Annotated in this window: 51 protein-coding genes and 1 tRNA gene (2 of these 52 cut by a window edge); 37 read left to right on the top strand and 15 right to left on the bottom strand. The window is 37.5% G+C overall.

Annotated features, from left to right (window positions below):
- From LVD51_RS06055 to LVD51_RS06065, 3 genes are all read left to right on the top strand, one after another.
- On the top strand, positions 1 to 9 hold the 3' portion of the coding sequence (locus LVD51_RS06055; RefSeq protein ID WP_236970308.1) for a zinc-binding alcohol dehydrogenase family protein. Its footprint begins 1002 nt before the window's first position; 9 of the gene's 1011 nt are visible here — the last part of the coding sequence; its start codon lies off the left edge, out of view; its stop codon occupies positions 7 to 9.
- Between the two features lie 166 nt (positions 10 to 175).
- The gene (locus LVD51_RS06060) at positions 176 to 1630 is read left to right on the top strand and encodes a tagaturonate reductase (RefSeq protein ID WP_236970309.1); all 1455 of its coding nucleotides are present in this window, start codon (positions 176 to 178) and stop codon (positions 1628 to 1630) included.
- A 179-nt stretch (positions 1631 to 1809) separates the two neighbouring features.
- The gene (locus LVD51_RS06065; RefSeq protein ID WP_236970310.1) at positions 1810 to 1989 is read left to right on the top strand and encodes a hypothetical protein; all 180 of its coding nucleotides are present in this window, start codon (positions 1810 to 1812) and stop codon (positions 1987 to 1989) included.
- Between the two features lie 97 nt (positions 1990 to 2086).
- Here LVD51_RS06065 and LVD51_RS06070 read toward each other — a convergent pair whose 3' ends face one another.
- On the bottom strand, positions 2087 to 3562 hold the full coding sequence (locus LVD51_RS06070; protein WP_236970311.1) for an arylsulfatase: 1476 nt from the start codon (positions 3560 to 3562) through the stop codon (positions 2087 to 2089).
- Positions 3563 to 3778: 216 nt separating this feature from the next.
- Positions 3779 to 4126, bottom strand: a complete 348-nt coding sequence (locus LVD51_RS06075) for a hypothetical protein (RefSeq protein WP_236970312.1) — start codon at positions 4124 to 4126, stop codon at positions 3779 to 3781.
- A gap of 168 nt (positions 4127 to 4294) precedes the next feature.
- On the opposite strand from LVD51_RS06075, the gene LVD51_RS06080 reads away from it, so the two are divergent.
- The 6 genes from LVD51_RS06080 (at position 4295) to LVD51_RS06105 (ending at position 10938) form a co-directional block, all read left to right on the top strand.
- Positions 4295 to 5911: a mechanosensitive ion channel family protein gene (locus tag LVD51_RS06080; RefSeq protein ID WP_236970313.1), complete on the top strand. Its 1617-nt coding sequence runs from the start codon at positions 4295 to 4297 to the stop codon at positions 5909 to 5911.
- A 317-nt stretch (positions 5912 to 6228) separates the two neighbouring features.
- Complete coding sequence (locus LVD51_RS06085) at positions 6229 to 6768, top strand: PH domain-containing protein (protein ID WP_236970314.1); 540 nt, start codon at positions 6229 to 6231, stop codon at positions 6766 to 6768.
- Positions 6755 to 8416, top strand: coding sequence for a PH domain-containing protein (locus LVD51_RS06090; protein ID WP_236970315.1), 1662 nt, complete (start codon positions 6755 to 6757; stop codon positions 8414 to 8416). The genes LVD51_RS06085 and LVD51_RS06090 overlap by 14 nt, the downstream gene beginning before the upstream one ends.
- Before the next feature lie 79 nt (positions 8417 to 8495).
- Entirely contained in the window at positions 8496 to 8981 is a 486-nt protein-coding gene (locus LVD51_RS06095) for an RNA polymerase sigma factor (protein WP_262912729.1), read from the top strand.
- Between the two features lie 8 nt (positions 8982 to 8989).
- Positions 8990 to 9895 carry a hypothetical protein gene (locus tag LVD51_RS06100; protein ID WP_236970317.1) on the top strand — a complete coding sequence of 302 codons (906 nt, stop codon included), beginning with the start codon at positions 8990 to 8992 and terminating at the stop codon, positions 9893 to 9895.
- Between the two features lie 5 nt (positions 9896 to 9900).
- On the top strand, positions 9901 to 10938 hold the full coding sequence (locus tag LVD51_RS06105; protein WP_236970318.1) for a porin family protein: 1038 nt from the start codon (positions 9901 to 9903) through the stop codon (positions 10936 to 10938).
- Positions 10939 to 10943: 5 nt separating this feature from the next.
- Here the strand turns inward: LVD51_RS06105 and LVD51_RS06110 are convergent, their stop codons facing one another.
- Positions 10944 to 11414 (bottom strand): hypothetical protein, encoded by a 471-nt coding sequence (locus LVD51_RS06110; protein ID WP_236970319.1) that lies wholly within the window; start codon positions 11412 to 11414, stop codon positions 10944 to 10946.
- Positions 11415 to 11653: 239 nt separating this feature from the next.
- Between LVD51_RS06110 and LVD51_RS06115 the strand changes: the two genes are divergently transcribed.
- Positions 11654 to 12496: an XRE family transcriptional regulator gene (locus LVD51_RS06115; protein WP_262912733.1), complete on the top strand. Its 843-nt coding sequence runs from the start codon at positions 11654 to 11656 to the stop codon at positions 12494 to 12496.
- A gap of 127 nt (positions 12497 to 12623) precedes the next feature.
- Here LVD51_RS06115 and rplI read toward each other — a convergent pair whose 3' ends face one another.
- The 5 genes from rplI to LVD51_RS06140 all read right to left on the bottom strand — a co-directional run bounded on the left by rplI (position 12624) and on the right by LVD51_RS06140 (position 17125).
- Entirely contained in the window at positions 12624 to 13070 is a 447-nt protein-coding gene (gene rplI, locus LVD51_RS06120; RefSeq protein ID WP_236970321.1) for a 50S ribosomal protein L9, read from the bottom strand.
- Between the two features lie 28 nt (positions 13071 to 13098).
- Positions 13099 to 13365, bottom strand: a complete 267-nt coding sequence (gene rpsR, locus LVD51_RS06125) for a 30S ribosomal protein S18 (RefSeq protein WP_236970322.1) — start codon at positions 13363 to 13365, stop codon at positions 13099 to 13101.
- 39 nt (positions 13366 to 13404) lie between these two features.
- Positions 13405 to 13785, bottom strand: a complete 381-nt coding sequence (gene rpsF / locus LVD51_RS06130; RefSeq protein ID WP_236970323.1) for a 30S ribosomal protein S6 — start codon at positions 13783 to 13785, stop codon at positions 13405 to 13407.
- A gap of 98 nt (positions 13786 to 13883) precedes the next feature.
- Positions 13884 to 15089, bottom strand: coding sequence for a caspase family protein (locus LVD51_RS06135; protein WP_236970324.1), 1206 nt, complete (start codon positions 15087 to 15089; stop codon positions 13884 to 13886).
- A 941-nt stretch (positions 15090 to 16030) separates the two neighbouring features.
- Positions 16031 to 17125 (bottom strand): dethiobiotin synthase, encoded by a 1095-nt coding sequence (locus tag LVD51_RS06140; protein ID WP_236970325.1) that lies wholly within the window; start codon positions 17123 to 17125, stop codon positions 16031 to 16033.
- 1148 nt (positions 17126 to 18273) lie between these two features.
- Between LVD51_RS06140 and LVD51_RS06145 the strand changes: the two genes are divergently transcribed.
- The 10 genes from LVD51_RS06145 to LVD51_RS06185 all read left to right on the top strand — a co-directional run bounded on the left by LVD51_RS06145 (position 18274) and on the right by LVD51_RS06185 (position 24454).
- On the top strand, positions 18274 to 18411 hold the full coding sequence (locus tag LVD51_RS06145; RefSeq protein WP_236970326.1) for a hypothetical protein: 138 nt from the start codon (positions 18274 to 18276) through the stop codon (positions 18409 to 18411).
- A gap of 329 nt (positions 18412 to 18740) precedes the next feature.
- A complete protein-coding gene (locus tag LVD51_RS06150; RefSeq protein WP_236970327.1) occupies positions 18741 to 19772 on the top strand; it encodes a glycoside hydrolase family 113 in 1032 nt (343 codons plus the stop codon).
- 5 nt (positions 19773 to 19777) lie between these two features.
- Entirely contained in the window at positions 19778 to 20626 is an 849-nt protein-coding gene (gene panC, locus LVD51_RS06155) for a pantoate--beta-alanine ligase (RefSeq protein ID WP_236970328.1), read from the top strand.
- Positions 20627 to 20742: 116 nt separating this feature from the next.
- A complete protein-coding gene (panD, locus tag LVD51_RS06160; protein WP_236970329.1) occupies positions 20743 to 21090 on the top strand; it encodes an aspartate 1-decarboxylase in 348 nt (115 codons plus the stop codon).
- A gap of 5 nt (positions 21091 to 21095) precedes the next feature.
- Positions 21096 to 22178, top strand: a complete 1083-nt coding sequence (locus LVD51_RS06165; RefSeq protein ID WP_236970330.1) for a lysylphosphatidylglycerol synthase transmembrane domain-containing protein — start codon at positions 21096 to 21098, stop codon at positions 22176 to 22178.
- On the top strand, positions 22144 to 22629 hold the full coding sequence (gene rfaE2, locus LVD51_RS06170; RefSeq protein WP_236970331.1) for a D-glycero-beta-D-manno-heptose 1-phosphate adenylyltransferase: 486 nt from the start codon (positions 22144 to 22146) through the stop codon (positions 22627 to 22629). The genes LVD51_RS06165 and rfaE2 overlap by 35 nt, the downstream gene beginning before the upstream one ends.
- On the top strand, positions 22622 to 23416 hold the full coding sequence (locus LVD51_RS06175) for a Nif3-like dinuclear metal center hexameric protein (protein WP_236970332.1): 795 nt from the start codon (positions 22622 to 22624) through the stop codon (positions 23414 to 23416). Before rfaE2 ends, LVD51_RS06175 begins: the two co-directional genes overlap by 8 nt.
- Positions 23417 to 23433: 17 nt before the next feature.
- The gene (locus LVD51_RS06180; protein WP_236970333.1) at positions 23434 to 24186 is read left to right on the top strand and encodes a zinc ribbon domain-containing protein; all 753 of its coding nucleotides are present in this window, start codon (positions 23434 to 23436) and stop codon (positions 24184 to 24186) included.
- Between the two features lie 94 nt (positions 24187 to 24280).
- Positions 24281 to 24403, top strand: coding sequence for a hypothetical protein (locus tag LVD51_RS19975; protein WP_262912730.1), 123 nt, complete (start codon positions 24281 to 24283; stop codon positions 24401 to 24403).
- Positions 24381 to 24454: transfer RNA gene (locus tag LVD51_RS06185), tRNA-Met, on the top strand. Before LVD51_RS19975 ends, LVD51_RS06185 begins: the two co-directional genes overlap by 23 nt.
- Before the next feature lie 809 nt (positions 24455 to 25263).
- On the opposite strand, the gene LVD51_RS06190 is transcribed toward LVD51_RS06185, so the two are convergent.
- The 5 genes from LVD51_RS06190 to LVD51_RS06210 all read right to left on the bottom strand — a co-directional run bounded on the left by LVD51_RS06190 (position 25264) and on the right by LVD51_RS06210 (position 29252).
- Entirely contained in the window at positions 25264 to 26604 is a 1341-nt protein-coding gene (locus tag LVD51_RS06190) for a CotH kinase family protein (protein WP_236970334.1), read from the bottom strand.
- Positions 26601 to 27308, bottom strand: a complete 708-nt coding sequence (locus LVD51_RS06195) for a DUF2490 domain-containing protein (protein ID WP_236970335.1) — start codon at positions 27306 to 27308, stop codon at positions 26601 to 26603. Before LVD51_RS06195 ends, LVD51_RS06190 begins: the two co-directional genes overlap by 4 nt.
- A 16-nt stretch (positions 27309 to 27324) precedes the next feature.
- Complete coding sequence (locus tag LVD51_RS06200) at positions 27325 to 27951, bottom strand: DUF4956 domain-containing protein (protein WP_236970336.1); 627 nt, start codon at positions 27949 to 27951, stop codon at positions 27325 to 27327.
- Entirely contained in the window at positions 27948 to 28706 is a 759-nt protein-coding gene (locus LVD51_RS06205; RefSeq protein ID WP_236970337.1) for a polyphosphate polymerase domain-containing protein, read from the bottom strand. Before LVD51_RS06205 ends, LVD51_RS06200 begins: the two co-directional genes overlap by 4 nt.
- Before the next feature lie 318 nt (positions 28707 to 29024).
- The gene (locus LVD51_RS06210; protein ID WP_236970338.1) at positions 29025 to 29252 is read right to left on the bottom strand and encodes a hypothetical protein; all 228 of its coding nucleotides are present in this window, start codon (positions 29250 to 29252) and stop codon (positions 29025 to 29027) included.
- Between the two features lie 77 nt (positions 29253 to 29329).
- Here LVD51_RS06210 and LVD51_RS06215 point away from each other — a divergent pair, with 77 nt between their 5' ends.
- The 11 genes from LVD51_RS06215 to LVD51_RS06265 all read left to right on the top strand — a co-directional run bounded on the left by LVD51_RS06215 (position 29330) and on the right by LVD51_RS06265 (position 46039).
- The gene (locus tag LVD51_RS06215) at positions 29330 to 30247 is read left to right on the top strand and encodes an AraC family transcriptional regulator (protein WP_236970339.1); all 918 of its coding nucleotides are present in this window, start codon (positions 29330 to 29332) and stop codon (positions 30245 to 30247) included.
- A 91-nt stretch (positions 30248 to 30338) separates the two neighbouring features.
- Positions 30339 to 31094 (top strand): SDR family oxidoreductase, encoded by a 756-nt coding sequence (locus LVD51_RS06220; protein WP_236970340.1) that lies wholly within the window; start codon positions 30339 to 30341, stop codon positions 31092 to 31094.
- Between the two features lie 80 nt (positions 31095 to 31174).
- A complete protein-coding gene (locus LVD51_RS06225) occupies positions 31175 to 31423 on the top strand; it encodes a hypothetical protein (RefSeq protein ID WP_236970341.1) in 249 nt (82 codons plus the stop codon).
- A 415-nt stretch (positions 31424 to 31838) separates the two neighbouring features.
- On the top strand, positions 31839 to 34151 hold the full coding sequence (locus LVD51_RS06230) for a TonB-dependent receptor (protein ID WP_394803152.1): 2313 nt from the start codon (positions 31839 to 31841) through the stop codon (positions 34149 to 34151).
- A 12-nt stretch (positions 34152 to 34163) separates the two neighbouring features.
- Positions 34164 to 35384, top strand: coding sequence for a DUF4374 domain-containing protein (locus LVD51_RS06235; protein ID WP_236970343.1), 1221 nt, complete (start codon positions 34164 to 34166; stop codon positions 35382 to 35384).
- 16 nt (positions 35385 to 35400) lie between these two features.
- Positions 35401 to 36153 (top strand): ABC transporter ATP-binding protein, encoded by a 753-nt coding sequence (locus LVD51_RS06240; protein ID WP_236970344.1) that lies wholly within the window; start codon positions 35401 to 35403, stop codon positions 36151 to 36153.
- Entirely contained in the window at positions 36143 to 37600 is a 1458-nt protein-coding gene (locus tag LVD51_RS06245; RefSeq protein WP_236970345.1) for an ABC transporter permease subunit, read from the top strand. The genes LVD51_RS06240 and LVD51_RS06245 overlap by 11 nt, the downstream gene beginning before the upstream one ends.
- A gap of 1 nt (position 37601) precedes the next feature.
- Positions 37602 to 39032, top strand: a complete 1431-nt coding sequence (locus tag LVD51_RS06250; protein WP_236970346.1) for a DUF3526 domain-containing protein — start codon at positions 37602 to 37604, stop codon at positions 39030 to 39032.
- Positions 39025 to 41379, top strand: a complete 2355-nt coding sequence (locus LVD51_RS06255; RefSeq protein WP_236970347.1) for an outer membrane beta-barrel family protein — start codon at positions 39025 to 39027, stop codon at positions 41377 to 41379. Before LVD51_RS06250 ends, LVD51_RS06255 begins: the two co-directional genes overlap by 8 nt.
- 589 nt (positions 41380 to 41968) lie before the next feature.
- Positions 41969 to 43771: a UvrD-helicase domain-containing protein gene (locus LVD51_RS06260; protein WP_236970348.1), complete on the top strand. Its 1803-nt coding sequence runs from the start codon at positions 41969 to 41971 to the stop codon at positions 43769 to 43771.
- Between the two features lie 1491 nt (positions 43772 to 45262).
- Positions 45263 to 46039, top strand: coding sequence for a universal stress protein (locus LVD51_RS06265; protein ID WP_236970349.1), 777 nt, complete (start codon positions 45263 to 45265; stop codon positions 46037 to 46039).
- Positions 46040 to 46165: 126 nt separating this feature from the next.
- Here LVD51_RS06265 and LVD51_RS06270 read toward each other — a convergent pair whose 3' ends face one another.
- Together LVD51_RS06270 and LVD51_RS06275 are read right to left on the bottom strand one after the other, a co-directional pair.
- Positions 46166 to 47557: a vanadium-dependent haloperoxidase gene (locus tag LVD51_RS06270; RefSeq protein ID WP_236970350.1), complete on the bottom strand. Its 1392-nt coding sequence runs from the start codon at positions 47555 to 47557 to the stop codon at positions 46166 to 46168.
- A 21-nt stretch (positions 47558 to 47578) separates the two neighbouring features.
- Positions 47579 to 48064 carry a hypothetical protein gene (locus LVD51_RS06275; RefSeq protein WP_236970351.1) on the bottom strand — a complete coding sequence of 162 codons (486 nt, stop codon included), beginning with the start codon at positions 48062 to 48064 and terminating at the stop codon, positions 47579 to 47581.
- Positions 48065 to 48284: 220 nt separating this feature from the next.
- On the opposite strand from LVD51_RS06275, the gene LVD51_RS06280 reads away from it, so the two are divergent.
- The 6 genes from LVD51_RS06280 to LVD51_RS20120 form a co-directional block, all read left to right on the top strand.
- Positions 48285 to 48962 carry a response regulator gene (locus LVD51_RS06280; protein WP_236970352.1) on the top strand — a complete coding sequence of 226 codons (678 nt, stop codon included), beginning with the start codon at positions 48285 to 48287 and terminating at the stop codon, positions 48960 to 48962.
- A gap of 59 nt (positions 48963 to 49021) precedes the next feature.
- Entirely contained in the window at positions 49022 to 50404 is a 1383-nt protein-coding gene (locus LVD51_RS06285; protein ID WP_236970353.1) for a sensor histidine kinase, read from the top strand.
- 9 nt (positions 50405 to 50413) lie between these two features.
- Complete coding sequence (locus LVD51_RS06290; protein WP_236970354.1) at positions 50414 to 51754, top strand: vanadium-dependent haloperoxidase; 1341 nt, start codon at positions 50414 to 50416, stop codon at positions 51752 to 51754.
- A 148-nt stretch (positions 51755 to 51902) separates the two neighbouring features.
- Positions 51903 to 52718, top strand: coding sequence for an AraC family transcriptional regulator (locus LVD51_RS06295; RefSeq protein ID WP_236970355.1), 816 nt, complete (start codon positions 51903 to 51905; stop codon positions 52716 to 52718).
- A 195-nt stretch (positions 52719 to 52913) separates the two neighbouring features.
- Entirely contained in the window at positions 52914 to 53282 is a 369-nt protein-coding gene (locus LVD51_RS06300) for a VOC family protein (RefSeq protein ID WP_236970356.1), read from the top strand.
- A 302-nt stretch (positions 53283 to 53584) separates the two neighbouring features.
- Positions 53585 to 57671, top strand: partial view of a response regulator gene (locus LVD51_RS20120; RefSeq protein ID WP_236970357.1) — the 5' portion only. It continues 11 nt past the right edge of the window; 4087 of the gene's 4098 nt are visible here — the first part of the coding sequence; its start codon is at positions 53585 to 53587; its stop codon lies off the right edge, out of view.

Raw genomic sequence — 57671 nt, forward strand, 5'->3', positions numbered from 1 at the left:
GATAAATGATAATGTAATAATTTTTATGGATAAAAGCTTTGTCTTTTTTTTCAAAAAAAATCATTTAATTTATTTTTATTCCAGATTTATTTGAAATTGATTTTATGTCATTTTAGGGCTTAAATCTTTGTACCTTGTGTGCGTTTAATAACAGTCCTCAATATTTAAAACTTAAATGAAAACACTCAATAGACAAAATTCTAATCTAGATACTGTGTCTCCTGAACGAATTATGCAATTCGGTGGTGGCAATTTTTTGAGAGCTTTTACTGATTGGATGATTGATATCCTCAACGATAGTACGGATTTTTCGGGTTCTGTAGTTATTGTTAAACCGACAGAGCGGGGGGATTACAGCGATTTAGATGCTCAAGATGGATTGTATCATTTAGCCTTAGATGGGGTTCAGAATGGTCAAGTATTGTCTGATGTAGTGATGGTTAAATCAGTAAGTAGAACGATTCAGCCTTATACTCAATGGGATGATTTTATGGAATTGGCTACTTCAGAGGATTTAAGATTTATTATTTCAAATACTACAGAGGCTGGTATTCAATTTTCGAGCAAGGATAAATTGACTGATCAACCCCCTCACGAATTTCCGGGTAAATTGACCCAATGGTTGTATGCCCGATTTAAGTATTTTAATGGAAATTCTGAAAAGGGCTGTATTATCTTACCCTGTGAGTTGATAGAAAATAATGGAGACGCACTACATGATGTGGTATTGCAATATGCAGATAGTTGGGAGTTGGGCGAAGATTTTGTCCAGTGGGTGAATGAGTCAAACTATTTTTACAATACTCTGGTAGACCGTATTGTTTCTGGGTTTCCAAGTAAGAGAGGAGTACAGTTGTTGGAAAGAGTGGGCTATAAGGATAAAATGTTGGTTGCCGGTGAGTTTTACCACAATTGGACCATTCAAGGACATCCAATTATTCAGTCTGAGTTGCCATTTGATAAAACGGATTTGAATGTTCATTTTGTAGATAATTTGGCCGATTATCGAGAGTTAAAAGTTAGAATTCTTAATGGGGCTCATACATCTTTGGTTCCCGTGGGGTATTTGGCGGGAGTAAGGACGGTAAAAGAGGCCATGAGCCATGAATATTTAGAGAAATTCGTTCTCAATGTACTACAACAAGAAGTAAAACCGACTCTTGTCAATATATCTGAAGCTGAAAAACAGAGTTTTATCAATTCTGTGATTGATCGATTTAAGAATCCGACATTGGAGCATAAATTAATGGATATCTCATTAAATAGTTTCTCCAAATTCAAGGCTAGATTGTTGCCGGCCTTCACCGATTATGTGGCCAGTAATAATACTTTCCCCAAGGGTATCGCTTTTGCACTTACATCGATGATATTGTTTTATAAAGGAAGTTTTCAAGACGAAGCCATTGAGTTGAGGGACGATGCCCAAAATCTCGCTTTTGCATTTAATGTGTGGACGGAATACGATGAAGATCAATATGAGTTAAGACAGGTGATTGAGCGTTTCTTAATTGAATTGGATGTGATGAAAGTTCCTGGGTTGGATGGCAAATCTTTGTTGGATTTTATGGAGAAGATTGCCCTCGGTATATTGGCAGATGGGGTGGAAGCGACATTGAAAGCCAGTTTGTAGATCGGACGTTTATGGGTGATTCAATACAAAGAGCATAAAGATATATGCTATGCCTTGTGTCTAAAATATTTTGGATTGAGACATAAAGGGTACAGTCCTACAGGGACGACATATTACCAGAAGGTGAGCGAGCGAAATACGTAGTATCCAATGTCCTGAACATGACTGAATGTAACTGAATGAAGTCACGTAGTGACCAAATACCCTCAATGGATGACCGAATGCAGTACGAAGTACCAAAGGTCGTAAATCGACCTTTGATGAGGGAACCACGACCACTGTGTCGTGGGTGGGGATGCCAGGATGAAGGCGCCAATGCCTCTGCGCATTGGGAGGGAGAGGAAAGAGCAACCAGATGAACTAAATGTTCATCTGATGAAGGAGTCACGACCACTGTGTCGTGGTTCCCTCGCCGAAGGTCGATTTACGACCTTCGGTGCTTCGCACTTCGCTCAGTCAGCCATTATATGCCGTTGCGTCAAATGTGAATACCTTAGACGATGTTCTTTCCTTTTTGGCAATATTCAAGAGCTCTTCTACCATTTCTGGCATTTCTTCCGATAAATCTTGGCTTTCACCCGGATCCTTGACAATGTTGTACAATTCTATTTTAGCTTGTTCTGGTTTGAGAACATTGTAATACACTAATTTAAAATCACCTTTTCTAAGGGCTATTCGACCCCCTCTCTCGTGAAACTCCCAATACATATGTTCGTGCTGTTCTTGATCCTCAGCTGAACCCATAAGGGTAGGCAAAATAGATAATCCATCCATTTCATGTGGGGAATCCTCTACCCCTAACAAATCCATTATCGTAGGATAAAGATCCCAAAAGGCAGCCATTTGATCGGTAACTCCGGCTTTTATTTTCTTGGGCCAATTGAATATTGTTGGAACTCTAATTCCTCCTTCATATAGATCTCTCTTGTATCCCCGGTAAATGGAATTGGAATTGAAGAAGTCGGGATCAGCACCTCCTTCCTGATGAGGACCGTTGTCCGATGAAAATACAATCATGGTTTGATCTCTTATACCCAATGAATCCAGTAAGTCTACGATTTCTCCAACTTGCCGATCCAATATCTCCACCATGGCTGCAAAAGCCGCTCGAGGATGGGTTTGTGACCCATAACCCCCCAATTTATAGTTTGGTCCATCATCGGTGCCATTGTAAGTCTTTTCTTCGACCAACAATGATTTGTATTTATCCATAATTTCCTTGGGTGCTTTTAATTCAGCATGTGGAATAATGGTAGGTCTAAACATAAAAAAGGGCTGATCACGATGATCTTTTATAAATTGTAAAGCTTGATTCTGGATATAATAAGGGGCGTAATCTCCTTCCCCTCGGCCTTGATTCTGCGGCAAATCTACTTGTTGTTGATTGTCCCATAAATAGTATGGATAGTAGTTATGTCCTATGCGCTGACAGTTGAATCCATAAAATTTATCTACCCCTTGGTTTACAGGATCACCTTCAGATCCCGGATATCCAAGCCCCCATTTCCCAAAAGCACCAGTGGCATATCCCTGATCTTTAAAAAACTCAAATAAAGTAGTGATTGAATCCGCTAGGGGATATTGACCTTCCGGTTTTACTTCTCGATTGCCTCTGATGAAGGTATGTCCTGTGTGTTGACCAGTGACCAAAACCGACCGCGAAGGAGCGCAAACTGTACTTCCAGAATACATCTGAGAAAAAAATAATCCCTCCTTAGCCAGACGGTCTATGTTGGGAGTCTCAAAATGTTCTTGCCCCAAAAAACTGAGATCCCCATAGCCCAAATCGTCGGCCAATATAAATACAATATTGGGCGGACCTTCTTCCTCCCTTGGCGTTTCCGATGGTTGAGAACACGACGTCATGGAAAGTATAATTATAAATGGAAATATTCCATATACCGATTTAATAAAGGGTGTTAGTCCTGTCATACCTGTGTTTGTTTTTTCAAGATGAAAATATTACAAAAGATATGATTTTAGACATTAGAGGATGTAAAATTTAAAAAAAGCCATTCTGCCGTTGCAAAATGGCTTAGACATAAAAAGAATGTTACTGACTTAAATTCTTATATGATTATTTGTTTCTTTAGTTCGGGGACTAGACTTTTCGCCGTCCTAGTTGTCTTATGCCAATTGCATGTGGTATTACACTTTTAGGTCGAACAACACCTTGAGATTGTATATTCTATTGGCCTCGATACCCATTTCCATGATATCTGTTTTCTTGTAATTCATTCGAGCTTTGATAAATTGATCAAGTTTTGGCGTTCTAGAATCCGTTTTCAAAACAACAATCTCTCCATCCGTAGTTAGAAAAAATGAAATGCGTACATTCTCATTGATATCTTGTCCCAAATCAGGAGATTTTAACAACTCTTTTACGTAGTTTCGAAGTTGTTGGTTGGGATCTATATCCATACTTTTGGCCGTTGTCATCTGAATAGTACAAAGAACAAAAAATAGAAGGGCAAAAAACGATTTAATACGATACATAGCTGGTAATTTTAAGATGAAATAAATATTGATTTTTTTTTGACTTTAGTATATTTTCTTTATGTTCTCAAGTATGGTTAAGACGCAGATATGTCTCTAAACGTTGCACAAAAAAACTATAAAATGACTAATCCTATGTTTTTTAAGATGAAACCCTCAATTTTTTCGATGAATAATTTTTCTTTTCTACAAACCGCAAAAATAATTCTACTTTTGTGGATGATATTGGGCAGCCATTTCCTTGTGGCTCAGGATTTTCAACCAGATTTGTCCAATCCATATAACTCGGTAAAAACCCATCTCTATTTTTTACAATCCGATCACTACGAAACATCAAAAGCAGCTTTGCCTTTTGAAGACTATAGTGAAGATGAGACAGATGCTATAGAAAACGCGATAAAACTTAAGCAGATATTGGATGGACAAGGTCTTTATGTATATATGAATACCCTGCCCAAAGATGCCGACTATACCGATACCTCATCATTGTCAGATACCTATACTTTGTTCCCAGATAAATTGCCCATAGTATATCTCGAGCGCAAAAACAAACAATGGGTTTTTTCGCAGGAAACCATCGCTGCCATTCCAAACCTACATCGAGAGACCTACCCTTTTGGGACTAGTTTCTTGATGGATATGCTGCCGGTAAAGTCAGGTAAAAAATTTATGGGATTTTTTCTTTGGCAAATCTATGGCTTGCTTTTCGCTATTGTAATTTGTATTCTCCTTTACTGGGTCTTTAAGTGGTTGGTAAGAAAGTTGTTTAATTTTATTTCCAATCGTTTTACTGACACCATATTCGCGCAACAATTAAAGAGCAATTCCGATAGGTTTATTAAATTGCTAAGTCTGATTTTTGTTTTTACGGCTATGCGTATCGTTATTGCCATTTTACAATTCCCCATTGAATTTAGTCGATTCTTAATTATTGGTCTGCGCATAGCTACTACTATTCTTGTAGTGATGTTGTTTATTCAGGTTTCCAATTTTATAAAATTGTATTTGATTAAGTGGTCATCAAAGACCGATAGTTTAACCGATGACCAGTTGGTGCCCATCGTGGATAGTATTCTCAAACTCATTATTATTACCTTGGGTGTGATACAGGTATTGCGCCTCATGGATGTCAATGTGACGGCCCTGATTGCCGGTGTTTCTTTAGGTGGTTTGGCTATTGCCTTGGCGGCACAGGATACGGTTAAGAACCTCTTGGGTTCCATCACTATCTTTTTGGATCGGCCATTTAAAGTAGGGGATTGGGTCATTAATGGAGAAATTGAAGGGGCAGTTGAAGAAGTGGGTTTTAGAACTACTAAGATTCGAACCGTGGATAGTTCTCTAATCTCTATCCCCAATGGCAATATTGTCAATACTTCGGTTAAAAATATGGGACTCAGACATTTTCGACTTTACAATACCGTTTTGGGATTGCAATATGATACTCCGGTTAGCAATTTTGAAAGTTTTATGGAAGCATTAAAATCCTATATTCAAAATCATCCTAATCTGGATCACGAAAATTATTGGGTGTACTTTACCACCTTTGATAGTTCTAGTTTAAATATTATGTTTAGAGTGAGAATCCTTACCAATAATTTTGCTGAGGAATTAACAATTAAGGAGGAAATTAATTTTGGTATTATGCGCTTAGCGGAAGCAGCCAACGTGTCCTTTGCCTTTCCTTCGCGAACCATATACATGGACTCTGGAGATAATGTGATTTCACCACCAGATTCTGGAAAAATGCAGGAAATTATCCAGGCCTTAAAGAATAGGCAATAAGTCTATCCTATTAACATATAAGGTATAAATACATAGTTCTTGAAGATTGAAACCATTATTTTTATCAAGGGAAATAAGCCATTGATGCGTTTAAGTATGAATCAATTCTTGCCCTTATGATGTCAAAAATGATATTTTCAATTTTGTAGGATGGTCCTTGCTGCAGTGTTTTCAATCCATGAAAGGGTGTAAATAAAATTGAATTACTCAATATATAAACAAGTGTAATAATTAATTACGGGCAGTAGTATTGGTCAGAAGATTGAATATTTAAAAATCCAGCTTAGACCAAATACTTAATGATTATATTTGTATATATGAAAAATGAAATTCCTTTTTATAATCATTTTGTAAATGTCGAGGATTTGCCTCAGACAGGGCCAGATGATTTTCAGCCGATAGAATCCGAATACTTCTATGTGAAGTTGGCTTCCGTTTTTATGTTTTTTATTATGAGTGGATTTTTATTGGCCATGTTTGTCATTTTTTCTGACTTTGACTTATACTCGAAGTTGTATCTACTTTTGGGCTATTTACTTGTCCATATTCTTTGGGCTATTTTGGTTCGCTTGGAATTCAAACAGCGGGGCTACGCCATAAGAGAGCAGGACATTGCTTATCGACGGGGATTTATTTTTAGAACCAGACAATACCTGCCTTTTCGCAGAGTGCAGCATTGTAAGATTTCCGAAGGACTTATTGAAAGAGTTTTCAATTTTGCTACCATCATTGTTTCTGCTGCCGGTGACGACATCGTTATTCAAGGGCTTAGACCTGAGGTGGCTCAATCTCTCCAAAGTTATATTAACGAACGCGTAGATGCACTTAATAAGGAAATGAAGAATGGAAGCAATTAAATGGACCCGTCTCGCCTCACCAGCAGTGGTGGTTAAAGTAATCGCAGCCCTGCGCAGCTATGCACTACTGGCTGTTTACTTCTTCTATCGCGCCTTCAATCGGATGGAGGACGAATCTATTTGGGGCAATATCAATCTCTTATTCGATTTCTTATTAAATGTTTTTCCCGCTTTTCTCATCGTCCTCGTTGGGGTCATGGAATATCGCAAATTTAAATATGCTTTAAGCCCTGAAAATTTGCGTATAGAGCAAGGTTGGTTGCGCAAGGAAAAAAAGATGATTCCTATCGATAAGATACAATCCGTACAGATAGAGCAAAATCTTCTGTACCGTTATCTCAATATTTATATGGTGAAAATAGATACCATAGGAGAAAAGGAAGTCGAAGTGGAAATAGGGGGAGTGTTGAAAGAAGAAGCTTTGGATATTAAGAGCCAAGTGCAGCAGTACAAAACTTCTATCGATGTGGAGGAGGACGAGGAAGAGGTCGACATAGAAGACGAAATTCCCTATGCCCTTGATCATCAACAGGTGATGAGATATGGTATCACTGAAAATATATTATGGGTGCTGACCCCGTTAACCTTAGCGAGTATATTGATCTATCGTTTATTTGATGCCAGTGATTTAGAGAATGTTAATATCGGCATGGTCTTTAAAATTATTTTTGGGGAGATTGATGAGTTGGGAATCAATGGAGGTAGAGATCAATATATATCTTATTTGCTGTTGTATGGATTGGTTTTTGGAACCTTTTCATCGGCTATGGTTTTAATCAATCGCATTACGGGATTGTTTAATTTTAAATTGTTTTTGCGTTCTACAGAAATATTCATTCAACGGGGATTAATCAATAAATTTGAAGTGATTATTCCCCATCGAAAAGTGCAATACGTTACTTGGTATACCAATCTGATTCGAAAAAAATTGGGTATATATACCTTTAATTTTAAATTTTCAGGTCATCGTCGAACCCTAGGTGCCGATGCCATCATTCCATTTTTTAATGAAGATCAAGTGGACACTTTTCTAGAGCCTTATCTCATGTATCAGGGCAAAGCGCTTGATTTAGCACATCGGTCTCCTTATTTTATTGAGGAAAAAGCAGAGGTCTCAGAAGAGGATGAAGGCCTAGAGTCAGAAGAAAAAACGGATATTGCCACTGATGGCTTCAGGGGATTAAGTCGGTTAATGGAGGTAGCAGAAGACAAAGTCCTAGAATTTGGAATATCCAAAGCTTATGTAATTAGAAACTTTATATTGGCTAAATTACCGGTGGCGGCATTGTTGATTGCTATTGCTTATTATATTCATCCCTACCTTTTTTATGTTGCTTTTTTACTACCTATTTATTTCTTTATTCACAATATGATCTTTGTGAAAAATTATAAACTCTATTTCTATAAGGATGAGTTAATGATAAAAAAGGGAGTGTGGGGACTGAGGACAATCGTGTTGAAATGGGAGAAGATTCAGAAAGTTTCTTTTCGCCAAAGTCCATATCAACAACGCAACCAATTGGTAAATTTGACCTTGGGTACAGCGTCTTCCCATATTGCCATCCCATATATGGATTTAGCCTTGGCAGAAGCAGTGAAAGACTATGGTCTGTATAAAACCGAGATAAGTAAACGCCAGCTTTTTTAAACTGATGATTTCAGTTTAATTTGATATATTTTTTTATCGGTTGTAACTTTTGATCACACCTCTACGTCTATGCTACACAATGAGCCGAAACGAATATAATAATTGCGTAGATCTATATTCAGACAGTTTGTACAGATATTGTATGAAGCTGACGAGTAGTGAAATGGATGCAGATGATTTGGTTCAGATCGCTTTTCAAAAATTATGGGAAAATCACGATAAGCTGGAGATGGTAGTGGCCAAGTCGTGGTTGTACAAAACGGCTTATCGATCGATGATTGATGCCTTTAGAAAAGACAAAAGAAATAGAGAATATATTAAATCCCAACAAGGGGATGTAGAATACAGTCAGACAAGGTATGAGAATAGGGATTTAATCCACCGTGCTTTTGAAGAATTGACGGAAGAACAAAAGAACCTTATTATGCTCAGAGATTATGAAGGGTATTCCTATAACGAAATTTGTGAAATCACAGGATTGACCTTGTCCAATGTAAAGATTATACTTTTTAGAACCCGTAAACTATTAAAAGCAAAATTGGAAAAGTGGGTTGTAAATGAATAAAAAATTAAATGATGAAGATTACTAGAGATAATTACGAAATATATGCTTTAGATTATCTAGAGGGCCAGTTGGATCCTGAGATTCATCAGGAATTTTTATCTTTTTTGGCTTCCAATAAAGATATATCGGATGAGTTGGAGGGTTTTACTATGGTGACCCTGCCAGTGGAGGAAGATATTGTATATGGAGATAAGGATTTACTCTATAAAAAATCCAATAAGTTGTTTGGTCTCTTCTTTCTCTATCCCAATCTCAATGTGGCCGCGGCCATCGCGCTGTTATTGGCCATGAGTATTGGTTGGATGATGTTTCAAAACAATGGACAGAACCGACCCAATCTGTCTGAGCAAATGGCTACAGAAACCGAAGTATTGGATGATTCTATGGAGATCCAATCACCCAATCAGCCCCTGCCATTACAAGATAAGAGCAATGATGTGGCTGTAAAACCGATAGAATTGCCAGAAGTTAGCCCAGAGACAGATCCTCGTGAGCTCAATACATCGGCGGCCAGTAAGTCTCATTCTTCAGGATCACAAATATTTAATCCCAATAATGACGGCGATCTAGCCCATCATGAGACCATAAAAGATAGCGAATCAAAAACCGACACTGAAGGTCGAAAATTATCTTCAAACGCATTTGTAGGAGAAGATAATACGGCAGGTGAAGGTGATGTAGCCGTCAGTCTCCATGAAGAAAATAATATAAAACTGTTGCCTACAATGATTCCGTCTCGGATGGTCAATCTGGAAAGAGATCTGACGGCATATATGGTTAAATATGAGGATTTAAAAAGACATAAAACTAGTTTTGAGATTCATATACCAGGAGAACTTTTGTCCGATACCTGGACGGACATGAGTTTTATTCACTTGAAAGAAAAGTTATTACCGGAGTTTATTAAAAATTAGTCATCATGAAAATATTATCAATATCAGTATGGTTGTCCATCATTATATATTTGTTGTCCGTCACTGAGGTAGTGGCTCAAGATCAACCAAAGACTTCCCCCACACCTAGTCAAAAAGAAGTGTTAGAAATGCGGATTGACAGCTTGGTGAATCGGGTAATGGAAAAAGTAATGGAAACTAAAAATGATACATTTAGAGCTGAATTAGAGTTGGCTTTGAGAGAAGTTTTAGCTGAAATGGATGAAATAGAAATCGATTTGGAAGAGGAAATCAATGAAGCGATTGAAGACGCCATAGAAGATGAAATGGAATCTGATTTAGAAACCGATATCGAGGATGAAATAGAATCCATGGTTGAGGAAGCTCTGGAGGGATTGGACATTAGCATCAAGAAAAAAGATAAACCTCTCAAAAATGTAAAAACGAGATGGATAATGTTTGATTTGGGTTTTGCTACCTATATCAATGACGGGACATTACCTGAAATAAGTGGTGTTAATCCAATGGAGCCAGATATTCTCAATTCTGTGAGTTGGAATCTACATATCATGAAACAACGGATTAATATAATCGATCATCATATTAATTTAATCTACGGCGTGGGATTGTCTTATAATTACTATGGATTTTCGGAGAATGTTACCCTAGATGCCAATGCGCCTGAGGTAAGTTTTGACCTCGATGATGAAAATAGCAGTTCATATAAGAAAAATCATTTGAGAGCTGCTTATTTACACCTGCCATTGATGTTGAATTTTGAAAGCAATCCATTGAAAAAAAGTAAGAGTTTTCACTTCAATGCTGGAGTATACGGCAATGTATTGCTCGGTGCGAAGACAGTGCAAAAAACCAATGAGACCAAAATAAAAGTGAAAGATAAATTTCACTTAAATAACTTTCAGTATGGTTTATTGGCCAATATAGGTTACGGACCGGTGACATTTTACGGTACTTATGGATTAAATGAATTATTTAAATCCAGTAAAGATGCCGGTTATACGGTTACACCTATAACCTTTGGTATTCAGATTCTACCATTTTAGTAGATTTAGCTAGATTTATGTTCTTTGATCCAATTTTTCAAGGCGGCTTTGCCTTCCTCAGTGATGAGTCGGGCTTGTATTGGCCATGAACTGGGATCGTGGAGAGAGTAAGTAGATCCTGCACTATTCAATATTTTATTTAAGGTGTCTAGGGAGGTGGTAGCCAGTTGTTCAAAACTGAGAATGTTGTGCGTGTGGAGTAATTCCTGAATTTTGGGACCTATGCCATCGATAGCCGTAAGATTGTCTGTGTTGTCGGGGCTGGGCACGAAGATGTCATTGGCCTTGTAGCCTTCTAGGAGGCGTTCTACGTGTTGCTCTAATCGTTCAATTTCATTTTCTTTTTCAATCAATATGGCGTTTAAGGTGTCCAAATCTTTGGTCAATTGTCTGCATTGTCTATTGGCCAAAAAATAGCCAGTAATAGCGCCTAGACCAAAAAAGATAAATTGAGAAGCTGGAGTGGATAATGCCATGATAAATTGTGTTTGACAATTAATAAATATCGAATACAAAAGGAAGATTATTGACGATATAGAATCTATCCATTGAATATTTGCAGCTATCATTGATGTAATATTCTAGATTTCTAAATCATTAATATAGTGAAATTTCATGGATTCTACGAGTTTTTCTGTCGGTATTATAGTTGGTTTTACAGTCAATTTTTTATGTGCAATTGTCGACTTATTCGACATATTTTGTATATTTAATGATGATTGCTCAGAATATTAAATATTTGCGAAAGCAAAAAAAGTGGACTCAACAGGATTTGGCCGATAAATTGGACTTGCCTAGAACAACTCTCGGTGACTATGAAAGGGGTAAAACTGAACCAAGTATTCCCATGTTGGTATTGTTGGCACAAGCCTTTGATGTGGATATTGATGCTTTGATTAGACAGCCACTGTATGAAATCAAGACAGAGGTTGGAAGGACGATAGATAAAAAAGGAAGAGGAGACGAGAAAGGGAAGCAGACAGAGGAGTCTGAAGGAAAAATTGCAACGGAAGGATATACTCTCAACCGGGGATATCAATCTAATGGATATATATCCTATGGCACGGTAGAGTTGGTGGAAAGCAAGGCGGAGGCAGGGTATTTAGAAAGCATGAGTGACCCTGAATTCGTTAAAGATTTGCCTAAAATACATATCCCCAATTTGCCTAAAAATTATTATCGAGGATTTGAGATCAATGGGGATTCAATGTTGCCATTAGAATCGGGGACGTTAATAATATCAACTCTTGTATCCAATTTATCTGAAGTGAAACAGGATAAAACCTATATTATTATCACTAAAAGGGAAGGTTTAGTCTATAAAAGGCTTGCGATCAATCCGGGTAAGAATTATTTTACAGCTTATTCGGATAATAGTTTATATCCTCCCTATCAGATCAATTTCGAAGATATAGCCGAAATTTGGCAGTACTATGCTCATATTGGATTTAGCGATCAACGCGGATTAACTTACGACAATTCCATAGAAGATAAATGGTCTAAAATGGAGTCCATGGTTGAAGAAATTCACAAAAATGTGGTTAAAGTAAAAGATTGAATCAACATATGTATATATTTAAATATGTATATATTATCATTATTGATTTCAAGTAGTTTATAGACATAAAAAAAGCGTTTGTACCGATTGGGCACAAACGCTTTATAAGATAATATCTATTGGAGAATTACTCTTGAATTACTTCAAACGCAATACTTCCTTGTACATTTTTGTGGAAGTGAATTACTGCAGTATAGCTACCCAATGTTTTTACTTCTTCAGGTAATTCTATTTTCTTACGCAATACTTCTACTTGTAATTGATCTTGCAATGCTTGAGCTATTTGAAGGTTGGTTACGCTACCGAAAATTTTGCCTTCAGCACCTGCTTTGGCTCCAATTTTCAATGACTTGCCTTCCAATGAGTCGGCGATGGCTTGATAATCGGATAATTTTTCCAATTCTTTTTGCTCTTCTCTTTGTCTAAGGTGTTCTAAAGTTTTTAGATTAGACTGGTTGGCAGATAAAGCCAATCCTTGAGGAAGCAAATAGTTTCTAGCATAGCCTGGTTTTACTGAAACCACTTCATGCTTTTCGCCTAATTTTTCTACGTCTTTTAATAATATAATTTCCATTATAAACTGTTTTTGAAAGTGGTCAATTTTATTTTAACAAATCAGTTACGTAAGGTAAAAGAGCCAAGTGTCTTGCTCTTTTAACAGCTACAGACAACTGACGTTGGTATTTTAATGAATTACCTGTAATTCTTCTAGGCAATATTTTACCTTGTTCGTTTAAAAACTTTTTCAAAAACTCTGGATCTTTATAATCGATATGTTTAATACCGTATTTCTTAAATCGACAGTATTTCTTTTTCTGTTGTCCAATATTTGGATTGGATAAAAATTTGATATCGTCTCTATTTGCCATTTTGATTCGAATTTAATTTTTTGAATAATGCTTATTTAATTAAGCGTTTTCTTTTTCTTTGGATTCTGATTTTTCAGCGCTCTTTTTGCCGATAAGCCCTTTTCGCTTGTCGTCATTGTATTTTACGCCAAATTTCTCCAACTTAATAATTAGGTGTCTGATCACTCTTTCGTCACGTTTCATTGCTAATTCGATCTTTTTGACGATCTCACCATTCTCTGAATTAAATTCGATGCTAAAGTAAGCACCTGTAGATCTCTTGGCAATAGGGTAAGCCAAAGGCTTAAGTCCCATATCCTCTACTGCAACGATCTGACAATTTTCATTTTTCAAATGGTCAGAATAGTTGCTAGCCGTAGCTTTGATCTCGTCGTTTGATAAAACGGGATCTACGATAAATGTAACTTCGTATGTCCGCATGGATTCTAAAAATTTTGTAGCTCATCTCTAAGTTATAGATGAACGCGGTTAAATAAATGGAGCGCAAAGGTAATAATAATTATTTATAAAACAACAGGTTATTCTATTTTACGTATCCAACTTAATGGTAGATTGGGTGAATACTGCCCTAATAGTATGGGATTCTGCTCATTTTTGGTGTATGTCCTGACCTCGTTTCTTATATAATTGTATAGTTCGTCTATGGTGACCATGTCGTTGTGGTCGGCATCGGCGTAACCCTGTAGACCTTGAATGAGGTAATAAGAAAATACTCCCTGACGGAGGCCGCTGGATTCCTTTGAGAACTCTTCTTCCTTGGAAGACAATAAGAAGGCAGTGCTCTCTTGGGTCTTCATAAGGGCTTGGTAGAATTTGTCAATATTTACATCGTTGCCATCTCTGGACGCCATAAGACTTCCGCTGAAACAGGCATCGGCCATGAAAATTCTTTTTTGGGACTTGGACTGGGATAGAAAATTTTGCAAATTGTAATAAGATATTTTATGTCGGTAACCATCAGAATCCACAGGTAGGAAATATCCATTGAGGCCGTGACCGGCAAAATAACAAATGACCACATCGTTTTCGTCGGCTTTTGTGGTTATTTCTTCCATGGCATGATAGATGTTTTCTTTGGTTGCACTCTCATCGATGAGGATGCGAATGTTTTTCTCTGGAACTGCTCCTCCCTCTGGACTTTTAAAGAAGGCATATACTCTGTAGGCGTCGTCGTCTGAATATTTTAAGGTTTTAAAATTTTCATATCGCGATATCCCTACAATGACTAAATAAATATTGACACTGGTATTGAGTACTTCTGAGGTTGCTGGACTTACTTCATTGGTTTTGGGTAGGAGCTTGCCATCCCGCCATTTACCGCTATAGACTTTGCCACTTTTTTTAATTAAGCTTCCCGGTCCATTGGGGCTGTCTTTGATAAAATGACCGGAAAACAAATCCCCATTGGCAAAAAAGTATTTACCTTCTCCTTCCATCCTATTGTTTTGGAATGATCCGAGATAGGAGGCGCCATTGTGAAAGTTCATTTTTCCTTTACCTGACTTTAGTCCATTTTGCCAATCTCCTTCATATACGTTTCCCGATATGGAGACCAATACTCCTGTCCCGTGGTATTTTCCACCATGAAATTCACCTGTGTAGGTAGATCCATCTGTGTTTTTTTGAATTCCGTGTCCAGAGATACAATCGCCTTCAAGACATTGTGCCCAGATAGTGCAAGGCAAAGCGAATAACAGAAGCAATAATGATTTTACATTTAGCATGGGTAGTTTTACATTTATTGGTATAAGCAGAAACTTCGATTACTCTTTGGTCGGGAGATTTAATGCACTTTTGCCATTAAACCATATTGAGGATAAGGGGGATTATTTAAACCGAAAATTTATATGAATAAGTATAGAGGAGACTGTTAAATAGTTTTCATTAATTATTATGAATAAACTAAAACCATGGTGTTTTAACTGAATCGCTGGAGTAAACCGGAAAATGGAAACATTTTTCCATGGTTGAAAATTTATTTGGAAATTTTTTTTCTCTATTGAAATAAAAATTTTCGATCTCGATGGGCAATAAAGCAGATCTAAGCGTAATGCATAATGGGTTGATTGTTAATTTTTTGAATTAATGGAAACAACAATTGCCAATTAAATAAAAAACCTTGATTAGAAAAGGTACTAGTCAAAAGTCGATTTTTTTTAAAATTTTTTCTGGAAGAAAGCAGCGAAGTAGGATCAGGTATCGTTTTTTAAAAAAGCAGCCCTCGATGTTGATTTAATAGGATTTTACTAACTCTCTGATTGTGAAAAGATCAATTATGTGAAGATGAACATATAAGGGCTGCATCTAACTGTCATAAACATAAGAAAAAATATTGGTATTATCCATATAATTAGTGTTATTTTAAGAAAAAAATGACTTCATTAAGATATGATTTAATTTTTCTCTTCCAACATTAGGATTTTACCAACACATCATGCTGTTTTTACCCATTGAATCAGACAATGTGGTTTTTGTAATGGTGTCGATTGTGAAAAGATCGGTTTTGGAGATAGACAATATAAAATGATTGCATCTAACGCGGGAAATTCTCCTTTTGCACATAGTCTTGTAGGATGGATTATGGGCAAAAGGATTCCCTTTTTACTCTTCTAATTTATTTCTCAATTATAAACACATTTGATATTAACCGAAGGTTGTCGTGTTGTTATTTTTGGAGTGATTCTTTTAATAATTCCAAATCGATATTTTCTTTAATGAGTTCGATGGCTCGATTTATTTTCCAGGGGGTTTTTAAATTGATCTTTACTTCAATTTTTGATATTTTCAATACCGTACCCAATGTGTCTAAGTCGGTGCGAATAAAAGGGATTTCATTTTCCATAATATATCTTTCCGTTGTCATGGAAAGGTCTCCTTTACCTGTGGCGATTACACCGGATAGTGGGCAGGAGTGATTGGGGTTGACCGATGACCAAAGAATAAATTTTTCAACGACTTCATCTATTTTATCTGCCGCTGTCACCAGCAATTGATTTTTAAGACCAGAAAGATTATTCATTTCAACAATGGACCCAGAAATTATATCTTCTACTTTGTTGTAAACCATATGGTCGTTGGCGGTGACAAAGCCGTTTATGCTATTGAGCAAACTTTTGATGATAGGGAAGGCCATGGTTTTGTCGTATGGGATGCAGCCCAATAGAGGCAGTCCCATTTCTTTTAATTTTATACCGACATAGTGTTTGATTTTATCCATTTTTTCTGGAATGACTTTATTGATGATAACACCGATAATGGGTACGTTTTGTTCTCGGAACATGGCAACACTCATATTGAGGCGGTCAATGGTGCGACCGATACCGCCTTCTACTATCATTATCACCCCTAAGTCTAGGAGTTTGGCCACATCGGCATTGGAGAGGTTGACTACACTACCTACTCCGGTATGACCTGTGCCTTCATATATAACTATTTCGTGTTCTTTGGACAGGTAGTTGGCCGCCTGGATAACGTCCTCTTTAAAGTGAAAGTCTGAGGGATTGTCCAGATAGGCCGAAGTCGCGCCGTTGCCCAATATGACCGGGGAGTGTAAATGTGGTTCTAAATTAAATCCCAGTAAGTCGGCAAACAATAAGGTGTCTTTGTCTACTCGCAAGTTGTCGAGGTCTAAATATTGTTGTCCAACTGGTTTGCAGTATCCGACATTGTAATCCATGGATCGGAAGATAGCTGCAAGGCCAAGAGTTGAGGTGGTCTTGCCTACATGTTGATTGGTCGCTGCGACGTAGAATCCTTTCATTTTGCTATGGTGTTCGATAAATAAATAAATTAATGTACGAAAATTAAACGGAGGAGAAAGAGATTTGATTTTAATAATTGATATATAGTAGACAGATCATTAATTTTTAGACTCGGGATGACTGCACCGTAAATCGTCATCCGAAAATCTATGGCTTTGATCTGAATCACTGATGTATTCACATGGATTTGTCACACTTTTTGTCCAATTGATCTTAATATATTATTACAAGGAATGAAAAGTTATGATCTCTTCGTATCAGGAGATTGACAATGCAAAAAGTCCGCCAAATCAACATTGTTTGTACTCTATGGAATCTCGTCATGCCGCAGTGGGCATGACTTCTCTCATCGTAGACCGATTTACGGTCTACGGTACTTTGTACTTCATTCGTTCACTCCGGCGTGATTGCCCTGTAAATTGTTAGGTATTTTACCACTGTGCTCCGGCGTGATTGCCCTATAAATCGTTAGGTTTTTAGCCACCGTGCTGCGACGGAATCTTTTAATTCATTTTGATAACGTAGAGACGCAATGCCTTGCGTCTCCAAAAAAATTTATATGAGACGCAAGGCTAACCCACTCGAAACATAAAGGTTTCGGCTCCTTCAATACTATTTTATTATTGATGTAAAATGAAATTTTAAGCTTGTCAATTTAAATGCAGTCTCGGCACGGTAATATATTCTATAGGATTTACATTGCAGTCACGCTTCAGCACGGTGAAGATTATCATGAAGTTGTATTAATACCACGCCTCGGCACAGTGGCCTCGGTTCCTTCATCCAATTGATATTTAATCAATTGGGTTGCACTTCGTGCAACTGCATTCAGTCACCCACCCGAAACACGGTGGTTTCGGTTCCTTCATCCGATGGATATTTAATCCATCGGGTTGTCCAACAGGACAACTTCATTCAGTCATCCTAGATAATTCCCCTCCTTTGGAGGGGTGTCAGTTTACTGACGGGGTGGTATGGAAATTCAATAGTAGATATTAAAGTTTATTTTTTTTTCAATCGAACCACCCCGTCTGACAAGTCAGACACCCCTCCAACGGAGGGGAATTTAACCGTCGAATTTCATGTAATCTTAGTATAAAATGCACTTGGAATTAAAAGCAAAATTTACCAGCGAGCTTAATTAAATTTGAACAATATCATTAAATCTTCATTGTTCAATAGCGAATATACTGCAGGTGGTAAAATGAAAAAGGCCGAACATCAATGCGATATTCGGCCTTCATTGGCTGTGAGAGTAGGAATCGAACCTACACAGAGCGGTTAGCTGAAATATAATTATAGACTTAAATCTAAAGAAAAAGCCATTATATCTAGTTTATTCCGTGATCTCCACCCTCGAGACAAGAGGGCACGGCTGCCTATTTCGTCACCTCACAGTATGTTATTAAAATAATCATCTTATTGATTACGTTGACAAATATACAATAAAACACTTCGTTTATTAAAATAATTATATGAAAAACCAATTAAATATATGATAATTTCAAGAACGACCTCTATTTTTTGACAAAATGTCAATATGGTTAAAATTTTAATAGTATAAATTAATTATTTTGTAATCGAAATTTTTCTTTAATTCATAGAAAATTTGACTTGAAAGGATATTATCTATTATTCATATTATTTTGCTCCTCCCTGAGTTGCTGCATTCTATCTACCGATAGAGGAGATCTCAGCGTGGATCGTCATCATGAGATTGCCAATGGAGTGACCTTAGTGGCCCCGCCAAAAGAGTTCGACAACAATCCTATGCTGGAAATCAGTAAAATCAATGCCAATTGGGTAGCCCTCAATCCTTTTGGATTTACAGCGACCGACGAACCAGCTGTACATTTTAATAATGACAGACAGTGGTGGGGAGAAAAAATTAACGGCATTATCAGATGTGTTGAAATGGCTCATAACAGTCAACTCAAAGTCTTGCTCAAACCCCATATTTGGGCTCGTGGGATCTGGTGCGGTGACATTAAATACGAAAGTGAAGAAGAGTGGAGGAGTTGGGAAGAAGATTACCTGGAATATATTACGACCTATGCCCGTGTGGCCGACTCCACATCAGTGGATATGTTTTGTATAGGTACCGAACTAAAACAGTTTGTAATTTACCGCCCTCAGTTCTGGCAAGAAGTGATCGATTCAGTAAAGTCGATATATTCTGGTCCGTTGACTTATGCCTCCAATTGGGATGAATATGAAATGGTGGATTTTTGGGATCGTCTCGATTATATTGGCGTCAATGCCTATTTTCCTCTGCACGATGACAAAGTGGCTTCCATGTCTGATTTGACCGAAGCGTGGAAACCGATCCGCAAGAAATTGGAAACTTTTCATAAAAAATGGAACAAGGATATTTTATTTACGGAATATGGATATCTAAGTACAGAATACAATGCTCACAATACTTGGGAAAAGGAAAAAATGATTAAAGAATTGGAAGTCAGTCAAGAAGCTCAACAGATAGCCATCGATGCCCTCTATCAATCATTTCATTCTGCCTCCTGGTGGTATGGGGGATTTCTGTGGAAGTGGTATCCCGACAATTATCGCATTCGCAATAAGGAAAAAGATTATACTCCTCAAGGCAAATTGGCCGAACAGGTATTGATCAAATGGTTTAATAAATAATATCTATGTTTCTATTTAAAACAGAGTTGGCATTGCGTCAACATTTGGATAAAATATCTTCCAAACCCATAGGATTTGTACCTACCATGGGAGCATTACACCGAGGACATGAGTCACTGATAGAGGCGTCGAAAGATAGAGGTTGTTATACGGTGGCCAGTATTTTCGTCAATCCCACCCAGTTTAACGACAAGAGTGATTTGGAAAAATACCCGAGAACCGTGGATGCCGATCTCGAATTGTTGTATCATATTGGTTGCGATGCTGTCTTCTGTCCAGCGGTGTCCGAAGTGTATAAAGAAGGCAAAGCCCCTGTACCCAATGTAGATTTGGGGCATTTGGGAAATACCTTGGAAGCTGCCTTTAGAAAGGGGCATTTTGAAGGGGTGATGCAAGTGGTGGCAAGATTGTTGGACATGGTAAGACCTCAGATGTTGTTTATGGGACAAAAGGATTTACAACAACTCACCATTATACAGCATATGATCCAACAATTGGGTATAGAGGTCGACTTAATACCTTGTCCCATTGTTCGTCAATCATCGGGATTGGCCATAAGTAGTCGAAACAGTAGATTGGACGAGGAAGTATTGCCTCACGTCCATTTGCTTCACGATACCTTGATGTATTGTCGACAGCAGTTTAGTGAAACTCCCATTTCCGCTCTGAAAGAAGAAGCCTGTAAGAAACTGGATTTGCCGTTTTTTAAGTTGGAGTATTTGGAATTTTTAAATGCCCAAGATCTTACGATTTTGTCTAGTCATGGCGATGCAGACAATGTGGTAGCTGTGTTGGCCGTATGGGCTAACGATGTTCGATTGATCGATAATATGTTGGTTCATGGGAAATTCTAAACTCTTTTGCTTATTTCGGTGTTTAGGACACTGGATAGGTTAAATATCTATACATTGAACAATAGTTTCAAGTTATTCCTAAAATTAATTGGTAATATTTATAAATTTGCAGCATCATGCTGATTCAAAGATTTAAATCAAAAATTCATAGAGCTGTCGTAACTGAAGCCAACCTCCATTATGTAGGTAGTATTACCATAGATGAAGATCTAATGGATGCTTCCCATATTCAGGAAGGTGAACGAGTACAGATTGTCAATAACAACAATGGCGAGCGTCTCGAGACTTATGTCATCGCAGGTGAGCGGGGTAGTGGAGTTATTTGCTTGAATGGGGCAGCCGCTCGAAAAGTAGAAGTAGGAGATATCGTCATTATCATTTCATATGGCTGGATGACTCCGGAAGAAGCTAAAAATTTTGAACCTACTACCATTTATCCACAGGATAATAATAGGATAGATTAGCACATTTGAAAAAAAACATTAAACAAGCCATCCAATTATTGGTCTTTTTATCCCTGGGCTCAGCGATATTGTACTATGTATTCACTGTGCAGTCCAATCAGTATTTAGAATATTGCACAGGATTGGGGAATGATGCTGGCGATTGTGGGTTGATCGATAAAATACTAACCGATGTAAGGACGGCCGATCTTCGATGGTTGATTCTGACCATTGTACTCTATATGTTGAGCAATGTGTCAAGGGCTATTCGATGGAAAATGTTGTTAGAAGCTGGAGGGGAATCCGTGAAGACACGCAATACCTTTTTGGCGACAATGGTGGGATATTTGGCCAATTTGGCCATTCCTCGTCTAGGGGAATTTGTAAGAGCCAGTATTATCGCTAGGTATGAGAGAGTAGATGCCGCCAAAGTAATGGGTACAGTGGTCACTGATCGCTTGCTGGATTTGCTGGGGTTATTGGTGATTTTTGGTCTCGGATTTATCTTCGGATCTAGACTCCTCATCGATTATTTAAGTGAAAATGCAACAATGCCAGTCATTTCTTTGGGCTTGGTATTGCAGGTTTTATTGGTGTTAGCTGTTCTTGTGGGATTGGCTTATTTTCTCTACAACAAGTTGAAAAATCATCCATTAATAGTGGCGGTCAAAATCAAATTGCAACAGTTTGCCAAAGGCATTATGAGCATTCGAAAGGTGAAAAATTTCCCTTTATTGGTCCTGCATAGTATCAATATTTATTTGATGTATTTTTTCATGACATATCTGCCCTTTTTTAGCTTTGAGTCCACCAGTCACCTCAGTCCATTGGCCGGTTTATTGGTCTTTATATTTGGTGGATTGGGTATGGTATTGCCTTCTCCTGGAGGGATGGGTACCTATCACGCCATGGTCATTGCCGCATTGGGAATATTTGGGGTGTCGGGGCCTGATGGTTTTTCATTTGCTATGATTATTTTTATTGTCATCAACATATGTGTCAATTTTTTGACTGGCATCATTTCTCTTATTGTATTACCTTTGGTCAATAAAAAATATAAATTAAAACACAGCAATGTTCCCAGCCTTCATACAGAAGAAAATAATTAACGAGTCCAATTTTCGGGAAATTTTAGGTGAACGCCATCGGCCACTAGTGTGGACGAATGGGTGTTTTGATATTATTCACCGCGGTCATATAGAATATTTGGCGGAATGTAAAGCTATGGGAGGACAGCTCATTGTAGGTGTAAATAGCGATGATTCCATTCGCAGATTGAAGGGAGAGGGGCGACCTATTATCGAAGAAGAGGATAGGGTTATTCATTTGGCTTCATTTTCATTTATAGATTACGTATTAGTTTTTGAAGAAGATACACCATTCAAGTGGATTGAGAGAATCCAACCAGATGTTTTAATTAAAGGCGGCGACTATGCCATTGATGATATTGTAGGAAGAGAAGTGGTAGAGGGCAATGGTGGTCGAGTAGCCACCGTACCATTGGTCGAGGGCAAAAGTACCAGTCTTATTATTGAATCAATATTGAAAAACTATGGCTAAGGTAAGAGACGTAACAGATTACTTGGAATCGATAGCACCATTGCATTTGCAAGAATCCTATGACAATGCGGGATTGATCGTAGGTCATCCAGATTGGGAAGTTACTGGACTATTGTGCGCATTGGATACCACACCTGCCGTAATTCAAGAAGCCATTGACAAGAAAAAAAACCTTATTGTTGCCCATCATCCCATTGTGTTTTCGGGACTGAAGCGGTTCAACGGCAGTGATTATATCCAGCAAGCCATTATTTTGGCCATTAAACACGATATTGCCATATATGCTATCCACACCAATTTGGACAATGTTTTAAGCAATGGTGTCAATGAGAGGTTGGCCCAACAAATCGATTTACAAGACTTGTCTATTCTCAAACCTCGTCCGGATCAAATAGGCATAGGTAGTGGGATCAAAGGTCGATTGGCTGAGGCTATGCCCATATTGGAATTTTTGAAAAAAGTCAAGGAAAGTTTTGGCTTGCAAGTGATTAAACACACTGGTTTTGACAGTGATTTAATGGTTTCTGAGGTGGCTGCATGTGGTGGTTCTGGTAGTTTTTTATTGCAAACTGCTATTGAATCTGGGGCGCAAGTCTTTATTACTGCGGACTTTAAGTATCACCAGTATTTTGATGCCAACAATGATATCGTTATCTTGGATATTGGGCATTATGAGAGTGAAAAATTTACTATAAATTTACTTAATAAGCTAATTAACAATAATTTTCGTAATTTTGCATCGCATTGTACAGAACACGATACAAATCCCGTGCATTATTATATATAAATACTTAATTAATGACTATGGCAAAGAAGAAAGAGTTGACAGTAGAAGAAAAGTTAACAGAGCTATATAGGCTTCAAGAGATTGATTCTGAATTAGATAAGATAGAGGTCTTAAAAGGAGAACTCCCAGTAGAAGTCAATGATTTAGAAGATGAGATCGAAGGTTTAAATAAGCGGATCGAGAGACTTCAGGGAACGATTGCCGAGTTTGAAGATGAGTTGAGCAAGCAAGATGCCAATATTAAAGAGTCCAATATGTTGATCGAAAGATATAACAAACAGTTGGACGATGTAAAAAACAACAGAGAGTACGAGGCATTGTCCAAGGAATTGGAGCTTCAGAAATTGGAGATTGAATTGTCTGAGAAAAGAAAGCGAGATACCGTTGTAAAAGCTGAAGCCAAGAAAGAAGTTTTGTCTGAGACTCAGGAGAGATTGGAGGTTAAGAAAGAGGCATTGAGCAACAAGAAAGCTGAACTCGATAAAATTATTTCCAACACCGATAAGGAGGAGAAAAAGTTGGTCTCAGATTCTAAGAAACAACGCGACAAAATTGAGCCAAGATTGTTGAAAGCCTATGACAAGATTCGTTCTTCGTATAGAAATGGCTTGTCTGTAGTGACGGTTTCACGGAATTCATGCGGTGGATGTTTCAACAAAATTCCACCTCAGACTCAATTGGAGATATCATTGATGAACAAAGTAATCATCTGTGAGCACTGTGGAAGGATATTGGTAGATGGAAGTTTGGCCGGGGAAGTGGTAGAATAATTCAAGCCAGCTTACCTGCATTGGATTGGAAAACATCGATTTACTGCAACACTTTTTGCCGAATTAATTGTTGTTTTCAAAATAACTTTTATCTTTGCCATCCTTAAAAAAGGAAACCAATTTGGAAGGGCAATCTGGCCTGGAGAAAAGAGGTGGAGAGATAGGCAGTAAGTATGCTTATAAAGAATATAGTTGGCGTGGTAGCTCAGCTGGTTAGAGCGCAGGATTCATAATCCTGAGGTCGGCGGTTCAAGCCCGCCTCACGCTACTTAAATTAAAGAGTTATGAATAATTGTATTCATAGCTCTTTTTTTGTTTATATAACCTGTGTTGACAAAGGAAATAATACGAACTACGTTGCAGTCACGAAACGTAGAGACGCAATGCCTTGCGTCTCCAAAAAAAATTTTATGAGACGCAAGGCCAACCCACTCGAAACATAAAGGTTTCGGCTCCTTTATCCTGGCATCCCCATCCACAACACGGTGGTCGTGGTTCCTTCACCTTAGACCGATTTACGGTCTCAGATGCTTTTGTCCACCCACCCGAGGGATGGAACCCTCGGTTTCTTCATCCAATTGATAATTAATCAATTGGATTACTCTTCGAGTAACTATATTCAGTCATGTTCAGTCATCCTTCGGATTTTGCTCGGTCACGCCGGAGCACAGTGGCTGAAAACCTATCGAATTACGTTGCAGTCATGTAACGTAGAGACGCAATGCCTTGCGTCTCCAAAAAAAATTAGAAGAGACGCAGTGGCATGACGAGATTACATAAAATTTACTATCGAATTTTATGCAGTCACGTCTTGGTAGAGACGCAAAATTTTGCGTCTAAATCTAATTTACATAAATCGAATTTTTTATCCATTGATGCCAATAAAGATTAGCATGAAGTATTATTAATACCACGCCGGAGCACAGTGGCTCCGGTTCCCTCATCAAAGGTCGATTTACGACCTTTGGTACTTCGTACTGCATTCGGTCACCTCAGCACAGTGGCCAACCATCCACTATTCTATCCATTGCGGTTTGCTATAGTGAATGGCGCTGATGATGTTGTATTGATTCCATTTTACTGTAGAAAAGAATTCGCTGCAGCAACACGACTGGCGTTATGGGATTTCAGTGTGCTTATAGCCGAATTGAATCGTCCATTTACATATGAATAACCAGATCTCTCAGCATCAGCAGATTCTTGAAGTAAATCCTCCTTGCTCGAATATATACCATCCATGATGGAAGTCGAAAAATAGGACTCGATAAATGATTTTACATATGTTTTGTAGGTGTTGAAATACACTTCATCATTGGCTATGTAATTGATGAGAGGCCAGTTGCTGCCTACTTCATTCATGGCAAAAGACAATGAGCCGCTCGAATTGCCATTTTGAAATGCTTCGTTGTTGTCCCAAACAATCCATTTTATTAAATCATCGGCAGGGTCGTGGTATAAATAGTAGTTGTGGGGCATATTCCCGTAGGTGTCCCAAATCTGTATGGTGTTGTTGACGGCCAAATATCTTAAAAACCCATCCACATCAAAAACACTTTCCAAGTCGGCTCGCCACTGTGCGGCATCGGTGGTTCTGTTGCTGGCGTGTAAATAATTATACATTTCGGTAATGTCGCTCTTATCGCCTATGTCCTCATTGGTTTTTAGTTCAAATCCATCCAATGTAAATCCGGCCTGGGCAAAGCTTGCCCCATCGTCTTCGGGTTTGTAACAATTGCCCGTATTGCTTCCAAAATAATCCTCGAGAAAGGTGTCGAACACCACTTCACACATGGTATATACTCCATAGTATTCCTCTCCATTCCCCTTGTCTATATACACTTCATAAAAAGCGGTGCGTACCGCAGGTACTCCAAAACTTCTAAATAATTCATCAGCAGATTTTTCTCTAATCAAAGAAGCATCGTTATAATTGCTGCTTAAAGAAAGTTCTTTAAACCCATAAAACCGTTGGTTGTATATGCCTTCATAGTCGTCTTCAAATTCATCAAAATCAAAACGCAATGGCAATTTTCCACTGTTGGCTCTTAAGGAAGAGTTGCCCTTGTAACGCACACCAACATTTTCCCAAACCAAATCATTGAAATAAATATTTGCGGGAAAATAAGAAGGGTCTTCATTGGAAAAAGTTTGAACGCCGCCAGGACGACCACCCCCGCTGCCACTTATTTTATCAACTAGGTCTTGTTGCATATCACTCCAATCGTCAGCAGAAAACTTGATCACTATTTTATTTACTTTTGAATCGTCGAAAACCACATCGTAATCGGCCGGATAACCGTTGTTGTGAGAAGCTAACCCACCAGCTACTTCACCTTCCTCGACAAAAATTTCCTCTTTACAACCAAAGCTTCCTGCCATCAATAATGCAGATATGATAATGATTATTTTGTTTTTCATTTTTTCTTATTTTTAATGGTGTACTGGTATCGAATACCTATAATGTTACTGGTTTTGGGGTATGCACCGACGAGTTCTTTTTCCAGTCGATAGAATCCTGAGATTTCACCATACTTTTTCAGATTGTACGATGTGCTTAGGGTAAACCTAATTTTGTCAAAGTAATCAGTGCTGTTGGTTTCATTGAAAATTTCTGTAGCAAATTCGGGGTCTAGCTTCCATTTCTTTATGTTGTAGCCCAGCGCGGCTTTTAGACGAATGGTTTTTACATCGGGGTTTTCTGATGAAAATTCATTTTTTTGCTGATAGCGAAATCTAGATGAAAAGGTAAATCGCTCTATGTCGGTTTTGTAACCCAGGTCTGCATTCCATCTAAAATGGTTTTCAATTCCTTGATTATTGCCATTGGTATCGTTGTTTCTGATGTATCTTCCCCCCACTGCAATGCTGAATTGGTCGCCAATATTTCTCTTCACTCCCAATTCGGTGAAATTTTGATCCATAACACTGGCATCGTCTTTAAAACGATACTCGTGTTCTAAATTCATACTCCAGAGTTTGTTAATCTTGTATTTTAATCTGGCTCCAGTCCATAATTCAAAATCGCTGGTGGTGTAATATTCGCCTTCTTGGGCTTTGCCCTCAGGAATGGCCAATATTAAGGTCAATAGGAGACAGGCCGCTATTTTATAGATGGTTTTCATGATAAATAGTTTTGATTTATTTGATAGGATTGGTATAGTCGAATACGTTTTGCTCATCTGCATAATAAAATATTCTTACTTGTGCTGTATCGTCTAAAAAATTGAGATTGCCCACTTCTACGCGATTTATATTCAAACCCGTTCGTCTTTCTAATTCAGCTTTTAATTCCTCTTCTTTTTCGATGTTGATCAGGTTAATGTTTTCGAATAAGATGGTTTTATTCGCTTCGTGTTTTAGCAACCATTTGTATTCCATAATATAGGTCATGGACAGGATGAAAACATTGATAATGCCCAATTCTAGCATAGATATTTTCTTCGATGCCAAGGAGTTGATTACACTTAAACCGATGACAATAAATAAGTAGGTCATTTCCTTTATTTCTATCTGACTGGTGCGATATCGGATGATGCTAAAAATAGCGAATAGCCCTAGCCCCATTCCGGTATCTATATCTAGTTTTCTCATTGAAAAACAGATGAAGAAAATGATAAATCCAATGAGGTAATAGGTGAAGAGATAGTCTTTTCTATTGGTTTTATTGTAGTAAATGTATCTTATAATCAGGGTGAGAAATACAAAATTTATCGATAAACGCAATAGCAATTTGTACACATCATCATCAAACCAAGTTATGTTCATATGGTATTTATTTTATTTAGTTGAAGAAGTTTCTTTTTAAACCGGTTGTGTTTTACCTCCTGTACACCATGGGTTTTTATCAAGCCAATGCAGTATTTGCTAACGTTGTATGGCCTTATCTGTAGATTTTTCAATACTTTAACAATCGGTGTAGATCTGGAAAGTTGCGGTTGTTTCAGTTCCAATATGACTACTTGGTCCAAGCCCGTTTCCACATCGTTGTATTTAAAATTGATGTTTAAATCAAAGGTGACACGCTCTACTGAGTGTTTGGAGATCAAGGTGATGCGGTTGTAATAGTTGGTCAGTTGTTTTTTTAATTCGCCCTGATGAATATTCGCTTTGCTTAAAAATCGTTTATCCTCATTACTCAGGTAGAAATGGTCGGTATCTACTTTGATTCTCTGCTTGTCCACACGTCCATTTTGCTTGTGTTTAACCTCTAAAAAAGTGAGGTTGGAATCGACGTAGTTTCTAAACCTCACCTTGTACCTGTTTTTTCTTTTGCGATGGTGTTCTTTGTAAAAATACAGGGAGTCGGTATCGAAATAAATGGTTTTATAAGTCGGGGTTTCGGTGCCAGAAATCCTCAATACTTTGTAGTCGTTTTGCAATTGACCAAGAATAATGGGCAGTTGCTTGGCAGAAAAAACATATTTGGTTTCTACTCTGTCCATGAGCTTTACATTATTCATTTCTTCTAAACTGATTTTATGGTAATCCAGAAGGGCTTTATGTATTATGTCGTCTGTCATTGTATCGCGTTTTAAAGGCTAATCGATTTATTCTATGGATATTTCTATCCGTAGCTTTGGTTCTGTATTAGTGTTAGACCACGGTTTTTATTAAATCCTTCGGATATGGCGATATTTTTTTCACGAAAGACTTTGAACTACAAAAAAATATAGTGGTCAGTGAGGTGGTTTTCGTTGCCTGTGAATTGAGTGATCTAGGCGGTTATACAAGTGGTATATGGGGAAATAGTATTACTTTCCCGTCGATTAAAATTTGAGAAACACAAATCAGCTTAGTAACTTTTTTAATAAATAAGTTCAAATACAAGCAATATCTAGTCATTGTTTTTGATCTTGTTCAATCGCAACTAAACCCACTGGCCAGTCCATTTCAATATTTACTTTTAGTCTATCAAAATAGGGGATAAGCTCTTCCAGACCATAGGTCATGGGTATTGGGCAGATGTGGTTTATTTCGGTCAAAGGTCCATTTATCATGAAGAAACTAGGCTGTTCTATAGGTCTTAAATTCTTTAAGAAGAGTAATTTTATTTGAGACCAAAACATAGTATATTTAAATATCGTAAAATAAATTAGGCCGATAAATAAAGACTATTGGTCTTTGACTAAAATTTTTTAATCATATGAAGGAAAATGAAGAAATAGCCTTCTTTGAAAGGGTGGTAGATTTGTATAATGCATTGGGTATTCCGATAGAACAAAACAGTCAGTTCTCAATGAATAATTTATTGGATATACACAAAATCATTCCATATAAATCCCCAGTATTTAGGACGAATTATTATTCTTTTATATTTATAAAAAACGGCAAAGGCAACTATACCACAGATGAACAAACCTTTGATTATGGACCGAGAACCATATATTTTACCAATCCCGGGCACATAAAATCATTTGAATTTTTAGAATTGGATGAGGCTTATCTTATTACCTTTAGCGAAGAGTTTTTAAAAACGAATCTGCATCAGAATATTTTTAATGATTTTCCATTTTTGCTTTCAGAGACTGTGCCACCGCAAAGCCCCAATGCCAAACAATATCTTGAAATAGAAAATATCTACCTTCAAATACTGAAAGAATATGAGAGTAAATCTTTGTACAAAAATAAAATCATATGTAATCTTCTCGTAGCCTTATTATTTAAGATAAAAGCTCTTTTCTGGCAAAACTACTATCCAATAGAAGAGGGAAGTAACCATTCTAAAATTGTCAAAAAATTCAAAGAAAACCTAGAACAGCACTATACGGATTTGATTAAGAATAAAACAGAAATTATATTATACCCACAAGATTATGCGAGGTATCAAATGCTCAATCCCAGTTATTTTAGCCAGGTGATAAAAAGCAAAACGGGGAAGTCTCCCAGTCATTGGATAAATGAAAGAACTACATCATACGCCAAAGCATTGTTGCAAAACACGTCGAGATCTATAAAAGAGATAACATTTGGATTGGGATTTTCCGAAACTGCTCACTTTAGTAAGTTTTTCAAGAAGCAAACTGGCCTTTCACCTTCAGCGTATCGAAAAACCCTAACCTAAAAAATGTATAAGTCAAGCTAAAAATCATACAACAAAGTAAAACCTTGTTGCCCTTACTTTTATGCTATTATTGAATTAAACATAATTTGAAATGGCAAAAATAGATTTAAAAGACAAGGTAGTTTTGGTAGCTGGGGGAGCAAAAAATCTCGGGGGATTAATTAGCAGAGAAGTGGCAAAACAAGGTTCTGATGTTGTTATACATTTTAACAGCGATAGCACATTAGCCGATGCAGATGAGACAGTGAAGGCAGTAGAAGAATTGGGTAGAAAAGCCATCTTAATACAAAGTGATTTGACTAAGGCCGAAAACGTAAAGGCATTATTTCAAACTGCAACAGAACATTTTGGAAGAGTAGATGTGGCGATAAATACCGTGGGAATGGTTTTGAAAAAACCGTTTTCAGAAACCACAGAAAAAGAATTTGATACCATGTCTGCTGTCAACAGCAAGTCGGCTTATTTTTTTCTACAAGAAGCTGGAAAAACGCTAGAAGATAACGGTAAAATCATTACTATAGTTACTTCTTTATTGGGCGCTTTTACGGGGTTGTATTCAACCTATGCTGGAGGGAAGGCACCAGTAGAACACTATACGAGAGCGGCATCTAAAGAATTTGGAGGAAGAGGTATTTCCGTCAATGCGGTTGGGCCAGGACCTATGGACACGGCTTTCTTTTACGGTCAAGAATCACCAGATGCAGTAGCGTATCACAAGTCAGCTTCTGCCCTTGGGGGATTGACTAAAATCGAAGATATCGTTCCGATTGTTACATTTTTGGCAACCGATGGTTGGTGGATAACTGGACAAACCATATTGGCCAACGGGGGGTACACCACAAAATAAAATAGCTTTTACTGGAAGTAACGATAATGAGCTTGGTTGTGAATGTGCAATCAAGCTCATTGTCATAAAATAATTTAACGATGTATTTATCGATCATTTCCAACAACTATTTTTGCAATGCCATTGAGGCATTGCAAAATTGCCATCAATCAAAGTATTCGTATTTTACTAAAAATCCTAAAATGACTGATGATGGAAACCCTAAAGATTTTGACAAGTTTTTCAAAGCTGCATTGGGAGAGGAAAAATTTCTGACCATAGATAAGGTAGAAGATGATGGAAAAAGTATTTATGGTAACTTTTATGCAGGACAATGGGCTAGTTTTTAGGTGTATTTTAAATTTTATAGAGGTTCAAATGGAAAATTTCATCGTTTAGATATTGGTCAATCCAACAAATAAATTATCCATAAATAAAGGGTTATAACCGTAAGAATGCAATTTATTGTACGGTTCAGAGACTTGACGTCTTATATCAAATGAATTTATAGTTAAACCGTAACTATAAATTCATCGGGTATTACATCCATTCGAAGGTTACATACTTTTAATCCATCAATATCGCATTCAATATAGTGGTCTTGATTTATACTATGATGGCAGAATGTAAATTTTAAATTCGAAACCTATAAAAATTATACATCGGTAAAAACAAATGCAATGTTGTTGCATTTATTTTTATATTTGCATCTTTGTTGCATTTAAAACAGCTATATCATTGCGAATCCCCCATATTCTAATACCAGTGTTTTTGTTTTGGTCTGTCTTTTTATCCGGACAGAATAACCTCGTAGGCACCATCTTCGACGAAGAGAATAAAGCCCTTCCAGGAGTAACTGTTTTGGTTGAAAACACCGATTATTTTTCCATAACCGATGATGATGGTGTGTTTGAAATTCATGGATTAGAGGCTGGTAATTATAGAATTTTGGCTTCTTATTTGGGATATGAAGACTATGTATCTGTTGTAAAGCTTCCTTTGGATCAAAAGTCGACACTTAGGATTGTTTTAAAAGAACAGGCATTGATATTTGACCAAGTCAGAATATCGGCCCAATCCGAAGCTGCCGACCTCAAAACGAGCAGTCAGAGTGTTTCAGTCTTAGAGACGAAAACGCTTTATAACCAAAGTAATAATACCGCAGATATTTTAAATAAAATTTCCGGAGTAAAGGTGAGACAGTCTGGAGGACTGGGAAGTAATGCAGACATTTTTATAAACGGAATGTCTGGTAAACAGATCAAATTTTTTATGGACGGTATACCCTTGTCCTACTTTGGTTCTGGAATGAGTCTAAATGTTCTTCCCATCAACATTATGGAGAGGATTGAAGTCTATAAAGGCATGGTTCCAGTAAATTTGGGAGCCGATGCTCTTGGAGGGGCTATAAATGTCGTGACGAGACAAGATATGTCGAGTTACCTCGATTTGTCATATTCTATGGGTTCTTTTAATACCCATAAAGGGAATTTTAGTTCTCAGTATAGCGATCTCAAAAAGGGATGGTTTGTAGGTTTGCAATCTTTTGTAAATCACTCTGATAACAACTACAAAGTGGATGTAGAAATCCCCGATGAATTTGGTAATCCGCAGTCTGCTACCGTCAATAGATTTCACGATGATTACACCAATTATATGGTGAATTTTCAAATGGGGTTGTTCGACAAAAAATGGGTGGATCGTATGGCATTCGGGGCAAGGATAAGTGGAACGGAACGAGATATTCAGCACAATGCCGTTATGGCACAACCCTATGGGCAAGCTCATAACAATGAAAATACGAAAGGTATAAACCTTGAATACGCATTTGAAACTCCAGACAATTCCATGAGATTTAAATGGTTTGGCGCTATTAATTACACCAGTGGATATTTTGTCGATACTACGTTGAATGCCTACACTTGGGATGGCGAAGTGTATCAGAGACGGACTGATGGTGGAGAGTTGTCGGCATCTCGAAATTTATTGAGCTTAGATTCTAAAGGTCACTTAAGCCGTTTTAACTGGAATTACAATGTCTCTGACAATAGTGAGTTGACCTTGAATGTATTTACATCGTGGTTTCATAGAGTGGGGGAAGATCCTCTAGCCGCTGCATTTTACGGGGAAGATTTTTATAAAAACCCTGTCTCGCTTTTCAAAAATGCTACAGGTTTAGCTTACCAACATTACTTCTTTGATCGAAAATTATCGACCTATACCTCATTAAAGCATTTTTCCTTTAAGGCTGATGGATATGCGATACAGAACCTGGAATACATTCCCAACCAACAGGAAGTGTCTAAATTTGGATATTCACAGGCCATTCGCTATCAATTGTCAGATCATTGGTCGGTTAAATCTTCATATGAATACGCCACTCGTCTTCCCGATGAGTCGGAGCTATTTGGAGATTTTATTCTTGTGCGACCCAATCCATTTTTAAATCCGGAAGTCAGCCATAACCTCAATGTTGAAGGTAGCTATGATGGGGATAAATACCATGCTGAAATTCGCGGATTCTATCGCTTCAACGACGATGTAATATGGTTGCGAACTTCACAGTTTTTCGCCCAGTATCAGAACCTGCTTCGCGCAGAGATACGAGGAGTGGAGATGGCTTTTACCTATCTCCCTATTCCGTCACTGAGTCTGGGTCTTAATGGGACGTTTCAAGATCTCAGAAATAAATCTTCTAATAGCAGTGCAGGCACAGTGGACAATCGATATTACAATGCACGACTGCCAAACATTCCTTATTTATTTGGAAATGCTAGGATTCGATACACTTTGGAAGACTTTGTAAAACCGGATTGCGATTTGCAACTTTATTGGTCTGGTAGTTATGTAAGGGAATTTTATCTCTATTGGGCAGTGGATGGCAACGAGGAGCAAAAAAATATTATACCCAGTCAATTTGTACAGAATGCTGGAGTTTCATGGCTGTTGCAAGAACAGAAATTTTCTATTGCTGCAGAAATCCACAATCTGGGAAACATAAAAGCGTACGACAATTTTAGTGTCCAGCGCCCCGGAAGATCTTTCTACATCACTTTGCGAACATTTTTAAAAAAATAATAAACAATAGATATGAAAAATAGATTATTAAATCTTAAACGAATTTTATGGATGATCTTCCCCATAGCCATCGCATTTGCGAGTTGTGAAAAAGATGAAGAAGTAACGCCTTCAGTAGATCCGGATCCGGATCCAGCAGTAGAAATTAAATATGCTTTGTCGACCATTAGTGGAGCTTATCCCAATACCACTACTTATATTCAAGGTCTAGAGAATTTGGATTTTACTACTATAGACAATGACAATGCGATAGAACTTACCAATAGTGGTGAAATGATTCAATTTGGTGAAAATGTCTTTGCAACCCCTTTTGGAGCACCAGCCAACTTAGTGAAGTACGCTTTTGATGAAGATGGGATCCCTAGAGAGGAGGAGAGAATTATTGTGCCGGGATCAAATGTTTTTTCAACACTGTATTTTGAAAGCGAAGAAAAAGCATACGCAACTCTATCTGGGGGACTTTCCAAATTAATTGTATTCAATCCTTCTACCATGCGTATTACTGGTGAGGTTAATCTCTCTCAAGTTTCCTCTCATTTCCCAGAAGCGACTCGGACATACTACCTTGCTATAGAAGAACGCGATGGAAAACTGTATATGGGAGTTCATTTTGAGAAAAATTTTGTTCCGGTAAATGATTCTGCTTATGTGGCCATCATTGATTTAGCTTCCAATAGTTTTGAAAAACTTATTTCTGACGGAAGAACAGGTATGATATTTGGAGGTTCAGGACCTAACTCAGGTATTTTTAAAGATTCTAATGGGGATATTTATATTCAAGGAAAAGGAACGCTAAATGAAGGGGGAACTTCACCGAGTGGATTGTTGAGGATTAAAAATGGAGAAAGCGAATTTGACGCAGATTACTTTTTTAATATGGAGGCAGCTACTGGTAGTTTATGTTATGGAATTTCCTATTTTAGTGATGACGAAGTCTTTACGGCACGTGTTGAAGACGCCAGTGATTTTTGGGAATACTTAACAGGGCAGCCTCAATTTAAATATTATAAAGTGGATTATAAGAACGCTGAATCTCTCGGTGCTGTTGATCTGCCGACAACGTATTCTTCTCGCTATATGGTTATCCAAAGTCAAGATGAAAATACCTTGTTGTTTACCACTGCGACCAACGATGAAAATGCAGTCTACACATACGATATAAATACTGGCGACACCGCGAAGAAGTTTGTGTCCACTGGAGGTTATATTTCCGGCTTGCAGGTATTGGAGTAATAGATAAATGGTGACCATGCTAGAGACTAAAAATCTAACAAAGAAATTCGGAGATTTTACTGCCCTTCACAATTTAAACCTCAAAGTCAACTCTGGGGAGATTTTCTGTTTATTGGGCGCCAATGGTGCGGGAAAATCGACGACCATCAATCTCTTCCTCAATTTTTTAAAGCCTAGTTCGGGACAAGCATTGATCGATGGTTTAGATGTTTGCCAATATCCGTTGGAGACGAAAAGCCGATTTACCTATATTCCAGAAAATCTTCGACTTTATCCTCAATTAACAGGGTTAGAGAATTTGGATTTTTTTTATGGCTTATCTCATACACAAAATCAGGGATTGCCCAACACTGGTAAGGTCTCAAAAGATCAATTAATAGAGGTGTTAAATGAGGCAGGACTGCCGAGTGAATTTTTACATAGAAGGGTGAGTAGTTATTCTAAGGGGATGAGACAAAAGGTGGGAATTGCTCTAGCGATGGTGAAAAATGCCCAAGTATTGCTTCTGGACGAGCCTACATCTGGACTAGACCCACAAGCGAGCAATGAATTTTCTGAACTATTAATTCGAATGAAGTCCAAGGGTGTTGCCATACTTATGGCCACCCATGACCTTTGGCGAGCTAGGGATACAGGAAGCCATATAGGGATCATGAAGCAAGGACATCTATTGGAATCTTTCGAAGCCACCACCATTTCTCATAGCGATCTCGAATCTCTTTATCTAAGCCATATGTACAGACACAAAACTCCTATACGTGAAGAATAGTGCGATATACCGTATTGTGATAAAGGATTTTGTCGTATCCATACGGAGTGGGAAATTTTGGACTTTGGCTGGATTTGTATTCATCTTTGCCAGTGTGTCCTTGTGGTTGGGGCAAAGCCAATACAACAGAGTGTCTACGATAAAAGCGGAAGCAATACAACAGGCCCGTCATCAATGGGAAAACCAGGGTGAAAAAAATCCTCACGGAGCCGGACATTTTGGCTCAGTGGCTTTTAAACCAATTACCCCTTTGTATATGATAGAGGCCGGGCTTACCGATTATGTAGGGGAATGGGTTTACTTAGAAACACATAAACAAAACAGTGCTGAAAAACGACCAGCCAATGATCGTTCCGTATTATTTCGATTTGGTCAAATTACCCCAGGATTCCTTTTTCGTTTTCTTATTCCCTTATTTGTAATCTTACTCGGTTACTCGACATTTAGTTCCGAAAAAGAGCAAAATACACTTCGGATGCTATTGAGTCAAAGTATCACATCTAAGGAGCTATTTTATGGCAAATTGCTCAGTATGTTTCTACAATTGGCCATCATGATTGTGCCGGTTTTTCTGGTGACGATGGGCATGTTTCTGATGCAAGACTTTAGCCCATTTATCCCCCATATGTTTATCTTGTTTATGGCATATGTGTTATATCTGTCTACATTTGTTTTCATTGCTATTGGCATATCTGCAAGATCTCGAACCTCGGGGAGTGCTCTAATTTTGTTGTTTGCATTTTGGTTGATATCCACGATTTTAATCCCAAGGTTAACAGTGACCATATCGGAGATACTCTCACCGCCATTTTCATCATTTGATCTAAAGGTGACTCATGATGAGAAGCAGGACAATAAATATGTGTATGGATATAAAGGAAGGGATGATTTTTCGGAAATGTATGCTGAAATTGAAAGCGAGTTGATGCAGGAATACGGTGTTGGCGATGCCGATAGTCTAGAGGTAAATCCATTCGGTTTTGCGATAGAAAAAACAGAGGAAGAAGGACAGATAATTTATGATAAAACCTTTGGTCAAATCAACGATTTGTACAAAAGTCAAAATAAACTCCATCGAAAGAGTGTAGCATTCTCTCCTTTGTCTGCCTTGCATTTTTTGTCCATGGGGCTGGCCCATAATGATCTCCAAGCCCATGAAGATTTTCTAGATCAGGCCGAGGAATATCGACGAGATTTGATGAAAACACTGAATATGGATATTGCGTACAATTCGAGAAAGGGCAAAAACAACGAAGAGGGGAATAGTCACTTGCCCTATGTTCAGGGTGAAGAGTTTTGGAAAAGTATCCGAACATTTGAATACGATGAACTGGGGCTGATCAAGATAATAAGTAACCATAAATACGATGTAATTTCTCTTTTTCTTTGGTTTTTCGCTTCTGCTTTTTTTGCTAATTGGTCTGTAAAAAAACTAAAAATTAATTGATTTGATTAGGCATATTTTCAAATACGAATGGAAAAAAGGGTGGGCAGATCGATCATTGATTATTGCCGGTTTTGCAATAGTACTTTTGACAGGTATATCCATTGAGAGTGGTATGCAATGGTTATCTTTTCAGCAGACTACACTACAAAAGATAAATCGAGCGGAAGAAGTTCAGTTGACTACTATATTGAAGGACATAAAAAAATATGAATCCAATGATTCCGATACTACCTTTATTAAACTCAATAGTCCCCAGCATCCTATTATCATGTATGCATCCAAAAGAGGGTATACTTCAAAGCCGCCCTCTGTCATGACGGGTTTTGCCATCGGACAATCCGACCTGTATCCCTATTATAGACTCTTTACTGGTATTGAAGATCAACTTCTTCTCGTGGAAGATGAAATACAAAACCCGATGAATTTGCTTATAGGGAAACTGGATTTGGCCTTTGTTATCATTTATGTTTTACCCTTGATTGTAATCGCTTTAGGTTTTAATTTAATGTCAGGAGAAAGAGAGGCAGGCACCTTTAAATTAGTTAGGAATCAAGGTATACGGCCAAGAAAATATTTGTTATTCAAATTATTTTTTCGGTTTCTATGGATATTCGGTATATTCATCATATTCACCATTCTATATACTGCGTTGAGATTTCCACAAATATTAAATATAAGCGGTATTGTTCTTTTAGCCAAGATCTTGGGACTAACGGCTCTCTATATATTGTTCTGGCATTCCTTGGTCTTTTTGGTTAATGCATATGGTAAAAATTCTGAAGTCAATGGTTTGGTATTGGTTGGATGTTGGGTATTTTATCTATTTCTCCTTCCTTCCATTATTGGTACTATGGCAGAAATTTCTTTTCCTGTCCCTTCTCGGAATCTTCAGATATTGGAGGAGAGAAATCACAATATAAGTATAGATAGTGAAGAAGCTTTACGGGATTATTTAAATCGTTTTCCAGAACTTGTACCCAAAAGTTTAGAAAAGGATTCTATACAATTAATTGATTGGTATCCAGGTTTTTTAGCCATGCAAGATTCGATATTTCAGTTGGATGGGCAGTATAAAAATCAAGTCTGGGATCAATTGATAGGTCAGCAGGAATGGGTGAAAAAGGCGGCATTTTTGTCTCCAGCCATAATGATGCGATTATCCTTAGATTTTATTTCTAAAAATGACCTCTTTCATTTTTCAACCTATCAGAAAAAACATGATGAATATATAGTGAAATGGCGTAAATACCTTGGGAAATATATTTTTCGTCAAAAAAAATTAGCCGCTACAGATTTGGAGGACCTGCCTCGGTGGTCTTTCGATTATCAACCCGATTCAAATATTTTTATTGGGATCTATGCGATTATTCTTACGGTAATGAGTTTAGTATGCGGTCTCGGTGCCAATCTAAAATTAAATAAAAATGATTAGAGCAGTAATATTGAGCTTGATTTTCCCATTATTCTCGTTTTCCCAAGAAATTTTCATCGATGGCGTAGTTGTCGATGATGAAAATGATCCACTAATAGGTGTTAATATTTTTGTTCAGAATATGTCGACAGGTACCTTGACTGATTTGGATGGAAAGTTTGAGCTTAGGGTCAATAGAGGTTCTGTTTTAGTTTTTTCCTATCTCGGTATGATATCGAGCGAATTTACAGCAAATAGAGATACTACTTTGAAAGTCACTTTGCTGAGAGATGTCCAAACCCTTGATGAAGTAGTTATTGTTTTCGAAAAACCCGAAGTTGAAGTTGACAAGGGTAAAATCACCTATAATGTAGCTGACAATTCGACAAATGCAGGAAGTTCTGGTTTTGACCTTTTGAAGAGAATTCCCGGTATTGTAGTAGATCAAAGTGACAATATATTATTCAGAGGATCTAATGGTGTCAATGTGTTGATCGATGGAAAAATGAGTTATTTATCGGGCAGTCAATTGGCTATTTTTCTACGAGGATTAAGTGCCGATGACGTCGAAAAGATTGAATTAGTCAGTAATCCTTCTGCTGCCTTTGATGCTGAGGGCAATTCTGGTTTGATCAATATAGTAACCAAAAAGCAAAGAGCCAAAGGTTATGCATTGACTTTAAGATCTAATGTTGCAAAGAGTAAAAATTTTTGGAGAAACAATCAGAATGTTTCTGGAAGTATCAATAGCGGAAAATGGAGAGGTTTTGCTACTCTCGATTACAATACACCCCATCAATATAGCGAAGGGGAAAGTGGTAACCATATTGTGGAAAATGGAGAAGAAATTTCATTAGTGAGAAAAAATACTGTACCATATAATATTTATTTTTACACCTGGAAAGTTGGCGGAGAATGGGATATAAGTCCCCAACATCAAATTGGTTTAGGCTATCATGGATATCTGGATGATTTTTCGGGTAATAAAAGTTCAAACGTAGAGAAAACTCGGTTGGATAATAGTTTACACTCCAGAGTGATTTCTACCTATGAATTGGATGAACCCTATCACTATGATGGTTTAAATATTGACTATAAGTACGATATTGACACCTTGGGGAAAATCTTGACTGCCGATGCCCGATACATATCTTATCGGAATTTTTCTGAGGGTTTATTAGTTGGTGACCATTACGATGTGAGAGATGAATTGTTTCTCACCAATACATTGAAGATCCATCAGCCCGGATTTATAAAAATAAAATCAGTGCAGGCAGATGTCGATTTGCCTTATCGAGGTATTGATATAAAGTCGGGGTTGAAATATGCTGAGGCGAGTAACGACAACAATTTCAGTTCTGAAGAAAAAACAGAAAATGGTTTTGTTATTATCCCAGATAGAACCAATCACTTTACCTATCAAGAAGAGATTGGCGCCGCCTATGCATCATTATCCAAATTGCTGGGAAGGGCAGAAGTAGAGCTAGGACTGAGATATGAATATACCAGGGCCAAAGCCCTATTGATTGATGGTTCTTTGGACAAAGAATGGGAGTATTCCCAGTTTTTTCCGAATCTATCGTTAAGTTATCCATGGCGGGATAAACACAAAATTAATTTTGCCATTAGTCGAAGAATTAATCGACCTAAATATTCAAGCTTAAATCCTGTAAGGTGGTATAGCGATGAATTTTTTTATTATTCGGGAAATCCAGATCTCATTCCGGAAATAGGATGGAATTTTTCGACTTCGTATTCACTTCTTAATAAATATATTTTCACCGCAGAATATCGCAAACGCAGTGATTATATTTCTCAACAACTTTCATTCGATGAAAATGGTGTGACTGTGCGTTCTCAAAGTGCCAATTTTGATAATTTTGACCAGTTTGATTTTAATTTAATTGCCCCTTTTAGTGCTTTTGGATTTTGGGATCTGCAATTTTTTACTGGACTGAATTACACTGAATACCCGATTTCTGAGCATTCAGTGGAAAAGAGGTTAAAAAATTGGGCATTATCTCTTTCCTTGCAACAGCAATTAGAAATTATGGATCATTATGAGGTAGATATTACTATGCGATATATTCCTTCTGGACTTTATGGAGTGTATTTAACCGATGATGTTTTTTACACCGATATCGGTATCAGGCGTTCCTTTTTCGAAGATAAACTAGATGTAATGTTTTCTGTTTCCGATGTTTTTAATGGTTATTATTTTCAAGGTAAATCCCAAAGTTCTATTACGGATTATCACTACTATAACAAGCCTGATTCCCGAAGATTATCACTTACCGTCCAATATTATTTGGGAGGGGAGTTGTTGAAAGCCAAATCTTCAAGAACGGATGAAGAACGGCGACTGTAGAAGTAATACGAATTACGTTGCAGTCAGGCCGGGGTGAACGAATGAAGTACAAAGTACCGTAGACCGTAAATCGGTTTAGATGAGAGAAGTCATGCCCACCGTGGCATGACGAGATTTTATGAAATTCGCTGTTGAATTTTATGCAGCCTCGGCACGGTAATATATTCTATAGGATTTACGTTGCAGTCACGATAATGCGCAATTGCTAACCCACCCACGACACAGTGGTCGTGGTTCCCTCATCAAATGCCTATTTAAGGCATTTGGCTCTTCGAGCTTCATTCGGTCATCCCCAAATTGATAATCAGCTAAGTCTCTTTTGACAAGTCGGTATAAATAAAATTAGACTCAATTGAAAAATTGACGATTATATTGCAAAACAATCCGAGAGAATAGAATCTGAATTACCATTTTACTCTTGTATATACAACCCGGAATTACAACCCAACCACCTGCCTTAAGATAAATAATACAGACCTCTACTGAGAACCTAGATTCCCATTCCCACTTTTATTTACTAACTTCGTAGATTATTCCAGTACTCATCACAGCCCTCTATGTATAGAGCACGACCAAGAGGTGTAAGACCATGAAGTTAACACAAGAACAAAGAGCTATTATCAATTCCAAAGGCAATATTAAAATAAATGCCGTTGCTGGATCTGGTAAAACAACGACCATCATTGAATACGCCAAAACCAGACCGAAAAACAGTAAAATACTCTACCTCGCCTTTAATAAATCTGTTAAACTCGAAGCGGCTAAAAAGTTTGCTGACATAGGATTGAATAATGTCAAGGTCGAAACCGCCCATTCTCTGGCTTATAAACACATTGTTTTTAGGAATAATTACAAAATTAGACTGCAAGGGTATAAAACACATGAAATCGCAGAAATCCTAAGGTTAAAAGGCAACGGTGAAAAACACGCCGAATACATTGTCGCCAATCATATCAATAGATTTATCGCTTATTTTTGCAATAGCGAGAAGGCCAAAGTGCAAGACTTAAATTATTTAGAAATCGTTTCCGATCCAAAGGCCAAGTCCTTTGTTTCTAATTTTTATCCCTTTATCGAAAAACAAACGAGACTGATATTGAGTAAGATGAATAAGGGAGAAATCGATATTACACACGATTTTTATCTTAAAAAATTTCAACTTTCCAATCCCCAGCTCGATTTCGATTATATATTGTTCGATGAAGGGCAAGACGCCTCAGCCGCCATGCTCGATGTGTTTTTTAAACAAAAAGCGGTTAAGGTCATTGTTGGAGATACCCACCAACAAATCTACGGATGGCGATTTGCTGTCAATTCTCTCGAAAAAGCGGATTTTAAGACTTTTCAATTATCTACTAGTTTTAGATTTAGTCAGGATGTTGCCAATCTGGCCATGGAGGTGCTGAAAATGAAAAACCTTATCGAAGTAGATCGTCCCCTACACATCACGGGAAAGGGTAAGCCGGTGAAGGTGAAATCCAAGGCCGTTGTGGCGCGAACCAATCTAGGCCTGTTATTGAAAGCCATTGAATATGTAACCGAGAGGAAGGAAGTTAAGAAAATCTATTTCGAGGGCAATATTAATTCCTATACTTATGCCGATGATGGGGCCTCTCTCTATGATGTGTTAAATCTCTTTAACAAAAATAAGAGTATGATCAGAGACAAACTCATCAAGGGCATGAAGAACATGGATGAACTAGAAGTCTATATTAAAAATACGGAAGACGTACAGTTGGGAATGATGGTAGATATTGTCAAAGAATACGGGAGTAAAATTCCCGGTATTATCAAGGCGATTAAGGACAACCACATCGACAACGACAATAAAGAAAATGCCGAATTGATATTCTCAACTGTGCACCGATGTAAGGGGATGGAATACAATAGCATTGAAATAGTCAACGATTTTATCACCGAAGAAAAATTGGAAAACCTCGTCAATAAAGTCAAAAAAGATGACTTAAACTTTGGCAAACTCAATGAAGAAATCAATCTATTGTATGTAGCCATTACTCGAACCATGAACAGTGTCTACATCCCCGAAACACTAGTGCCCAATGACTGGCCACCTTCAAAGCAAATCCATGTAATGGAAGTGCCTAAGAAAGGAAAAAAGGTCGTAGCTGGACCTAGTCCAAAACCCCAAGTCGTTAAAAAAATCAAGGCAGTAAAAAAACGCAATGTCGAGGAGAAAACCTATACGGTAAACAAAGTAAGGACAAAACATAAAGCCGCTTATAAACCTTGGTCCAAAGCCATGGAAACAGAATTGACAGAAATGTATTACCAAGGTCGAAATTTAAAAGAAATGGCCAGTCATTTTGGAAGGACCACTGGGGCTATTCGGCTAAGATTAATAAAATTAGACCTAGAAGATTTTTACAGGTAAATACAAGATGGCTAGAATGTGAAAAAATTCACTTGGCTATGATCTATCCATAAATGCAGAGTAGAATAATATTGACTTCAATGATCCGATGGAAATTTAATCCATCGATTTGATTAATATAGCAACTACATTCGTTCACCTCGGTACAGTGGCCGTGGTTCCCTCAATGCTATTATATTTTATTGTAAAATGAAATTTTAAGCTTGTCAATTTAAATGCAGTCTCGTCGCAGCACAGTGGCTAAAAACCTATTGAATTACGTTGAGTCCATGCCATTCAAGCTTAGAAAAGTCCTAAAAGCGGCGCACTGAGCTTGGTCGAAGTGGACGTAGTCTAATAGCCGTGGGTGAGGGAGCGAAATACGTAGTTTCCAATGTCCTGAACATGACTGAATGTAACTGAATGAAGTCACGTAGTGACCAAATACCCTCAATGGGTATTTGATGAAGGCGCCAATGCCTCTGCGCATTGGGAGGGAGAGGAAAGAGCAACCAGATGAACTAAATGTTCATCTGATGAAGGAGCCACGACCACTGTGTCGTGGGTGGGTAAGCCAGATGAGTGAAGTCATGCCCACTGCGGCATGACGAGATTCCATACAGTACAAACAAGGTTGATTTGGCGGACTTTTTGCATTGTCAATCTGCTGATACGAAGAGATCGTAACTTTTCATTCCTTGTAATAAGATATTAAGATAAATTGGGCAAAAAGTGTGACAAATCCATGTGAATACATCAGTGATTCAGATCAAAGTCATAGATTATCGGATGACGAATTACGTTGCAGTCAAGCCGGATCACAGTGGTCACCTACCCACCCAATGCACTCTTGCAGAACCAATATAATGTAAAAAGAGAAAAGTCCTGAAAGGACGTAGTCTAATAGCCGTGGGTTTTCAACCCACGGTATAAAGATATGCCAAGGTTGATTTGGCGGACTTTTTGCATTGTCAATCTGCTGATACGAAGAGATCGTATCTTTTCATTCCTTGTAATAAGATATTAAGATAAATTGGGCAAAAAGTGTGACAAATCCATGATTATCTCAATTAGTAGAATTATAAATTTATTTGATATAATATTAGCCACATCAGTCTTAATATTTTAGCTTTCAGTCAAATATGTTAATGTAATTTGACTTCAAATCCTTGTTTTTTAATTTCTCTGTTAGCCCTTAAACACAGACAAAATTCATGAGTCGGGATTAGTAATGGATACAAAATGAGTCGAGAATTGTAGAAAGTCATGAAGATCAACAGATTTATGCGTATTTTTATTGGGAGATGTTGAGTTGTGGTCGAATAAAGTAATGAATATTCAATGAATTTCATTATTTCAGTTTGCGGCAAACACTAGATCAATGATGCTTGAAAGTATCTATTGATTTGTGAAATTATCTGAAAATAGCATCATTATCTCAATTGTAAATGTAATAAGTATCAAGTATAGTCTAATGGACAATGTATTTTCTCATTAATCTCGAAAATAATTATGAAAAATTTACTTCTGCCCATATCGTTTTCTGAGACTTCAAAAAATGCACTGTACTATGGACATATGATAGTAAATGAATATGGTTCCAACCTAACTTTACTCCATTGCTATTCAGAATTTAAATACAATAGAGAGTATAATTTTACACCGTTTAGTTACGATGAAGGTATTCGAAAAAAGCTGGTTGAATTCTATAATAAAAATATAAAAAGCAATGATCATCGAGCTATTAGAGTTCTAACTAGACAAGGTTCTATTTCTGATTATATCAGTGAAATAAGCCATAGATACGACCTGGTGGTTTTGAGCAGGAAAACCAGTCCACTGACAAAATCTAAACGGAGATTGGCTGATAAAGTCTATTTTTTGACCTCGATATCGAATTGCCCTGTATTGCTTATGCCTTCTAAAAGAATTGATTTTTCTTTTTCTAAAATCAAAAAAATCTGGCATATTCAGAGAATGGGCATTGAGAATGAGGTGGTGCAGCGTGAAACAGTAAAATTTAGAATAGAACCCAACTTGATAACGACAAAGTCACTACAGCAAAAGAATTTTACTTCAGTCTTGTGGCGTAATATAGTCCAATACACGAAGACCCACGACGAAACAGAATTGAAAATAGTTCAAGAGTCCTATGCTGATGAAAACATTGATTTAATCATCTTAGTGAACCATAGAAAAACAGTCTTTCAAAAATTCTTAAAGGACGATACTTTTCAGATTATTAACCAATTTGACATTCCAATATTGGTATTGCCATTCAAAGAGTAATACCAAATACGTTTATAATTGATAAGCTCACCACCCACGACCACTGCATCGTGGGTGGTAGGCTTATCAATTATATATGCAATTCGTATTATCATCTTTCAATTCGATAATCGTTTCGTATATATTTTATTTAATCCAATCAATTTCGGAATTGACCTTTCGTCCAATTTGTTTGCCCAGTTTTGTTCCCGCTTCAGAATCCATACGGAAATGTACACCCATAGGGATTCTTGAGTAGGCATTCTCTTCGCACATTTCATCAAAACTATTGTATGATCTTGGCGTACCATTAAAATCTTGTCTGCCCTCGTGACATCGATCCGTCATTGCAAAATTACTACCCATGATATTGGTGAGGATAGTAGCTGCTGCTCCTCCAAAGGTTGCATGTCCGGAAGGATAAGTGGGGAATGGAGGTGTGAAATGGTGAGCGCCATCTGGACACATCACAGAATTCCAATCATCATCATTCATCACATTGCGTATATAATCAATGGGACGCAAATAGTTAAATCGATATTTTTCGGCCCATGATCGAATACCGGCATCGGAAAGGGCTATACCTAGTTTGGCATATAAGTACAATGCCTTTTCTACATTATCTATATGGTCTTCTACGACTTGATTTCCGATAGCTATCCATCGTCCAGCAGGTGTAAAGGTTACGATGGGGCAATCATCACTCCAAAATTCTGCAATCCAATGATCTTCTTGATTAAAGCCTTGTTTTATACGATTGACGATATTTCTAGTTTCCAGTGCTTGGGCATAGAGTTGAGAATTTGGGTCTTCACTATATTCCAATGGTGGATCACATTTGTCGTCTTCGGTAGCGACAAATGTTCTCACTTTGCCCCAATATGGAGTCAATGCCGGTGTATAATCCGGGTAGGTCGGCTGCCACAATCCCGTTCCCGAAGGGGGGAGGTAATTGGGGTCGGTATTATTTAAATATCCTTCATGACCAAACTCATCTTCAGTCGACCATTGGAATACTGCATTCGCAATATTTTTTCCGTGAGATATGGATCGCTGTCTTACATCTGCGGGATCAGAAATGCCGATTTTATCATAAATAGAATTCGATAAAGAGATCATTTTAGCTTGTTGTTCGGTCGGAGCAGTTTCAAAAAAATGCTGAAAAGCTCTTTCATAAGCGGAGTTCAGGACCAATGCCCAATTGTATTCTACTCCTTTGGTATATTCGGGAATGGATAGGCCCGGTAGTTGACTGGCAATAGATCTAAAATGATCTGATCTTCCCGGTATGATGGCTTCATAGGCAGTGATTCCGATATAACCCATGGTACGAGAAGATACGGTAGGACGGTATCCTGGAGTAAATCTCTCAATCTCGAGTAAAAATTTATTCCACTGTAAAGCGATGTCTGGACCTAAGATAAGATCGGGAGTTTCTTCTATTTCAATGAATTCGTCTTGGGTACAAGAACTAATAAAAAATAGTAATAATAAATTGACAAATATTACTAACTGGTATTTTTGTAAAACTCTATTCATGGTAATTATTATTATCGATTTCTATAAACAAGTATCAGATTTAATGTCATTGATTTCTCTTCTCAATTGGGATATAGTCTCCGGGGAATTAATTTCTGTCATAGCATTTTCAATCTTCATTTCGAGATCTTGATTCTGGAAGTTCAATGTTCTCACAGAATCAGCCATTTTTATATCATAGGCTTCCATTTTGGCGATAATGGCGTAAATAGAATCTCCTAGTATTTCGTAAGAATCCACATTTCTAAGTAAATGAGCATTTTTCAAATTGATGATGGTTTCTCTTTCTTTGTCTGGGATACCGTCAGGCAGTAGTTTTTCCACTTCTTTTAGTGCAATGGACCAGACAGAATCTGTCTTTACACGAATTTCGTTGATGGTACACGAATTGATTTTAATATCTCGAGCCCATTGATGTATTTCAACATATTCTGCTTTACAAGAAAGCAAGACAAACAATATTACAGCCGTCAGTATGTATGATATTTTTAGACTTAAATTCTTCATTTTTTATATATTATGGATATAGTTGAATAAGCCTAGTATTTAGCTAAATGTTATCATTTTAGACCCATTTGAAAATCATGCCAAATATAGATCAATGTTCGTTCCATTTATCTCTAGATTTCCTTAGAATTTACTTAGAATATCAAGTGGGCAATCTTATATTATCGAAAAAAATTGCATCTTGTGTCTATAACTTTTAGATATTAACAAACTGGATTTTATGAAGATACTCTTGATTGAAGATGAAGAAAAAGTAGTAAAGTCTTTAAGCAAGGGATTGAGTGAAAACGGCTTTACTGTTGATTTTTCAACGAATGGAGAGGAAGGATTTTTCAAAACCCAAGAAAATGACTACCATTTAATTATTACCGATGTCATTATGCCGGGAATGAATGGCGTTGATTTGGTGAAAAAGATAAGAGATCTTGATCTTAAGACCCCTATTCTTATGATAACGGCACTTGGAGAAATTGACGATAAAATTATTGGATTGGAGTCAGGGGCAGATGATTATTTGGTTAAACCCTTTGAGTTTAGGGAGCTTTTGGCGCGGATAAGGGCTTTGATTCGTCGAAGTAATGAATTGAAATCCAACAATGGAATCCTGCGATTTGAGGATTTGGAAGTTAATACCAGTACATTAGAAGTCAAAAGACTGGACAAAATAATAGATTTAACGCCTAAAGAATTTGCGTTAATAGAATATTTTTTAAATAATACCGGTCGAGTTATTTCAAAAACGGAAATTGCCGAAAAAGTTTGGGATATAAATTTTGAAACAAATACCAATGTAATCGAAGTCTATGTATCTTACCTCCGAAATAAAATAGACAAACCATTCCCATCTCGATTAATTCATACTGTTTTTGGATCGGGATATATATTGAAAAAAGAATAATACTTTATGAAGTCATGTAGTATTGAGAAGGTCATACATTCAATTTAAAGGACGAACCGATGCAGATTCGCACAAAGATTACCCTTCAATTTATCGGAATCGTAGCAGTAATACTCGTTATTGCTATGGCTTATATCCATTTTCAGTTTAAGACCTCTCTTCAAAAAGAATTTTATAATAATTTGGAATCCAAGGCATTGATGATGGGTGAAATGATAGTCGGTAAAACGGTAATCGCCAAACCACTAGAAGGATCACACAAGGATGTAATAGATGGTTTTTCTGATATTTACAAAGAAAATATTTCGATTTTTGATACTGAGGGAAACCGTATCTATTCATTTAAACATTCATTATTACCTCTGCCACCAGATATTATTTCAAAAGTTTTGGAAACGAATAATCATAAGTTTAAAATGGGTGACCTCAATGCTATAGGGGTAAAATATTTAAATCAAAAAGGTCTGACATATATAGTAGTAGCCGAAGCTGCATTTAGTTCAACCCACTTAAAACGATTGACTTATATTCTGAATTGGGTCTTTTTTCTATCTGTTATCCTCGTCGCATTTGGGGGTTGGTTCTTATCCCACCAAGCCCTACTTCCCCTCATCGGAGTGATGAATCAAGTAGACAAAATTTTACCGACCAACTTAGGCAGAAGATTGTCCACTCCCAGTCAAAAAGATGAATTGTCGCGACTGGTATTGACCTTTAATCAAATGCTAGATCGAATTCAAAATGCTTTTAATTCTCAAAAGATGTTTCTGTCGAATATCTCCCATGAATTAAAAAACCCTCTTCACGTGATTATCTCCCAAATCGAAATAGTATTGGATAAGGAGAGAAATAGTGAAGAATACAAGGAAGTATTGTCTTCTGTATTGACCGATACTCGAGAACTCAATGAAATGGCAACGAAACTAATGCAATTGGCGCGGATAAATTCCGATGGATCCTCGGTAAAATTTGCCCTTTGTAGAATCGATGAGATACTTTGGCAATCCAAAATTTTATTAATCAAACACCATCCGGAATACACCATCAAACTCAACATTATAAGCCTACCGGAGAAAGAGGCTAATTTAAATATTCAAGGCAATGAACATTTATTGAAAATTGCCCTTTTAAATTTAATGGATAATGGTTGTAAGTACAGTCCGGACAAAACGGTGCAAGTTAAGATCACCTATGAATTGGATTTGGGCTTTGAGATTACCATAAATGACAACGGACCTGGAATAGCAGAAAAGGATCTTCCTTTTATTAAGGATGCATTTTATCGGGGGAATCGCCATACTGAGGTGAAAGGATCTGGAATTGGATTGGCATTGGCAGACAGTATTTTTAAACTGCACTCTGTTATTATGTCGATAGAGTCCAGTTCTGAACAGGGAACATGTATCCGATTGCGATTTCCGTTTACTAAAAAAGTTAAATAAAACTTCTATATGACAAAAAGGGTAAAGTCCTTTACGATGTATTTATTTTTATTGATTGTGATGTCATGTCAGAATCAATCTCTCTGTGATTTGAAGAAAAGTGACCCGATTTCCCAGCTTGTAGTTGATTGGTACCGACATATGCTTTTGTCAGAGATTCATACCGAAGGTTATCGAGCACCAGTAGCTGCACGTGCTTTTGCTTACATTGGATTGGCTGGTTACGAAACGATTCGTCCCAATCTACCTGCTGACTATATTTCTTTTGGAGAGGAAATGGCTGGCCTTGAATTGCCAGTTATCGATTCTATTGATTATTACCACGAAGGCATTGCTCTCAACAGTTGTTTTGCTTACCTCGAGTTTTTTTTCTACAATTCAAATCGACCGGCTTTGAAGATGGCCAAGAAAAAACTGGAGGAATCTTGGGACGAATTTTGGGCGAAATCCATGGCGCCTAACACTTTGAAGTATTCAAAAAAAATGGGGCGTAAAATAGCTGAAGCCATATGTCAATGGTCTGCTACCGATGAATATGGCCACCTAAGTCAATTGCATAATTACGATCGAGACTATATTCCCCCCTCAGGGAAGGGAAAATGGCAACCCTCAATAAATTTTCCCATGCCGCCTATGCTTCCTTCATGGGGCAAAGTACGCACCTTTATGGTCGATGCAGATCAGTTCCCCGCCAGAGCTCTGCCACAATTTTCAGAGAATCCAGATTCCATTTATTTTAAACAAGCCATGGAATTATATGCCCTCGGCAATCCCCTTTCTCCAGAAAACAAATGGATAGCAGAGTATTGGCACGACGATCATCCCGGATTAACCATTACACATCCCGGTCACTGGATATCCATTGCCTTGCAAACCATAGAAACCAGTCAAGCTTCATCAGATCTAGCCATAGAGACTATGCTCAAAGTGGGAATTGCTCTTTCAGATGCCTCGGTTACTTCGTGGAAATCTAAATACATATACAATCTCGAGCGGCCAGAAGTATTTATCAATCGCAATATTTCCAGTACGTGGAGATCTCATTTGCCGGCACCATCCCATCCCTCTTATCCCTCTGGACATTCAACCTGTGGAGCAGCTGTAACTACCATATTAGATAAGCTTTATGGAGCAGAGTTTTACTTAACCGATAATAGCCATGTGGACAGGAGTGAATTAAAATTGGCTTCTCGCTCTTTTTCTTCTTTTAGAGAAATGTCATTAGAGAATTCTGTTTCCCGCATGCTTTTGGGAGTACACTATAGAATGGACTGCGAAGAAGGTCGCAGGATAGGACGATTGGTGGGTGAAGAAATATCCCAATTCGATTTGCAATCGAGTAAAGAATAATTTGTCCAATTTAGTCGGTTAGGAGAAAACGAGATAAAAATCTGTAATTTTAATCGATGATAGTGTTTCAATGAAATCAAATAAATTCGTATAAGTCTTGAATTCCAGTAGTCAATACCTTATGCAAGATCTGGTAAACAATCCATTCATGAATTATCAAACCTTTCAACCACATATAGATTTACAATCACTGGTAAGTTGTTATTGGACCTTGGAAGTTCCTGCTCAACCCGATGCGCAAAGACAGCGGATTATACCAGACGGTTGTATTGAAATGGCATTTATTCTGGGAGACGACATCAAACGATATACTTCCCAAGATGAATTTATCATACAACCTCGAGCAATGGTTCTCGGACAAACTATGGAGCCCTTTTACATCGAACCAACGGGATACGTTAATACCTTCGCCATTCGATTTCATCCCTATGGTTTTGCAAACTTGGTTTCGGTTCCGATAAAAAATTTAGCCAATAAAGAGACTCCAATATCAGAGCTTTTCGATCAAAATGTAGCTATAGAATTAGAGCAAAAAATAATTGAGGCAAACGATAATAGTGAACGAATAGGAATTATAGAAAATTTTCTTTTTAATACTTTGAATGATAAGACCACAATTGATACTATCGTAAAAACCACCGTTGATACCCTTTTGTTGACCAATGGAAGTACATCAATCAGCAATATTCTCAAAGACAATACATCCCAACGCAGACAGTTGGAAAGGAAATTTGTAAAACAAATTGGCGTGAGTCCCAAGCAGTTAAGTAAAGTAATCCGATTGCAAGCTGCTTTAAAAATGTTGCTGAACCATAAGGCGGAAAACCTGACCGACATTGCATATGAAAACGAATACTTCGACCAAGCCCATTTTATAAAAGACTTTAAGGAGTTTACAGGAATTAATCCCAAAGCTTTTTTAGGGAACGAAAACATGGCGCTCTCTAGCCTTTTCTACAAATAGTTTAATTGTCGCATTTTTACAATTTTTGTCGCCGTTAGACATTTAGTTTTGTCTTGTCACCAAGAACAATACAAAATGAAATCAATCCTAGTTTTTGTAGCCTTAATCATTTCATATAGCATAATTGCCTGTAACAATGGGAATAATGCCAAAGCTGTCGACATTAATTCTAACATAAATCAAAATACAAAGGAAATGAAAAGTCATCTTTCAATTTTTGAAATTCCGGCTACCGAGATTTCTCGAGCCGTAAATTTTTATCAAGCCATATTGGATATTAACATTGAACAAATGGAAATGCCAGGAATGGAAATGGGTATCTTCCCCTACGAAGACCAAATGGTCACAGGAGTTATCATCAAGGGTGAAGATTACTTACCCTCAGCGCATGGAGTAACCATCTATCTTAACGCCGGAGATAATCTTCAAGTCATTCTGGACAAAGTCGAAAAAAATGGAGGAAAAATTATCCTTCCCAAAACAGCTCACGCAGACGAAAGTGGATTTTTTGCATTGTTTTTAGATAGTGAAGGCAATAGGCTGGGACTCCATTCCCCGAATTAGCGGGAAGGACAATGGGACAATAATATATAAACACAATAGTGGTTTCATCTTCAGTTCGAATTGCTATTGTGTTTTATTTATCCATTTGAATATGATTTCTATGGACGATGTTTTTAGTATGTTAACCCAAGACTTGATCTAGGATTGGCCGAGGAATACCTAACACATAAAGACTCGGGGAAAATAAAATTTCCTTCCATAAATTGTTTATTTCGAAAACTACTGAAATATTATTGTATTTTAGCATAATTATGTATGCTGGCTATCCCAAAAAGTCAATCCTCTACCCATATTATTTCACGGTGATTCTACTCCTTGTAAGAACTGTTACCGGCTTCGGTCAGGTTGGAGTTAATTTGCCAGAGATTCACCCTTCCTATATTACTGATTATTCGGGACAGAATAATTTATTTGCCAATAATTGCTTTGAAAATGTTGTCCAAGATGATCTGGGCCGACTATGGATGAGTTCCTGTGGTAACCTCACCATCATCAATTCTCTGGGATTGACTTATTTTGATGGGTATCAATATTCTCCACTTAGTGTTAAGCAAAAATTGTCCACTTTCTCAAGGTATCAAATTGCAGGATTGAATTTAAATGGAGAATTATATGGTGCAATCGAAAAATCTAATCGAATCTTTAAATTGGATACTGATGAATTAGAAATGGAAGAGGAATCTATACCCTGCTTGCCTACTGAAAAATTAACCATAAAAAATATTGTAGAATACCAACCATCGAAATACTATATTATTTCTCATGATATGGAAAGTGATTCACTCATCTTGATTTCAAAAAATGAAGAAGAGTATTCTCCTATGATTAAAGTAGCCTATCCCCAAGGAATAAAAGGTATGAAGTGGGGCACTCCATTAACCATAGATAATGATGAAATTTGGTTTATGAGTACTGCTCTGCCTTTATTGAAGTACGATATCACCACGGGGAAATTAAAAACCTATACCGAGGATGATTTTAATCGGGACCTTCAGCCAGATTTTGTTATTAACAAACTTCAAACAAAACCCGTTCTTCTTTCGTCGAAGATGAAGAACTTGTATCTGTATTTACCGGATTATTATGGCAATCAGTTTTTTGTCTACCAAAAATCTAATGATAAATTTCAGTCCATGTCAGAACAATTCCCAGTGGAATGGACTCCTGCTGGACTCTTTCAAGACAAGGCCAATAATATCTGTTTTCTGTTTCGCGATGAAGGGAGAAACTACCGAGCCATTCTCGAAGATACACTCGGTAGGAAATACGATTATTCTCCTGTGTTTAATGGACTGCAAACCATTAATCAAATTGAGAGTAAGAATTTTTTTGATGATTTGTTTGTTGTCGGGACAGAAGGACTGAAACACATAACGGTAAATTCTATGGCAGGCATCCAAAATGCATTGACCGGTGAATATATTAGTTCTATGGTGGAGGTAGATGATTCGACCCTACTCGTCAATACCATCGGAGGTGGATGGAAAAAGTTAAATACTCAGTCCTTGATTGACATTCCTTTTCAAGGCCCTAAATGCGGAATTACATCTAGTGCATTTGATCCGGGGATGAAACAACAAATTCACAAAGATGGGCAGGGAAATCTCTGGTTTTTTTCCAATTCAGAATTCATTTCCTATAATCCGAGGTCAAATACCTGTACATCCTTTTCGTTGGGAAGAAAGTTTAATCTATTTGAATATTTAAATGATTCTGTCGCTGTTTTGGGAAGTAATTTTGATTTGCAGATGTATAATGTAAAGCAAAAAAAATTCCTTCCTTTTCAACGCGGCATGAATATGAAATTGCCCGGTAGGTTAAGAGATTTGCTTCTCGACCAGAATGGAATCCTGTGGATTCCAACCAATAATGGTTTGTTGAATTACAATCCGGATGATAATGTTTTCACTACGGTGTACGGAGAAAGTCATGTAAGATTTACCAGTATCTGTGAAATGAAGGATGGGAAAATCTGGTTGGGTACTTACTTTCAAGGCATATGGATTTATGATTCAGAAACTGGGCATTTTAATAAAATACAAAATAAAGATGGTTTATCAAATAATGCTGTGATGAGTCTTATCTCAGACCATGATGGATATGTTTGGGCAGGAACTGAGTACGGAATCAATGTATTGTCTCCAGAGGGAGAGGTATTGGGGGAATTACATATTGAAGATGGATTGAGTTATGAGGTTTTTGAACGTTTTGATCCCTATAAAGATCAAAATGGTCGACTTTACTTTGGAAGTATCAACGGGATAAATATTTTCCATCCACAAGTGATTCGAAAAAATCTATTGAATAAGCAAAAACTAAATATTTACCTCACCGAGGTTTCTTATTATAATAATGGACAAGATACCACCCTATATAGAGGTTTGACTAAACTTGAAAAATTATCACTTCCAGCCCAACGAAGGTACCTCAACCTCAAATTTGCAATATCTAGTTATATAGATCCTTCGAAGAACCAATACTACTATCAACTTAAGGGATTGGACGATGAATGGAGATCGCTGGGTAGCCAGAGAGAACTCAATCTCAATCATTTACCTGCTGGAGATTTTACCTTATTAATACGGGGAGAGAATTTGAAACACCATGTATCCACACTTCCTATTCAACTATCCATTTATGCCGCAGAATATTTTTACCGGGAATGGTGGTTTTACTTAGTCATCTTTGCTACATTGGTCATTGTAGCCTTGTGGTGGATTAGAAATTTACGACGGCAAAAAGGAATGTTGGAAAGTGAAGTTCATCGGAGAACCAAACAAATCAGGAAGGACAAAGAGACCATCGAAAAACAAGCCCAAGAATTACAAGAACTCGATCAACTCAAAACGCGTTTTTTCAATAATATTTCTCATGAATTGCGTACCCCTCTGACATTAATTACCGCGCCTGTGGAAAAAGCCCTCGTTCAACCTCCCAAAGAGGGGGACAACATTCGAGTTTTACTGCAAAGCATTTATCAAAATTCAAAAAGATTGCTAACTCAGATCAATGGGTATCTAGAATTGTCAAAATTGGATGTCGGTATAAGCAAGGCGGTGAATGCCTCAGTTGATTTTCATCAATTTATGAAAATCGTCATTGAATCATTTATTCCGGCGGCAAAATCAAAAAATATCAATATTGAAACCCATTTTGAAACTGAGGAATCATTGGTCATCGATACGGATAAGGAGAAGTTGGAAACTATTGTAGTCAATATTTTAATTAATGCCATTAAATTTAGTCAAGCTGGAGGAAACATATATGTGAAGGTTCGGGTCAGTGATTATAATGATGAAATTCGAGGGGCGGAGGACAATATGGTCAATGGGATTTTGACCATTGAAGTAGGAGATGAAGGTCCGGGAATAGAAGCAGAAATCTTGCCTTTTATTTTCGATAGGTATTATCAAGGAGGAGATCAAAGACACAAAGGGTCGGGAATGGGATTGGCGATATCCAAAGAATTGACAGAATTGCTCAACGGGACAATATCTGTGCAAAGCAATCTAGGAAAGGGCAGTACTTTTCTGGTCAGTATTCCAGTTCAAAAGAGAAATACCCTAGCTAAGTCTCAACAGGTTATGTTAGTTGAGCCGAGTCTTCCGAAGATAATCCGATCTAATGGGAGTACTAGAATTAAGAAATTCCTCCTCATCGTGGAGGATGATACAGAAATACAGCAACTACTAAAAACCATATTGGCTGAGGATTACAACTTGATTTGCGCCAAACATGGAAAGGATGCTTGGGATCTGATGAAGGACAATCCTGGTGAATCCCTAAAGATTGACGCTATCATTTGTGATTTGATGATGCCGGTAATGGATGGTATGACTCTGCTTAAAAAAGTGAAGGAAGATAAATACTGGAAGAATTGTCCCATTATTGTTCTTTCGGCAAAAGCTGAAGAAGAGGGTAAACTCGAAGTATTACAATTGGGGATTGACGACTATTTGATCAAACCCTTTTCTCCTCGGGAATTGACCATTCGTATAGAGAATATGATAACCAACAATGAAAGTAGACAAAACTTTCAGAACAGTGTGAAAGGTATGGTTTTCGAGGATTTGGAAATGGAAGAAGAGGCTTGGCTTCAAAACATTCAAAACATAATCTTAAATGCTTTGAAAAAGAACATTGAGTGCACTGTTCAGTATGTTTCACAGCAGATAAACCTAAGTGAACGTCAATTGAATCGCCGTTTAAAAAGCCTTAGCGGTCTCTCTCCCAATCAATACATTCGAGAAGTCAAACTTTTGAATGCACGCCATTTGTTGGAACACAAATCTTTGGGTACGGTTGCGGAGGTGGCCTACGCTTCGGGATTTAATTCTCCGAGTTATTTTTCTAAGATATATTATGATCGATTTGGACAAAAACCGGGAG

Source organism: Membranihabitans marinus (assembly GCF_021729155.1).
GTDB classification, from domain to species: Bacteria; Bacteroidota; Bacteroidia; order Chitinophagales; family Saprospiraceae; genus Membranihabitans; species Membranihabitans marinus.

Bases quoted from the DNA above. Each gene is read 5' to 3' on its own strand.
- LVD51_RS06060 (WP_236970309.1), top strand. From the start codon at position 176: ATGAAAACACTCAATAGACAAAATTCTAATCTAGATACTGTGTCTCCT.
- LVD51_RS06065 (WP_236970310.1), top strand. From the start codon at position 1,810: ATGAAGTCACGTAGTGACCAAATACCCTCAATGGATGACCGAATGCAG.
- LVD51_RS06070 (WP_236970311.1), bottom strand. From the start codon at position 3,562: ATGACAGGACTAACACCCTTTATTAAATCGGTATATGGAATATTTCCA.
- LVD51_RS06075 (WP_236970312.1), bottom strand. From the start codon at position 4,126: ATGTATCGTATTAAATCGTTTTTTGCCCTTCTATTTTTTGTTCTTTGT.
- LVD51_RS06080 (WP_236970313.1), top strand. From the start codon at position 4,295: ATGAATAATTTTTCTTTTCTACAAACCGCAAAAATAATTCTACTTTTG.
- LVD51_RS06085 (WP_236970314.1), top strand. From the start codon at position 6,229: ATGAAAAATGAAATTCCTTTTTATAATCATTTTGTAAATGTCGAGGAT.
- LVD51_RS06090 (WP_236970315.1), top strand. From the start codon at position 6,755: ATGGAAGCAATTAAATGGACCCGTCTCGCCTCACCAGCAGTGGTGGTT.
- LVD51_RS06095 (WP_262912729.1), top strand. From the start codon at position 8,496: ATGAGCCGAAACGAATATAATAATTGCGTAGATCTATATTCAGACAGT.
- LVD51_RS06100 (WP_236970317.1), top strand. From the start codon at position 8,990: ATGATGAAGATTACTAGAGATAATTACGAAATATATGCTTTAGATTAT.
- LVD51_RS06105 (WP_236970318.1), top strand. From the start codon at position 9,901: ATGAAAATATTATCAATATCAGTATGGTTGTCCATCATTATATATTTG.
- LVD51_RS06110 (WP_236970319.1), bottom strand. From the start codon at position 11,414: ATGGCATTATCCACTCCAGCTTCTCAATTTATCTTTTTTGGTCTAGGC.
- LVD51_RS06115 (WP_262912733.1), top strand. From the start codon at position 11,654: ATGATTGCTCAGAATATTAAATATTTGCGAAAGCAAAAAAAGTGGACT.
- rplI (WP_236970321.1), bottom strand. From the start codon at position 13,070: ATGGAAATTATATTATTAAAAGACGTAGAAAAATTAGGCGAAAAGCAT.
- rpsR (WP_236970322.1), bottom strand. From the start codon at position 13,365: ATGGCAAATAGAGACGATATCAAATTTTTATCCAATCCAAATATTGGA.
- rpsF (WP_236970323.1), bottom strand. From the start codon at position 13,785: ATGCGGACATACGAAGTTACATTTATCGTAGATCCCGTTTTATCAAAC.
- LVD51_RS06135 (WP_236970324.1), bottom strand. From the start codon at position 15,089: ATGCTAAATGTAAAATCATTATTGCTTCTGTTATTCGCTTTGCCTTGC.
- LVD51_RS06140 (WP_236970325.1), bottom strand. From the start codon at position 17,125: ATGAAAGGATTCTACGTCGCAGCGACCAATCAACATGTAGGCAAGACC.
- panC (WP_236970328.1), top strand. From the start codon at position 19,778: ATGTTTCTATTTAAAACAGAGTTGGCATTGCGTCAACATTTGGATAAA.
- panD (WP_236970329.1), top strand. From the start codon at position 20,743: ATGCTGATTCAAAGATTTAAATCAAAAATTCATAGAGCTGTCGTAACT.
- rfaE2 (WP_236970331.1), top strand. From the start codon at position 22,144: ATGTTCCCAGCCTTCATACAGAAGAAAATAATTAACGAGTCCAATTTT.
- LVD51_RS06175 (WP_236970332.1), top strand. From the start codon at position 22,622: ATGGCTAAGGTAAGAGACGTAACAGATTACTTGGAATCGATAGCACCA.
- LVD51_RS06180 (WP_236970333.1), top strand. From the start codon at position 23,434: ATGGCAAAGAAGAAAGAGTTGACAGTAGAAGAAAAGTTAACAGAGCTA.
- LVD51_RS06190 (WP_236970334.1), bottom strand. From the start codon at position 26,604: ATGAAAAACAAAATAATCATTATCATATCTGCATTATTGATGGCAGGA.
- LVD51_RS06195 (WP_236970335.1), bottom strand. From the start codon at position 27,308: ATGAAAACCATCTATAAAATAGCGGCCTGTCTCCTATTGACCTTAATA.
- LVD51_RS06200 (WP_236970336.1), bottom strand. From the start codon at position 27,951: ATGAACATAACTTGGTTTGATGATGATGTGTACAAATTGCTATTGCGT.
- LVD51_RS06205 (WP_236970337.1), bottom strand. From the start codon at position 28,706: ATGACAGACGACATAATACATAAAGCCCTTCTGGATTACCATAAAATC.
- LVD51_RS06210 (WP_236970338.1), bottom strand. From the start codon at position 29,252: ATGTTTTGGTCTCAAATAAAATTACTCTTCTTAAAGAATTTAAGACCT.
- LVD51_RS06215 (WP_236970339.1), top strand. From the start codon at position 29,330: ATGAAGGAAAATGAAGAAATAGCCTTCTTTGAAAGGGTGGTAGATTTG.
- LVD51_RS06220 (WP_236970340.1), top strand. From the start codon at position 30,339: ATGGCAAAAATAGATTTAAAAGACAAGGTAGTTTTGGTAGCTGGGGGA.
- LVD51_RS06225 (WP_236970341.1), top strand. From the start codon at position 31,175: ATGTATTTATCGATCATTTCCAACAACTATTTTTGCAATGCCATTGAG.
- LVD51_RS06235 (WP_236970343.1), top strand. From the start codon at position 34,164: ATGAAAAATAGATTATTAAATCTTAAACGAATTTTATGGATGATCTTC.
- LVD51_RS06240 (WP_236970344.1), top strand. From the start codon at position 35,401: ATGCTAGAGACTAAAAATCTAACAAAGAAATTCGGAGATTTTACTGCC.
- LVD51_RS06255 (WP_236970347.1), top strand. From the start codon at position 39,025: ATGATTAGAGCAGTAATATTGAGCTTGATTTTCCCATTATTCTCGTTT.
- LVD51_RS06260 (WP_236970348.1), top strand. From the start codon at position 41,969: ATGAAGTTAACACAAGAACAAAGAGCTATTATCAATTCCAAAGGCAAT.
- LVD51_RS06265 (WP_236970349.1), top strand. From the start codon at position 45,263: ATGAAAAATTTACTTCTGCCCATATCGTTTTCTGAGACTTCAAAAAAT.
- LVD51_RS06270 (WP_236970350.1), bottom strand. From the start codon at position 47,557: ATGAATAGAGTTTTACAAAAATACCAGTTAGTAATATTTGTCAATTTA.
- LVD51_RS06275 (WP_236970351.1), bottom strand. From the start codon at position 48,064: ATGAAGAATTTAAGTCTAAAAATATCATACATACTGACGGCTGTAATA.
- LVD51_RS06280 (WP_236970352.1), top strand. From the start codon at position 48,285: ATGAAGATACTCTTGATTGAAGATGAAGAAAAAGTAGTAAAGTCTTTA.
- LVD51_RS06285 (WP_236970353.1), top strand. From the start codon at position 49,022: ATGCAGATTCGCACAAAGATTACCCTTCAATTTATCGGAATCGTAGCA.
- LVD51_RS06290 (WP_236970354.1), top strand. From the start codon at position 50,414: ATGACAAAAAGGGTAAAGTCCTTTACGATGTATTTATTTTTATTGATT.
- LVD51_RS06295 (WP_236970355.1), top strand. From the start codon at position 51,903: ATGAATTATCAAACCTTTCAACCACATATAGATTTACAATCACTGGTA.
- LVD51_RS06300 (WP_236970356.1), top strand. From the start codon at position 52,914: ATGAAAAGTCATCTTTCAATTTTTGAAATTCCGGCTACCGAGATTTCT.